Source organism: Streptomyces sp. NP160 (genome assembly GCF_006335115.1).
Lineage (GTDB): Bacteria > Actinomycetota > Actinomycetes > Actinomycetales > Quadrisphaeraceae > Quadrisphaera.
Window position 1 is genome coordinate 113,729 of the sequence record NZ_VDMJ01000020.1, and the last position, 54,981, is coordinate 168,709.

61 protein-coding genes, 3 tRNA genes and 1 other RNA gene (1 of these 65 running past the window's edge) are annotated in these 54,981 nt (G+C 75.7%); 40 read left to right on the forward strand and 25 right to left on the reverse strand.

What is annotated here, in order from left to right; genetic code table 11:
- The 3 genes in view from FHN55_RS11550 to glnA are tightly spaced (at most 20 nt apart) and all read right to left on the reverse strand, a layout consistent with a single transcriptional unit that may run on beyond the window.
- A protein-coding gene (locus tag FHN55_RS11550; RefSeq protein WP_373995727.1) for a bifunctional [glutamine synthetase] adenylyltransferase/[glutamine synthetase]-adenylyl-L-tyrosine phosphorylase crosses the window boundary here: on the reverse strand, positions 1–1,653 show its 5' portion. It extends 1,470 nt beyond the left edge of the window; only the first 1,653 of its 3,123 coding nucleotides appear in the window; it begins with the start codon at positions 1,651–1,653; its stop codon lies beyond the left edge, outside the window.
- Positions 1,650–2,408, reverse strand: coding sequence for a type 1 glutamine amidotransferase (locus FHN55_RS11555; RefSeq protein WP_218974587.1), 759 nt, complete (start codon positions 2,406–2,408; stop codon positions 1,650–1,652). The genes FHN55_RS11550 and FHN55_RS11555 overlap by 4 nt, the downstream gene beginning before the upstream one ends.
- A 20-nt stretch (positions 2,409–2,428) precedes the next feature.
- Entirely contained in the window at positions 2,429–3,775 is a 1,347-nt protein-coding gene (glnA, locus tag FHN55_RS11560; protein WP_139712451.1) for a type I glutamate--ammonia ligase, read from the reverse strand.
- A 55-nt stretch (positions 3,776–3,830) separates the two neighbouring features.
- Here glnA and FHN55_RS11565 point away from each other — a divergent pair, with 55 nt between their 5' ends.
- The 3 genes from FHN55_RS11565 to panB are packed head-to-tail and all read left to right on the forward strand — an operon-like array spanning position 3,831 to position 8,032.
- Entirely contained in the window at positions 3,831–5,390 is a 1,560-nt protein-coding gene (locus FHN55_RS11565) for an MFS transporter (RefSeq protein ID WP_218974588.1), read from the forward strand.
- 9 nt (positions 5,391–5,399) lie between these two features.
- Positions 5,400–7,220: an NAD+ synthase gene (locus FHN55_RS11570; protein ID WP_139712452.1), complete on the forward strand. Its 1,821-nt coding sequence runs from the start codon at positions 5,400–5,402 to the stop codon at positions 7,218–7,220.
- Positions 7,217–8,032, forward strand: a complete 816-nt coding sequence (gene panB, locus FHN55_RS11575) for a 3-methyl-2-oxobutanoate hydroxymethyltransferase (RefSeq protein ID WP_139712453.1) — start codon at positions 7,217–7,219, stop codon at positions 8,030–8,032. The genes FHN55_RS11570 and panB overlap by 4 nt, the downstream gene beginning before the upstream one ends.
- A 56-nt stretch (positions 8,033–8,088) precedes the next feature.
- On the opposite strand, the gene FHN55_RS11580 is transcribed toward panB, so the two are convergent.
- The gene (locus tag FHN55_RS11580) at positions 8,089–9,750 is read right to left on the reverse strand and encodes a SpoIIE family protein phosphatase (RefSeq protein WP_139712454.1); all 1,662 of its coding nucleotides are present in this window, start codon (positions 9,748–9,750) and stop codon (positions 8,089–8,091) included.
- A gap of 255 nt (positions 9,751–10,005) precedes the next feature.
- Here FHN55_RS11580 and FHN55_RS11585 point away from each other — a divergent pair, with 255 nt between their 5' ends.
- The 3 genes from FHN55_RS11585 to FHN55_RS11595 all read left to right on the forward strand — a co-directional run bounded on the left by FHN55_RS11585 (position 10,006) and on the right by FHN55_RS11595 (position 12,064).
- Entirely contained in the window at positions 10,006–10,494 is a 489-nt protein-coding gene (locus tag FHN55_RS11585; protein ID WP_180357788.1) for a DUF2975 domain-containing protein, read from the forward strand.
- A complete protein-coding gene (locus tag FHN55_RS11590) occupies positions 10,495–10,731 on the forward strand; it encodes a helix-turn-helix transcriptional regulator (protein WP_139712456.1) in 237 nt (78 codons plus the stop codon).
- Between the two features lie 85 nt (positions 10,732–10,816).
- Complete coding sequence (locus FHN55_RS11595; RefSeq protein ID WP_139712457.1) at positions 10,817–12,064, forward strand: glucose-1-phosphate adenylyltransferase family protein; 1,248 nt, start codon at positions 10,817–10,819, stop codon at positions 12,062–12,064.
- Positions 12,065–12,160: 96 nt separating this feature from the next.
- Here the strand turns inward: FHN55_RS11595 and FHN55_RS11600 are convergent, their stop codons facing one another.
- Genes FHN55_RS11600 through FHN55_RS11610 form a run of 3 tightly spaced genes read right to left on the reverse strand, consistent with a single transcriptional unit; the run spans position 12,161 to position 13,100 of the window.
- Entirely contained in the window at positions 12,161–12,607 is a 447-nt protein-coding gene (locus FHN55_RS11600; RefSeq protein ID WP_139712458.1) for a VOC family protein, read from the reverse strand.
- 26 nt (positions 12,608–12,633) lie between these two features.
- Positions 12,634–12,873: a hypothetical protein gene (locus FHN55_RS11605; protein WP_139712459.1), complete on the reverse strand. Its 240-nt coding sequence runs from the start codon at positions 12,871–12,873 to the stop codon at positions 12,634–12,636.
- A 53-nt stretch (positions 12,874–12,926) separates the two neighbouring features.
- Positions 12,927–13,100: an SPOR domain-containing protein gene (locus FHN55_RS11610; protein WP_139712460.1), complete on the reverse strand. Its 174-nt coding sequence runs from the start codon at positions 13,098–13,100 to the stop codon at positions 12,927–12,929.
- Between the two features lie 52 nt (positions 13,101–13,152).
- Here FHN55_RS11610 and map point away from each other — a divergent pair, with 52 nt between their 5' ends.
- Positions 13,153–14,028: a type I methionyl aminopeptidase gene (map, locus tag FHN55_RS11615; protein WP_257570897.1), complete on the forward strand. Its 876-nt coding sequence runs from the start codon at positions 13,153–13,155 to the stop codon at positions 14,026–14,028.
- 124 nt (positions 14,029–14,152) lie between these two features.
- Positions 14,153–14,905: a polyphosphate--glucose phosphotransferase gene (gene ppgK / locus FHN55_RS11620; RefSeq protein ID WP_306821805.1), complete on the forward strand. Its 753-nt coding sequence runs from the start codon at positions 14,153–14,155 to the stop codon at positions 14,903–14,905.
- A gap of 28 nt (positions 14,906–14,933) precedes the next feature.
- Here the strand turns inward: ppgK and FHN55_RS11625 are convergent, their stop codons facing one another.
- Positions 14,934–15,830 carry a hypothetical protein gene (locus tag FHN55_RS11625; RefSeq protein WP_139712462.1) on the reverse strand — a complete coding sequence of 299 codons (897 nt, stop codon included), beginning with the start codon at positions 15,828–15,830 and terminating at the stop codon, positions 14,934–14,936.
- Positions 15,831–16,040: 210 nt separating this feature from the next.
- Here FHN55_RS11625 and FHN55_RS11630 point away from each other — a divergent pair, with 210 nt between their 5' ends.
- Both FHN55_RS11630 and FHN55_RS11635 read left to right on the forward strand, forming a co-directional pair.
- Positions 16,041–16,472 (forward strand): hypothetical protein, encoded by a 432-nt coding sequence (locus FHN55_RS11630; RefSeq protein ID WP_139712463.1) that lies wholly within the window; start codon positions 16,041–16,043, stop codon positions 16,470–16,472.
- A gap of 35 nt (positions 16,473–16,507) precedes the next feature.
- Complete coding sequence (locus FHN55_RS11635; RefSeq protein ID WP_139712464.1) at positions 16,508–16,681, forward strand: CsbD family protein; 174 nt, start codon at positions 16,508–16,510, stop codon at positions 16,679–16,681.
- Positions 16,682–16,764: 83 nt separating this feature from the next.
- On the opposite strand, the gene FHN55_RS11640 is transcribed toward FHN55_RS11635, so the two are convergent.
- The gene (locus FHN55_RS11640) at positions 16,765–17,244 is read right to left on the reverse strand and encodes an STAS domain-containing protein (RefSeq protein ID WP_139712465.1); all 480 of its coding nucleotides are present in this window, start codon (positions 17,242–17,244) and stop codon (positions 16,765–16,767) included.
- Between the two features lie 200 nt (positions 17,245–17,444).
- Between FHN55_RS11640 and FHN55_RS11645 the strand changes: the two genes are divergently transcribed.
- The 5 genes from FHN55_RS11645 (at position 17,445) to FHN55_RS11665 (ending at position 21,439) form a co-directional block, all read left to right on the forward strand.
- Entirely contained in the window at positions 17,445–18,146 is a 702-nt protein-coding gene (locus tag FHN55_RS11645; protein ID WP_139712466.1) for a GAF and ANTAR domain-containing protein, read from the forward strand.
- 177 nt (positions 18,147–18,323) lie between these two features.
- Positions 18,324–19,274 carry a DUF2382 domain-containing protein gene (locus FHN55_RS11650; RefSeq protein WP_139712467.1) on the forward strand — a complete coding sequence of 317 codons (951 nt, stop codon included), beginning with the start codon at positions 18,324–18,326 and terminating at the stop codon, positions 19,272–19,274.
- A gap of 23 nt (positions 19,275–19,297) precedes the next feature.
- A complete protein-coding gene (locus FHN55_RS11655) occupies positions 19,298–19,765 on the forward strand; it encodes a DUF2382 domain-containing protein (protein ID WP_139712468.1) in 468 nt (155 codons plus the stop codon).
- Positions 19,762–20,229 carry an Asp23/Gls24 family envelope stress response protein gene (locus FHN55_RS11660; protein WP_139712469.1) on the forward strand — a complete coding sequence of 156 codons (468 nt, stop codon included), beginning with the start codon at positions 19,762–19,764 and terminating at the stop codon, positions 20,227–20,229. Before FHN55_RS11655 ends, FHN55_RS11660 begins: the two co-directional genes overlap by 4 nt.
- 28 nt (positions 20,230–20,257) lie before the next feature.
- Positions 20,258–21,439, forward strand: coding sequence for a GDSL-type esterase/lipase family protein (locus FHN55_RS11665; RefSeq protein WP_139712470.1), 1,182 nt, complete (start codon positions 20,258–20,260; stop codon positions 21,437–21,439).
- A 33-nt stretch (positions 21,440–21,472) separates the two neighbouring features.
- Here the strand turns inward: FHN55_RS11665 and FHN55_RS11670 are convergent, their stop codons facing one another.
- On the reverse strand, positions 21,473–23,548 hold the full coding sequence (locus FHN55_RS11670) for a potassium transporter Kup (protein WP_257570900.1): 2,076 nt from the start codon (positions 23,546–23,548) through the stop codon (positions 21,473–21,475).
- 97 nt (positions 23,549–23,645) lie between these two features.
- Positions 23,646–25,139 carry a cardiolipin synthase gene (gene cls, locus FHN55_RS11675; protein WP_218974589.1) on the reverse strand — a complete coding sequence of 498 codons (1,494 nt, stop codon included), beginning with the start codon at positions 25,137–25,139 and terminating at the stop codon, positions 23,646–23,648.
- Positions 25,140–25,323: 184 nt separating this feature from the next.
- On the opposite strand from cls, the gene FHN55_RS11680 reads away from it, so the two are divergent.
- Complete coding sequence (locus tag FHN55_RS11680; protein WP_139712472.1) at positions 25,324–25,545, forward strand: hypothetical protein; 222 nt, start codon at positions 25,324–25,326, stop codon at positions 25,543–25,545.
- A gap of 7 nt (positions 25,546–25,552) precedes the next feature.
- On the opposite strand, the gene FHN55_RS11685 is transcribed toward FHN55_RS11680, so the two are convergent.
- The 3 genes from FHN55_RS11685 to rnpB all read right to left on the reverse strand — a co-directional run bounded on the left by FHN55_RS11685 (position 25,553) and on the right by rnpB (position 27,010).
- Positions 25,553–26,176: a FadR/GntR family transcriptional regulator gene (locus FHN55_RS11685; RefSeq protein ID WP_139712473.1), complete on the reverse strand. Its 624-nt coding sequence runs from the start codon at positions 26,174–26,176 to the stop codon at positions 25,553–25,555.
- A gap of 71 nt (positions 26,177–26,247) precedes the next feature.
- The gene (locus tag FHN55_RS23290; protein ID WP_218974591.1) at positions 26,248–26,394 is read right to left on the reverse strand and encodes a hypothetical protein; all 147 of its coding nucleotides are present in this window, start codon (positions 26,392–26,394) and stop codon (positions 26,248–26,250) included.
- Between the two features lie 183 nt (positions 26,395–26,577).
- Positions 26,578–27,010: RNase P RNA component class A (gene rnpB, locus FHN55_RS11695), an RNA gene on the reverse strand.
- Positions 27,011–27,067: 57 nt separating this feature from the next.
- Here rnpB and FHN55_RS11700 point away from each other — a divergent pair.
- Entirely contained in the window at positions 27,068–27,865 is a 798-nt protein-coding gene (locus FHN55_RS11700) for a YaaA family protein (RefSeq protein WP_139712475.1), read from the forward strand.
- Positions 27,862–29,142, forward strand: a complete 1,281-nt coding sequence (locus FHN55_RS11705) for an SLC13 family permease (RefSeq protein WP_218974592.1) — start codon at positions 27,862–27,864, stop codon at positions 29,140–29,142. The genes FHN55_RS11700 and FHN55_RS11705 overlap by 4 nt, the downstream gene beginning before the upstream one ends.
- A 10-nt stretch (positions 29,143–29,152) precedes the next feature.
- Here the strand turns inward: FHN55_RS11705 and FHN55_RS11710 are convergent, their stop codons facing one another.
- The 5 genes from FHN55_RS11710 to FHN55_RS11730 all read right to left on the reverse strand — a co-directional run bounded on the left by FHN55_RS11710 (position 29,153) and on the right by FHN55_RS11730 (position 31,694).
- Complete coding sequence (locus FHN55_RS11710; RefSeq protein WP_139712476.1) at positions 29,153–29,575, reverse strand: rhodanese-like domain-containing protein; 423 nt, start codon at positions 29,573–29,575, stop codon at positions 29,153–29,155.
- Positions 29,572–30,324, reverse strand: coding sequence for a zinc ribbon domain-containing protein (locus tag FHN55_RS11715; RefSeq protein ID WP_139712477.1), 753 nt, complete (start codon positions 30,322–30,324; stop codon positions 29,572–29,574). Before FHN55_RS11715 ends, FHN55_RS11710 begins: the two co-directional genes overlap by 4 nt.
- On the reverse strand, positions 30,321–31,166 hold the full coding sequence (locus FHN55_RS11720) for a Nif3-like dinuclear metal center hexameric protein (RefSeq protein WP_180357789.1): 846 nt from the start codon (positions 31,164–31,166) through the stop codon (positions 30,321–30,323). Before FHN55_RS11720 ends, FHN55_RS11715 begins: the two co-directional genes overlap by 4 nt.
- A 19-nt stretch (positions 31,167–31,185) precedes the next feature.
- A tRNA-Val gene (locus tag FHN55_RS11725) sits at positions 31,186–31,258 on the reverse strand.
- Positions 31,259–31,271: 13 nt separating this feature from the next.
- Positions 31,272–31,694 carry a DUF3052 domain-containing protein gene (locus tag FHN55_RS11730; protein WP_139712478.1) on the reverse strand — a complete coding sequence of 141 codons (423 nt, stop codon included), beginning with the start codon at positions 31,692–31,694 and terminating at the stop codon, positions 31,272–31,274.
- A 131-nt stretch (positions 31,695–31,825) separates the two neighbouring features.
- Between FHN55_RS11730 and fdhD the strand changes: the two genes are divergently transcribed.
- Entirely contained in the window at positions 31,826–32,749 is a 924-nt protein-coding gene (gene fdhD / locus FHN55_RS11735) for a formate dehydrogenase accessory sulfurtransferase FdhD (RefSeq protein WP_139712479.1), read from the forward strand.
- Positions 32,750–32,882: 133 nt separating this feature from the next.
- A complete protein-coding gene (aceE, locus tag FHN55_RS11740) occupies positions 32,883–35,690 on the forward strand; it encodes a pyruvate dehydrogenase (acetyl-transferring), homodimeric type (RefSeq protein WP_180357790.1) in 2,808 nt (935 codons plus the stop codon).
- A 206-nt stretch (positions 35,691–35,896) separates the two neighbouring features.
- Here aceE and FHN55_RS11745 read toward each other — a convergent pair whose 3' ends face one another.
- Complete coding sequence (locus FHN55_RS11745) at positions 35,897–36,637, reverse strand: lipopolysaccharide assembly protein LapB (RefSeq protein WP_218974593.1); 741 nt, start codon at positions 36,635–36,637, stop codon at positions 35,897–35,899.
- 133 nt (positions 36,638–36,770) lie between these two features.
- Between FHN55_RS11745 and FHN55_RS11750 the strand changes: the two genes are divergently transcribed.
- The 5 genes from FHN55_RS11750 to fabF all read left to right on the forward strand — a co-directional run bounded on the left by FHN55_RS11750 (position 36,771) and on the right by fabF (position 41,830).
- Positions 36,771–38,006 (forward strand): CdaR family transcriptional regulator, encoded by a 1,236-nt coding sequence (locus FHN55_RS11750; RefSeq protein ID WP_257570906.1) that lies wholly within the window; start codon positions 36,771–36,773, stop codon positions 38,004–38,006.
- Between the two features lie 135 nt (positions 38,007–38,141).
- Complete coding sequence (locus tag FHN55_RS11755; RefSeq protein WP_139712480.1) at positions 38,142–39,134, forward strand: ACP S-malonyltransferase; 993 nt, start codon at positions 38,142–38,144, stop codon at positions 39,132–39,134.
- Complete coding sequence (locus tag FHN55_RS11760) at positions 39,131–40,153, forward strand: beta-ketoacyl-ACP synthase III (protein WP_139712481.1); 1,023 nt, start codon at positions 39,131–39,133, stop codon at positions 40,151–40,153. The genes FHN55_RS11755 and FHN55_RS11760 overlap by 4 nt, the downstream gene beginning before the upstream one ends.
- A 71-nt stretch (positions 40,154–40,224) precedes the next feature.
- Positions 40,225–40,473, forward strand: a complete 249-nt coding sequence (locus FHN55_RS11765) for an acyl carrier protein (protein WP_109776135.1) — start codon at positions 40,225–40,227, stop codon at positions 40,471–40,473.
- Positions 40,474–40,576: 103 nt separating this feature from the next.
- On the forward strand, positions 40,577–41,830 hold the full coding sequence (gene fabF / locus FHN55_RS11770; protein ID WP_139712482.1) for a beta-ketoacyl-ACP synthase II: 1,254 nt from the start codon (positions 40,577–40,579) through the stop codon (positions 41,828–41,830).
- A gap of 86 nt (positions 41,831–41,916) precedes the next feature.
- Here fabF and FHN55_RS11775 read toward each other — a convergent pair whose 3' ends face one another.
- Entirely contained in the window at positions 41,917–42,420 is a 504-nt protein-coding gene (locus tag FHN55_RS11775; RefSeq protein ID WP_139712483.1) for a DUF3145 domain-containing protein, read from the reverse strand.
- Positions 42,421–42,698: 278 nt separating this feature from the next.
- On the opposite strand from FHN55_RS11775, the gene FHN55_RS11780 reads away from it, so the two are divergent.
- Both FHN55_RS11780 and FHN55_RS11785 read left to right on the forward strand, forming a co-directional pair.
- Positions 42,699–43,106: a hypothetical protein gene (locus FHN55_RS11780; RefSeq protein WP_139712484.1), complete on the forward strand. Its 408-nt coding sequence runs from the start codon at positions 42,699–42,701 to the stop codon at positions 43,104–43,106.
- Between the two features lie 75 nt (positions 43,107–43,181).
- A complete protein-coding gene (locus FHN55_RS11785) occupies positions 43,182–43,964 on the forward strand; it encodes a hypothetical protein (RefSeq protein WP_180357791.1) in 783 nt (260 codons plus the stop codon).
- A gap of 92 nt (positions 43,965–44,056) precedes the next feature.
- On the opposite strand, the gene FHN55_RS11790 is transcribed toward FHN55_RS11785, so the two are convergent.
- Positions 44,057–44,509 carry a hypothetical protein gene (locus FHN55_RS11790; protein WP_139712485.1) on the reverse strand — a complete coding sequence of 151 codons (453 nt, stop codon included), beginning with the start codon at positions 44,507–44,509 and terminating at the stop codon, positions 44,057–44,059.
- Positions 44,510–44,565: 56 nt separating this feature from the next.
- On the opposite strand from FHN55_RS11790, the gene FHN55_RS22700 reads away from it, so the two are divergent.
- From FHN55_RS22700 to FHN55_RS11805, 4 genes are all read left to right on the forward strand, one after another.
- Positions 44,566–44,715, forward strand: a complete 150-nt coding sequence (locus FHN55_RS22700; RefSeq protein ID WP_180357780.1) for a hypothetical protein — start codon at positions 44,566–44,568, stop codon at positions 44,713–44,715.
- 98 nt (positions 44,716–44,813) lie between these two features.
- The gene (arfB, locus tag FHN55_RS11795; RefSeq protein WP_257570908.1) at positions 44,814–45,206 is read left to right on the forward strand and encodes an alternative ribosome rescue aminoacyl-tRNA hydrolase ArfB; all 393 of its coding nucleotides are present in this window, start codon (positions 44,814–44,816) and stop codon (positions 45,204–45,206) included.
- A gap of 73 nt (positions 45,207–45,279) precedes the next feature.
- Positions 45,280–45,352 (forward strand) — tRNA-Asn (locus FHN55_RS11800).
- Between the two features lie 52 nt (positions 45,353–45,404).
- Positions 45,405–45,478, forward strand: a tRNA-Ile gene (locus FHN55_RS11805).
- Positions 45,479–45,723: 245 nt separating this feature from the next.
- Here FHN55_RS11805 and FHN55_RS11810 read toward each other — a convergent pair.
- Complete coding sequence (locus FHN55_RS11810; RefSeq protein WP_139712486.1) at positions 45,724–46,161, reverse strand: hypothetical protein; 438 nt, start codon at positions 46,159–46,161, stop codon at positions 45,724–45,726.
- 295 nt (positions 46,162–46,456) lie between these two features.
- On the opposite strand from FHN55_RS11810, the gene FHN55_RS11815 reads away from it, so the two are divergent.
- Complete coding sequence (locus tag FHN55_RS11815; RefSeq protein ID WP_139712487.1) at positions 46,457–46,909, forward strand: Asp23/Gls24 family envelope stress response protein; 453 nt, start codon at positions 46,457–46,459, stop codon at positions 46,907–46,909.
- A 29-nt stretch (positions 46,910–46,938) separates the two neighbouring features.
- Positions 46,939–47,265: an Asp23/Gls24 family envelope stress response protein gene (locus tag FHN55_RS11820; protein WP_139712488.1), complete on the forward strand. Its 327-nt coding sequence runs from the start codon at positions 46,939–46,941 to the stop codon at positions 47,263–47,265.
- A gap of 91 nt (positions 47,266–47,356) precedes the next feature.
- Here FHN55_RS11820 and FHN55_RS11825 read toward each other — a convergent pair whose 3' ends face one another.
- Positions 47,357–47,875 carry a GNAT family N-acetyltransferase gene (locus tag FHN55_RS11825; RefSeq protein ID WP_139712489.1) on the reverse strand — a complete coding sequence of 173 codons (519 nt, stop codon included), beginning with the start codon at positions 47,873–47,875 and terminating at the stop codon, positions 47,357–47,359.
- Between the two features lie 148 nt (positions 47,876–48,023).
- Here FHN55_RS11825 and FHN55_RS11830 point away from each other — a divergent pair, with 148 nt between their 5' ends.
- From FHN55_RS11830 to FHN55_RS11840, 3 genes are read left to right on the forward strand one after another with little or no spacing between them, the layout of a single operon-like run.
- Positions 48,024–48,944, forward strand: coding sequence for a bifunctional methylenetetrahydrofolate dehydrogenase/methenyltetrahydrofolate cyclohydrolase (locus tag FHN55_RS11830; RefSeq protein WP_180357792.1), 921 nt, complete (start codon positions 48,024–48,026; stop codon positions 48,942–48,944).
- Between the two features lie 50 nt (positions 48,945–48,994).
- On the forward strand, positions 48,995–49,450 hold the full coding sequence (locus FHN55_RS11835) for a GNAT family N-acetyltransferase (RefSeq protein ID WP_218974594.1): 456 nt from the start codon (positions 48,995–48,997) through the stop codon (positions 49,448–49,450).
- Between the two features lie 41 nt (positions 49,451–49,491).
- Positions 49,492–50,229, forward strand: a complete 738-nt coding sequence (locus FHN55_RS11840) for an HpcH/HpaI aldolase/citrate lyase family protein (protein ID WP_180357793.1) — start codon at positions 49,492–49,494, stop codon at positions 50,227–50,229.
- Positions 50,230–50,235: 6 nt separating this feature from the next.
- Here the strand turns inward: FHN55_RS11840 and FHN55_RS11845 are convergent, their stop codons facing one another.
- Entirely contained in the window at positions 50,236–51,411 is a 1,176-nt protein-coding gene (locus tag FHN55_RS11845; protein ID WP_218974595.1) for a radical SAM protein, read from the reverse strand.
- Between the two features lie 83 nt (positions 51,412–51,494).
- On the opposite strand from FHN55_RS11845, the gene FHN55_RS11850 reads away from it, so the two are divergent.
- From FHN55_RS11850 to FHN55_RS11865, 4 genes are all read left to right on the forward strand, one after another.
- Positions 51,495–53,174, forward strand: coding sequence for a methyl-accepting chemotaxis protein (locus FHN55_RS11850; RefSeq protein ID WP_139712492.1), 1,680 nt, complete (start codon positions 51,495–51,497; stop codon positions 53,172–53,174).
- 120 nt (positions 53,175–53,294) lie between these two features.
- The gene (locus FHN55_RS11855; protein ID WP_139712493.1) at positions 53,295–53,726 is read left to right on the forward strand and encodes a hypothetical protein; all 432 of its coding nucleotides are present in this window, start codon (positions 53,295–53,297) and stop codon (positions 53,724–53,726) included.
- Between the two features lie 81 nt (positions 53,727–53,807).
- Positions 53,808–54,554 carry a GAF and ANTAR domain-containing protein gene (locus FHN55_RS11860; protein WP_180357794.1) on the forward strand — a complete coding sequence of 249 codons (747 nt, stop codon included), beginning with the start codon at positions 53,808–53,810 and terminating at the stop codon, positions 54,552–54,554.
- A 195-nt stretch (positions 54,555–54,749) separates the two neighbouring features.
- A complete protein-coding gene (locus tag FHN55_RS11865) occupies positions 54,750–54,941 on the forward strand; it encodes a hypothetical protein (protein WP_139712495.1) in 192 nt (63 codons plus the stop codon).
- Positions 54,942–54,981: the final 40 nt, after the last annotated feature.

Consider the following 54,981-nt stretch of genomic DNA (forward strand, 5'->3'; position numbering starts at 1 on the left):
CGCGGGCGACAGGCGCACCTCGTCGGGCTTGAGCGCGGCGACGGCGGCGAGCAGCGGCCGGTAGAACAGCGCCTCGTGCAGGCGGCGCACCCGCCGGCGCACCACGGCGAGCTCGCGCTGCAGGCCCTCCGCGCCGCCGGGGACGCCGGCGGCGCGGCCCAGGCGCCGCAGGTCCGCCTCGGACGTGGGCAGCAGGTGGGTGCGCTGCACGGCCTTGAGCTGCAGCCGGTGCTCCAGCACCCGCAGGAAGCGGTAGTCGTGGTCGAGCTCGGCGGCGTCGTGGCGGCCGACGTAGCCGTAGGCGGCGAGGCGCTGCAGGGCGTCGAGCGTGTTGGACGTGCGCAGGGCGGGGTCGGTGCGCCCGTGCACCAGCTGCAGCAGCTGCACGCTGAACTCGACGTCGCGCAGGCCGCCGCGTCCCAGCTTCAGCTGCCGGTCGCGCTCCTTGGCGGGCACGTGCTGCTCCACCCGCCGGCGCATCGCCTGCGCTCCCGGCACGAGGTCGGGGCGGTCGGCGGCGCGCCACACGAGGTCGGCCGTGGCGGCGGCGTACGCGGCGCCCAGGTCGGGGTCGCCCGCGGCCGGGCGCGCCTTGAGCAGCGCCTGGAACTCCCAGGTCTTCGCCCACCGCCGGTAGTACTGCAGGTGGCTCTCCAGGGTCCGCACCAGCGGCCCGTCGCGGCCCTCGGGGCGCAGGTTGGCGTCCACCGGCCACAGCACGCCCTCGGCGGTGGTCGCCGAGCACGCCAGCGCCAGCTCGCTGGCCAGCCGCGTGCCGACCGCGATCGCCGCCTCCTCGTCGGCCGCCCCGCCCTCGGAGGCGAGGCCGGGGGCCACCACGTAGACCACGTCGACGTCGCTGACGTAGTTCAGCTCCCGCGCCCCGCACTTGCCCATGGCGATGACCGCGAGCCGGCAGGCCTGCGAGCCCTCCACCGCGGCGCGCGCCAGCGCCAGCGCGGTCTCCAGGGCGGCGTCGGCGAGGTCCGACAGCGAGCGCGTCACGGCGTCCACCGCGGCCAGCGGCGCGGTGCTGGCGAGGTCCGCCCCGGCGATCGCCAGCAGCCGCTCGCGGTACGCCAGGCGCAGCGCGTCGCGGCCCTCGTCACCGGTCAGCGCCGCCACGGGCGCCGGGGCGGCGGGGTCGGCCCCCACGGCCCGCAGGAGCAGCGCGCGCACCGCGCAGCGGTCACCGCCGCGGTCGGCGTCGTCGTCGTCCCCGATGCCGTCCACGCCCTCGTCGACCGGCGGGAGCAGCGGGTCCTCGGTGACGGCGCGCCACTGCTCGGGGTGGCGCACCAGGTGCTCCCCCAGCGCCACGGAGCCCCCGAGCACCGCCAGCAGCCGGTCGCGCACGGCGGAGGGCTCGGCCAGGACGGCGAGCAGGGCCGCCTCGTCGGTGCGCTCCAGGAGGCGCACCAGCGCCAGCAGGGCGCGGTCGGGGTCGGCGGTGGCGCCCAGCGCACCGACCACCCCGTCCAGCCCGCCCGCACGGCGCGCGAGGGGCTCCAGGGCGCGGTCGGACAGCAGCTTGACGGCGCTGCGGCCCCCGGTGAAGCCCTGGCGCAGCAGCTGGGCGGCGGCGCTGTCGAGGCGCGCGCCCGGCTCCTGGCCGGCGGCGCTGCCGGTGGGAGTGCCCGTCACGGGGCTCACCGCGCCCGCGCTCCCGCCGCCTCGAGCAGCACCCGCGCGTGCACGGCGGCCAGCTGCGCCAGCCGCGGCTCGGCCTGCGCCACGGCCGTGCGCTGGGCGTCCACGCCGCTCCCGCGCGCGGCCAGCTCCTCGGCGTGGTGGTCGGCCAGCCACCCCAGCAGGTCCGCCGGGGTGACCTCGGGGTGGTACTGCACGCCCCAGGCGCTCTCCCCCACGCGCAGGGCCTGCACGCGGTAGAGGTCGGAGGAGGCGAGCAGCTCGGCGTCCGGCGGCAGCGCGGTCACGGCATCACCGTGCGCCTGCGGGGCCTCCCACCGCTCGCCGAGGTCGGCGACGACGGCGCCCACCAGCGCGTCGGCCCGGCCCGCGTCCGTGGCGCGCACGGGCAGCAGCCCCGCCTCGGGTCCGGCCGGGCCCCGCTCCACGCGGCCGCCGGTGGCGAGCGCCAGCAGCTGGGCGCCCAGGCAGAGCCCGAGCGCCGGCACGCCGCCCGACGCCGCCCGCGCGAGCAGCGCCCGGGTGGCCGGGAGCCACGGCGCGACGTCGTCGTCCCAGGCGGCCACCTGGCCGCCGAGGACGACGAGCGCGTCCACGCCGTCGAGCGCGCCGCGCCCGGTCGGCAGCGGGTCACCCGCCCAGGGCCGGCGCACGTCGAGCCGCGAGGAGCCCGCCAGCAGCGGCTCCAGCCGCCCCAGCGGGCAGCCGGCCTCGTGCTCGACCACGAGGACGACGGGACCCCCGTGCGCACTCCTCACAGCACTCCTCACAGCACCGCTCACAGCACGGGGAGGTGCCGCCGCAGCTCGTACGGCGTGACCTGCGCCCGGTACTGGCTCCACTCCTCGCGCTTGTCGCGCAGGAGGTAGTCGACCACGTGCTCGCCGAGGGTCTCGGCCACCAGGTCGGAGGACTCCAGCACGGTGAGCGCGCGGTCCAGGCTGGCCGGCAGCGGGGTGATGCCCATGACGCGGCGCTCCGCGTCGGTCATGCGCGTGACGTCCTCGTCGGTGGGCTCGGGCAGCTCGTAGCCCTCCTCCACGCCCTTGAGGCCGGCGGCCAGCAGCAGCGCGAAGGACAGGTAGGGGTTGGCGGCCGAGTCCAGCGCCCGGTACTCCACGCGCGCGGCCCCCGCCTTGCGCGGCTTGTACATGGGCACGCGCACCAGCGCGGAGCGGTTGTTGTGCCCCCAGCAGACGTAGGACGGCGCCTCGTCACCGCCCCACAGGCGCTTGTAGGAGTTCACGTACTGGTTGGTGACCGCGGTGATCTCGTGGGCGTGCCGCAGCAGGCCCGCGATGAAGGCCCTGCCGGTCTTGGAGAGCCCGTACTGGCCGCCCGGGTCGTGGAAGGCGTTGCGGTCGCCCTCGAACAGGGACATGTGGGTGTGCATGCCCGAGCCCGGCTGCCCCGCGATCGGCTTGGGCATGAAGGTCGCGTAGACGCCCTGCTGGATCGCGACCTCCTTGATCACCGTGCGGAAGGTCATGATGTTGTCCGCCGTGGACAGCGCGTCCGCGTAGCGGAGGTCGATCTCGTTCTGGCCCGGGCCGGCCTCGTGGTGGCTGAACTCCACCGAGATGCCCATCGCCTCGAGCATCGAGATCGCCTGCCGGCGGAAGTCCTGCCCCTCCCCGCGGGCCACGTGGTCGAAGAAGCCGCCGGAGTCGATCGGCACCGGGACGCCGGTCTTCCGCGCGTCGTCCTGGAGCAGGTAGAACTCCACCTCGGGGTGCGTGTAGAAGGTGAAGCCGGCGTCGGCGGCCCTCGCCAGCACCCGCTTGAGCACCTGCCGGGAGTCCGAGGCGGCGGGCGTGCCCTCCGGCGTGAGGATGTCGCAGAACATCCTCGCCGTGCCCTGCCCCGAGACGGAGTCGGTGCGCCACGGCAGCACCTGGTAGGTCGCCGGGTCGGGGCGCATCAGCATGTCCGCCTCGGAGACGCGGGTCAGCCCCTCGATGGCGCTGCCGTCGAAGCCGATGCCCTCGGAGAAGGCGCTCTCCAGCTCCGCGGGCGCCACGGCCACCGACTTCAGCGACCCGTTGACGTCGGTGAACCACAGCCGGATGAACCGGATGTCGCGCTCCTCCACCGAACGGAGCACGAACTCCTGCTGCCTGTCCATGGGGGCATCATGCCGAACGCGCGCGACCGCTCGTCCGCGGTGAGGATGGTCAGTCGTGACCACCCACTCCTCCGCGCAGCCGGAGAGCTCCACCGGACCCGCCGGCAGCCCCGGCGGGGGCGGCGGCGGCGGGGTGGACCCCCGGCGCTGGCAGGTGCTGTGGGTCTGCCTCGTCACCGGCTTCATGACCCTGCTCGACGTCAGCATCGTCAACGTCGCGCTGCCGTCCATCTCCTCCGGCCTGGGGGCCTCCGGCAGCCAGCTGCAGTGGGTCGTCACCGGCTACGCGGTGGTGTTCGGCCTGGCCCTGGTGCCCGCGGGGCGCCTGGGCGACTCCTACGGCCGCAAGAAGATCTTCCTCGTCGGCCTGGTCCTCTTCGCCCTCGGCTCGCTGGCCTGCGGCCTGGCGCCGAACCCCGAGGCGCTCATCGCCGCCCGCATCGCGCAGGGACTGGGCGCGGGGGTCCTCAACCCCCAGATCACCGCGATCATCAACTCCGAGTTCCGCGGCGCGGAGCGCGGCCGGGCCTTCGGCAGGTTCGGCGCCACCGTCGGCCTGTCGACGGCGGTCGGCCCGCTGCTCGGGGGCGTCATCATCACGCTGGTGCCGTGGGAGGAGTCGTGGCGGCTCGTCTTCCTCGTCAACATGCCGGTGGCCGCGGTGGCGTTCGTGCTGGGGCTCAAGCTCATCTCCGACCGCGCCAGCGCCGAGCGCTCGCGGCTGGACTGGGTGGGCACCGTGCTGCTCGCCGTCGCGGTCGGGCTCGTGCTGGGCGCCGTGCAGGAGCGCTCGGTGCTCGGCCCGCTGCTGGTGGTGGTGGCGCTCGTGGTGGCCGCGGCCAGCGGCTGGGCGTTCGTGCGCTGGGAGCGCCGCTACGCCGCCGCCGGTCACCTGCCGCTGGCGCGCCCGGGGCTGCTCGGGGCGCCCGGCTTCGGGCCCGGGGTGCTGCTCGGGTCGCTGTACTTCGGCGGGTTCATCGCCATCTTCTTCACGGTCACGCTCTACCTGCAGGACGCGCTGCGCTACTCCGCGCTCGAGGCCGGCCTGACCCAGACGCCGTTCGCGCTGGCCTCCGCGGTCGCCGCGCCGTGGGCCGGCAAGCGGGTGGCGGCCCAGGGGCGCCAGCTGGTGGTGCGCGGGCTGGTCGGCGTCGTCGTCGGCCTGCTGGCCGTCATCGCCGTGGTCGAGCTCGTGGCCCCGGCCGTGGGCGACTCCTGGACCGGTCTGCTCCTGCTGGTGCCGTTCCTCGTGGCCGGCTTCGGCAGCGGCGTGGTCATCGGCCCCAACGTCAACCTGTCGCTGGCCAACATCGACGGCCGCGACGCCGGCAGCGCCTCCGGGGTGTTCCAGACCTTCCAGCGCGTGGGGTCCGGCATCGGGCTGGCCGTGGTGAGCGCGGTGTTCCTCTCCGTCAGCGGCGCCGGGGACCCCCGCGACGGCCTGTCCGCGGCCCTCGGCATGAGCGCGCTGCTCGTGCTGGCGGCGCTGGTGGTCGCCCTGGTCGACGTCCGCCGCAGCGGTCGCGGCGACGGCTCCTCAGCCGCTGGCGGCGACGACGACGAGCGGTCGGGCGCCGGCGCGAGCGATGGCGGACGCCCCCGCAGCGCTGGCTAGGCTCGAACCATGACGCAGCTGCGCCTCGCGCTGGCCCAGGTCAACGCCACGGTCGGGGACCTGCCCGGCAACGCCGCCCTGGTGCGGGAGCGCGCCGCGAGCGCCGCCGCCGCCGGCGCGGACCTCGTGGCCTTCCCCGAGATGGTGCTCACGGGCTACCCCGTGGAGGACCTCTCGCTGCGCTCCTCCTTCGTCGAGGCCTCCCGCGCGTGCGTGCAGCAGCTGGCCCGCGACCTCGCCGCGGACGGCCTGGGCGAGACCCCCGTCGTCGTCGGCTACCTCGACCGCGTCACCGACGTGGAGAGCCAGCTCGACGTCGAGGCAGCCGCCCGCGCCGGCTCGGGCCGCGACGAGCGCGGCGTGGTCGGCGTGCCCAAGGGCATGCCGCAGAACTGCGCGGCCGTGCTCCACCGCGGCCTGGTGGTCGCCCGGTACGCCAAGCACCACCTGCCCAACTACGGCGTCTTCGACGAGTTCCGCTTCTTCGTGCCCGGCCGCGACCTGCTCGTGGCGCGCATCGGCGGTGTCGACGTGGCCGTGGTCATCTGCGAGGACCTCTGGCAGGACGGCGGCCCGGTCGAGCGCGCCCGGGAGGCCGGTGCGGAGCTGCTGCTGGTGGTCAACGGCTCGCCGTGGGAGCGCGACAAGGACGACACGCGCCTGGAGCTCGCGCAGCGGCGGGCCCGCGAGGCCGGCTGCCCGCTGGCGTGGCTGAACCTCGTCGGCGGTCAGGACGACCTCGTCTTCGACGGCGACTCGCTCGTGGTCGCCGCCGACGGCGAGCTCCTGGCCCGCGGCGCCCAGTTCGCCGAGGACCTGCTCGTGGTGGACGTCGACCTGGCGCAGAACGGGCTCGACCCGCAGGCGCTGCCCGCGGGCGTGCAGCACGTCGTCGTCAGCGACCGCCCGGCCACCGCGGGCCGCGAGCGCCCGGCCGTCGAGGCGGTCGAGCGCGAGCGGCTCGACGAGGTGGGCGAGGTGTGGGCCGCGCTGCAGCTGGGCCTGGGCGACTACGTCCGCAAGAACGGCTTCCGCAGGGTCGCCCTCGGCCTGTCCGGCGGCATCGACTCGGCGCTCGTGGCGGCCATCGCCGTGGACGCGCTGGGGCCGCAGGCCGTGACGGGCATCTCCCTGCCGTCGTCGTACTCCAGCGAGCACTCCCGCAGCGACGCCGACGACCTCGCCGCCCGCACGGGTCTGGACTACCGGACCATCCCCATCGCGCCGATGGTCGACGCGTTCACCGCCGGTCTGGGCGACGCCATGACCCTGTCGCCGGTCGCCGAGGAGAACCTCCAGGCGCGCGTCCGCGGCACCACGCTCATGGCGCTGAGCAACTCCGAGGGGCACCTCGTGCTGGCGACGTCCAACAAGTCCGAGCTGAGCGTCGGGTACTCGACGCTCTACGGGGACTCCGTCGGCGGGTACGCCCCGCTCAAGGACGTGCCCAAGATGCTCGTGTGGGAGCTGGCCCGCTGGCGCAACGCGCAGGCCGTCGCGCGCGGCGAGGTCCCGCCCATCCCCGAGAACTCGATCTCCAAGGTGCCCTCGGCGGAGCTGCGCCCCGGTCAGACCGACCAGGACTCGCTGCCCCCCTACGAGGTGCTCGACGACGTGCTCGAGCACTACGTGGTGGGCGCGCAGGGCCGCAGCGAGCTGCTCGAGGCGGGGTTCGAGGCGGAGGTGGTGGACGAGGTCGTCGGGCTCGTCGACCGCGCCGAGTGGAAGCGGCGGCAGTTCGCCCCGGGCGTCAAGATCAGCTCCGTGGCGTTCGGTCGCGACCGGCGCCTGCCCATCACCACCCACTGGCGGGAGCAGCAGTCCCGATGAGCGAGCAGATCGCCCCGAAGCGCGTGCGGGTGCACCACCTGCGCGCGATGAAGGCGGCCGGGCAGCCCATCACCATGCTCACCGCCTACGACGCGGTGACCGCGGACGTCTTCGCCGAGGCGGGCATCGACGTGCTGCTCGTGGGCGACTCCGTGGGCGACAACCTGCACGGCCACGCCACCACCCTCCCCGTGACCGTCGAGGACCTGCTGCCCCACGTGCGGGCCGTCGCCTCGCGCGGCGGCCGGCCGTTCGTCGTCGCCGACCTGCCGTTCGGCTCCTACGAGGAGGGCCCGGCGCAGGCGCTGCGCACGGGCGTGCGCATGCTCAAGGAGGGCCTCGCGCACGGCGTGAAGCTGGAGGGCGGCCGCCGCGTGGCCCCGCAGGTGAAGGCCCTCGTGGACGCCGGCATCCCCGTGATGGGCCACCTCGGCTTCACCCCGCAGTCCGTCAACGCCATGGGCGGGCCCCGCGTGCAGGGGCGCGGCGCCGCCGCCGACGAGCTGCTGGCCGACGCCCTCGCGCTGCAGGAGGCCGGTGCTTTCGCCGTCGTCCTCGAGGTGGTCCCGGGACCGGTCGCCGAGCGCGTGACGGCAGCGCTGGACATCCCCACCATCGGCATCGGCGCGGGGGCCGGCTGCGACGGGCAGGTGCTCGTGTGGCTGGACATGGCGGGCCTGTCGGCGCGCTCGCCCAGGCTGGCCAAGGCCTACGCGCAGCTGCGCACGGCGCTGCGGGACGCGGCGGCCGAGTACGCCGCCGAGGTCCGCTCCCGCGCCTTCCCCGGTCCGGAGCACACCGTCCCCGAGTAGCCCCCTCCGCGGCCGTCGAGCGCTCGGCGCCACCGCACGGCACCAGCTCGCAGGGGTCAGCGACCCGCAGGCTGGCCGCCGGGCCCGGAGATGGCCAGCTGGGACCACACGGTCTTGCCGGTCGGGCGCATCACCACGCCCCAGTCCTCGCTCATCGCCTCGACGATCGCCAGGCCCCGCCCGCCCAGGGCCCCCTCCTCGGCCTGGCGCTGGCGCGGACGGCCGGTGGAGGCGTCGGTGACGCTGATCCGCAGCCGTCCGTCCACCACCTCCAGCTTCAGCCGCACCCGCCCGTGGGCGTGGATGGCGGCGTTGGTCACCAGCTCCGAGAGGACCACCGCGGCGGAGTCCGTGGTGTCCTCGTCCACGCCCCACAGGTCCAGCTGGCGGTGCAGGAAGCGCCGGCACAGGCCCGGGGCGCCGACAGACCCCTCCACGTCCAGCTCGGCGGCCTGCCCGACCGGGCCGGCGTAGGACAGGCCCAGCAGCGCCACGTCGTCGGTCAGGTGGGAGGCCACCCCGGACAGCACGGCCTCCACCACCGCCTCGATGTCGCGGTGGGGCTCCGCGGCGATCGACATCACCCTCGGCAGGTCCGCGGTGACACCACCAGCAGCCGTCTCCACCAGCCCGTCGGTGTACAGGAGCACCTCAGCGCGCCCGGTCAGCTGCACCAGGGTCTCGGGGTAGGTCGTGCCGGGCGCGACTCCCAGCGGGACCCCCGGCTCGACCTCGACCTCGCAGACGGCCCCCTTGCGCACCACCAGCGGCGGGGGGTGACCGGCGGAGGCCACCCGCATCGCGCCGGTGTGCTGGTCCAGCTGCACCAGGGCACAGGTGGCGAACAGGTCCGAGCCCAGGTCGTCCAGCAGGGCGTTGGTGCGCGCCAGCGCCGCCCCCGGCGCGTGGCCCTCGGACACGTAGGCGCGCACCGCGGTGCGCAGCTGGCCCATCAGGGCGGCCGCAGCGGTGGAGTGCCCCTGCACGTCCCCGATGACGAAGGTGACCTGGTGGTCGGAGACCACGGCGTCGTACCAGTCGCCGCCGACCTCCTGCCCGGCCTCCGCGGGCAGGTAGCGCACGGCCACCTCCACCCGGTCCAGCGAGGGCAGGGCGCGCGGGAGGAGGGAGCGCTGCAGGACCTGCGCCAGCTCGCCCAGGCGAGCCATCGCCAGCTGCTCGGCCTCGTAGGAGCGGGCGTTCTCGATCGCCACCGCGGCGTAGGTCGCCACCGCCTCGGCCTGGTGGCGGCTGGCGTCGTCGAAGCGCCCCGGCTCGACGTGGGCGAGCAGGATCGCTCCGAGCATGACGCCCTGGATGCTCTTGACCGGCACCGCCAGGTAGGAGCGCACCGGTGGGTGGCCGGGCGGCATCCCGCCCATCCTCCCGTAGCGGTCGTCGGCGAACAGGTCGTCGATGAGCACGCTGCTGCCCCCCTCGGAGACCGTGGGGGCGAAGACGTCGGTGATGCGCACCGGGGGGAGGCCCACCTCCGCCGGGCGCGGGAAGACGTCGCGGGGGATGCCCGACAGGGCGAAGGCGTCCAGGCGCTCGGTGCCGACGGTCTTGAAGTAGGCCCCGTAGGAGGCCCCCGTCATCCGCACGGCCAGGTCGACGGCCTCCTCCAGGAGGGGCTTGGAGCGCTCCCCGCGGTAGGTCGCCAGGTGCGCCAGGTCCCAGTGGAAGGGGCGCAGCCACTCCGGCTCGGCGGTCAGCACGACACGAGGGGCTTCGACGGCGAAGAGGTGCGCATGGCGGTCCAGAGCAGGTGCGGGCACGTCGCAGTGCAGCTTGCCGCGCGGAGTTGCATGGCGTGTGTCACCGAACGCTACACGTGGTCACGCTGACGTAACCAGCGCCTGCGCGTCCGACGTGCGGCCGAGTCGGCAGACCGCGGACGGAGCGAGGGGCTGACGGCCGCCCCCACCGCTCAGACCATTGACTGTCGATAGATGGTGGACGATTATCGATGCGTGCCTCTCGCGCATCGATTGACTCGCCCGCTGCAGGTGCTGCTGCTGGCGCTGTTCGCAGCCCTCGCAGGTGCGCAGGTCCTCCTCGTGGTGGGGCTGACCCAGCTGGCGCCCGTGGACTCCGCGGAGCTGGCCCGCTTCCGGTGGACGGTCGTGGTGGCGGCGCTCGCGGGGCTGGTCTGCCTGCAGGTGGTGCTGGTCGCCACGTGGCGCCTGCTGGGCCTGGTCCGCGCCGACCGCATCTTCAGCGACAGCGCCCTGCCCTGGGTCGACACCATCGTGGCCGCCCTCGCCGCGGTCTGGGTCGTGCTGGCCGCCGCGGTCGTCCCGGTCTTCCAGTTCGCCCAGGCCGACGACGCGCCCGGACTGGGCGGGCTGCACCTGCTGCTGCTCCTGGTCGCGGCGGTGCCCGTGCTGATGATGGTCGTCATGCGCGCGCTGCTGACCCAGGCGACCAGGCTGCGCTCCGACCTCGAGGAGGTCATCTGAGTGGCGATCGTGGTGCGCATCGACGTCGAGCTGGCGCGTCGCAAGATGTCGGTCGGCGACTTCGCCGAGCGGGTCGGCCTGACCCCCGCCAACGTGGCCGTGCTCAAGAACGGCCGCGCCAAGGCCGTCCGCTTCTCCACGCTGGAGGCGATGTGCCGGGTCCTGGGCTGCCAGCCCGGCGACCTGCTGGAGTGGGTGCCCGACGAGGTGAGCGGCGCCGACGTCCTGGGCGGCTGACCCACCAGACCCACCGCTCACCCCCCGCTGCCGGTCGCCGTGGGCGGAGGTGGTGACCACGGCGGTCGAGGAGTAGGACTGGGCGATGGCCCCCCCGCGCGTCCTGGCCCTGGTGCTGGCCGGTGGAGCAGGCAGCCGCCTGGAGCTGCTCACCGAGCACCGCGCGAAGGGCGCGGTGCCGGTGGCCGGGACCCACCGGCTCGTCGACTTCGCGCTCAGCAGCTGCGCGCACTCGGGCATCAGCGACGTGTGGGTCTCGGTGCAGTTCCACCCCGCCTCCCTGGCCCACCACCTGGCCAACGGCCGCCCCTGGGACCTGGACCGCACCGGCGGGGGGCTGGTGGTGCTGCCTCCCCACCGCGGCACGCCGCGTGAGGGCTGGCACACCGGGACCGCCGACTCCCAGTGGCGCAACGCCGACCTGGTGCGCCAGCACGACCCCGAGGTGCTCCTGGTCATGAGCTCGGACTCCGCCTGCACCCTGGACCTGTCCGACGTGGTGGAGGACCACCTGGGCTCCGGAGCCGAGGCGACGATGGTGGTCACGCGAGTGGCGCACGAGGAGGCCTCCCGCTACGGGGTGGTCGAGGTCGAGGAGGGTCCCTCCCCGTCGTCCGGTCCCGACGAGCCGTCCTCGGTCCGCGTGCGGCGCTACGAGTACAAGCCGGAGGAGCCCCGCAGCGACCTGGTCACCACCGAGGTGTTCGCCTTCGCCCCCCGCCAGGTGCTCGACCGGCTGGAGGAGCTGGCGCGGGCCGTGCGCCGCGGTGACGACGACGCCGGTGACGACGACGGCGGGCTGGGCGACCTCGGGCACGCCCTCCTGCCCGGTCTGGCCGCCGACGGAGCGGCCCGCACCCACCCCCAGCGCGGCTACTGGCGCGACCTGGGGACGGTGCCGGCCTACTGGACCGCGCACCAGGAGCTGCTCGGCCCGGAGCCCCCGCTCGACCTGGACGACCCGGCGTGGCCGGTGCTCACCCGCGGCGGTCGGCGCGGGCCGGCGCGGGTCATGGCCGGCGCGCGCGTCGAGCACAGCCTGGTCTCGCCCGGCGCGGTGGTCGCCGGCGAGCTGCGAGGTTCGGTGCTCTGCCCCGGTGCGGTCGTCGAGGAGGGAGCACAGGTGCTCGACTCCGTGCTGCTGCCGGGCGCCCGGGTGCTGGCCGGAGCACGGGTCGAGCGCGCGATCGTCGACGACGGCGTCGTCGTCGGCCGTGGCGCCCGTGTCGGTGGCCCGGAGGACATCACGCTGCTGGGAGGCGCAGTCCGCGTCCACGACGGTGCACACCTCCCGGCGGGGTCACGGCTCCCCGAGCCGCAGCCCGGCCGCTGACGACCGCTGACCCGCACGCCCGCGGGCGTGCGGGTCAGCGGGGGTGCCGCAGTCCCGCAGTCCCTGCCGGAGCCGTCCGGGAGCTTCCCGCCGCAGTCAGCTCAGGCACAGCTCGTTGCCCTCGGGGTCGGTCATGACCACCCACCGCTGCGGGCCCTGGCGGCCCTCCCCCGCGCGCGTCGCGCCCAGACCCTCGAGCCGCGACACCTCGGCGTCGACGCGCTCCGGCCCGACGTGCAGGTCCAGGTGCACCCGGTTCTTGACGGTCTTCGGCTCGGGCACGCGCTGCAGGTACAGCCGGGGCCTCGCACCACCCGGGTCGCGGATGGCCGCGGCGTCGCGCCACACGAGGACCCCGCTGCGCTCGAGCACGTCGGCGTCCGTGGCGTACCCGGCGTCGAGCATGCGCCTGACCAGCGGCTCGACGTCCTCCACCTCGTAGCCCAGGGTCGCGGCCCAGAACTCCGCCTGCGCGTGGGGGTCGGCGCAGTCGACCACCACCTGCACCCCGGGGACCGGTGCGTGGTCCGCCTCGTCGCTCATGACGACGACGCTAGTCCGCGCTGCGGTCAGCCCGCGTCCGCAGAGGCGACCGTCCGCCGTCCCAGGGGGTGCACCGCCGCCCTCAGCTGCGGCGGCGAGACCACGCTGGACAGGACCCCCGGCCAGGCCTGGTGGGCGGCGACCGCCTCCAGGGAGCCCGTCCCGGCGGTGATCACGCAGACGTCGTCTCCGTCGGCCACCAGCTGCCCGGCGGTGGGCTCCACCCGGCGCTGCACCGCCTCCAGCGGTGCCTGGAGCCGGACCACGGCGGTCCACCGGTACGGCGCCGAGCGACCGGCCCGCGCAGCCCCTCGACGGCTCAGTCCTCCTCGGCGCGGTCCCAGGCCTCGGTCTTCTCGCGCGCCGTCTGCAGGGCCCGCTCGGCCTCCTCGCGCGAGGCGTACGGCCCCATGAGGGTGGCGCCGGGCTTGAGGTGTCCGACGTCGACCTGCCCGGTCTTGGTGTTGAACCAGTACTGCTGCCCGTCGCTCATGCGCGTGATCGTCCTCCGGGGGCCCGCGGCGCGCGACCTAGACTCACCCGCCGTGCCGCAGCGCGCCCCCCTCCTCACCCCCGGCGCGGTCAGCCCGCGCCGCCCCGTGCCGGCCAGCACGCCCCGCCCCGAGTACGTCGACAGGCCCCGCCCCGCGCCGCACCGCGGGTCGCACGTGCCGCCGGCGGAGGTGGTGGAGCGGATGCGCACGGCCTGCAGGATCGCGGCGCAGGCAGCGGCCGAGGCGGGCCGCCACGTCCAGCCGGGCACCACCACGGACGCCGTCGACGCCGTCGTCCACGAGTTCCTGCTCGACCACGGCGCCTACCCGTCCACCCTCGGCTACCGCGGCTTCCCCAAGTCGTGCTGCACCAGCGTCAACGAGGTGGTCTGCCACGGCATCCCCGACGACAGGCCGCTGGCGGAGGGCGACCTGTGCAGCGTCGACGTCACCGCCTACGTCGTCCTCGACGGCCTCGGGGTGCACGGGGACACCTGCGCCACGTTCGGCGCCGGCGAGCTGGACGAGGCCAGCGCGCTGCTGCTCGAGCGCGCCCGGGCCGCCACCGACCGCGGCATCGCGGCGGTGCGCCCCGGCCGGGAGGTGAACGTCATCGGCCGGGTGGTGGAGGCCGCTGCCCGCCGCCACGGGTACGGGTCCGTGAGGGAGTACACCGGCCACGGCATCAGCACCTCGTTCCACTCCGGGCTGGTGATCCCCCACCACGACGCCGCACCCGCCCACGCCGAGGTCATCGAGACCGGCATGACCTTCACCGTCGAGCCCATGATCACCGAGGGCAGCCCGGCGGTGGACCTGTGGGACGACGGCTGGACCGTGGTCACCCGCGACCGCGGCCGCACGGCCCAGTTCGAGCACACCGTGCTGGTCACCGACACCGGAGCGGAGGTCCTCACGCTGCCGTGAGCGGGGGGTCGGGCTAACCTGCGGCGTCGTGGCACCCGAGACCTCCACGACGCCCACCACCGCCCCGTCGACGGCACCGGCCCCCGCGCGCGGCGGCGCCTCCGTCGCGCTGAGCGGCACGGGCATCGGCATCGACATCGGCGGCTCGGGCATCAAGGGCGCCCCCGTCGACCTCTCCACGGGCGAGTTCTCCGCCGAGCGGGTGCGCATCCCCACGCCGCAGCCCTCCACGCCGGACGCGGTCTCGCGCGTGGTCAAGCAGATCGTGGAGCAGATCGGCGAGCAGCTGCCCGACGGCGGTGCGGGGCTCCCGGTCGGCATCACCTTCCCCGCCGTCATCCAGCACGGCGTCGCGCGCACCGCCGCCAACGTGGACAAGGGGTGGATCGACTTCGACGTCGCGACCCTCATGACCGCCGTCACCGGACACCCGGTGCACGTGGTCAACGACGCCGACGCCGCCGGCGTGGCCGAGGCCCGCTACGGCGCCGCGAAGGGCGTGAAGGGCGTGGTCGTGCTCGCCACGCTGGGCACGGGCATCGGCACGGCGGTGATGGTCGACGGCGTGCTGGTGCCCAACACCGAGCTGGGCCACCTCGAGGTGGACGGGCACGACGCCGAGACCCGCGCCTCGGACGCGGCGCGCGAGCGCGACGACCTCTCGTGGTCGCACTGGGCCAAGCGCCTGAACAAGTACTTCCAGAGCCTGGAGGCCCTGCTCTGGCCGGACCTCATCGTGGTGGGCGGCGGGGTCTCCAAGAAGTCGGAGAAGTTCCTGCCGGAGCTGAAGCTGCGCACCCCCATCGTGCCCGCGCAGCTGCTGAACTCCGCGGGCATCGTGGGCGCGGCGGCCCTGGCCAGCGAGCAGCGCCGCTAGCGGACGGGCCCCCGGACCGCAGGGCGGGTCAGTCCGCAGGGACGGCGCTGCCGGTCGCCGCGGTGGGCGCCGAAGACGACGCCGCGGAGCCCGTCTCGCCCGGGGCCTCCTCCGCGCCGCGGGACGCCGTGGTGCTGGCCGGGGCGGACAGCGCGGTGGCGCCGGGGCCGGCCGCGGCGCGTCCCTCGGTCTCCGACGCCGCTCCGTCCTCGGCTCCCTCGGTCCCCGCGGCGCCCGTGCCCCCGGGAGCGCTCGACGGCGGCGTGCTGGGCTGGGCCGACCCCGAGCCCGCACCGGGGCTGGAGGACGGTGCAGCTCCGGTGCCGCTCGTCGAGCCCGACGAGCCCGACGAGCCGCTGGCCCCGGAACCGCTCTGCGGTGCCGGGCTGGAGGGGTCGGCGGTGGTGCTCGTGCTGCTGCTGCCCTCACCGAGGCCGTCACCCGCGGCGGCGGACGGGTCCGCACCGGGTGCGGGGCTGGGGGGCAGGTCCGGCAGGCCGGGGGTGCCGTCGTCCTCCCAACCGGCCCGCTCGGTGGCGGCCACGCGGTAGCCGCGGGGGACGACCAGCACGCCCGCGCCCGGGAGGATCGCCCCCTCCTCGGTGGCGACGAGCGGCGGCAGGGCGGTGACGAGCGCCGACAGCCTCGCCGCCTGGGCGAGGCTGTACGGGCCCGAGACGGGGGCGGCGCTGGTGGCGGAGGCCCCGCCACCGCCGCTCGCTGCGGCCTCCTGCACGGCGGATCCCCCGCCCGCGCGGCCTCCGGCGGCGCCGGCAGCGGTGACCCCGCCACCGTCCTGGGAGCCGTCGAGGGCAGGCAGGCCGCCCAGGGAGATGGTGAGGGTGGCGGCCACGAGCAGGCCGGCGACGCCCAGGGCCACGCCCTCGGCGGGGTGCGCCAGGCGGAGGCCGGAGCCTCGCTTCACCCGTCGACCCACTGCGCCCTCCGCGTCGGGACACCGCTCAGCAGCGCTCGCTGTGGCGGCCCGCGACCCACGGTAGCCACGCCGGGAGGCGACTTCCGGGACTTCGCGGGATCGGCGCCGGTCGCGGCGGAGTGTCGTCCTGGCTAGCGTGACCTGCACTTCTCCCGACGGTCGCGTCGAACACACCCTGAACAACCCGGAGGCACCCCCGTGCGCAGCCCCGTCCTGCCGTCCCACCTCCCGGCCCGCTTCGCCAGCGGCGCCTACATCCTCAACTCGGGGCTGTCCAAGCGGAACGCCCCTCAGGAGGTGGCCCAGGGCCTGCACGGCTTCGCGGCGACCGCCTACCCCTTCCTGGGCCAGGTGGAGCCCAAGAAGTTCGTCAAGGCGCTCTCCACCGCGGAGATCGTCCTCGGCTCGGCGCTGCTGCTGCCGTTCGTGCCCACCGCCCTCGTGGCCACCGGGCTGGCCGCCTTCAGCGGCGGCCTCCTGGGCCTGTACCTGCGGGTGCCGGGCATGCGCGAGCCCGGCAGCCTGCGCTGGACCGAGCAGGGCCAGGCCATCGCCAAGGACGTCTTCCTCGCGGGCATCGCCGGGACCCTCCTGGCGGACTCCGCTCGACGTGCGAAGGACGCCGGCTGAGCGCAGGATCTGAGGTCCCCGATGAAGGAGGGCGCATGTCTGCCATCGACAAGGTCAAGAACGCCGCTCAGGAGGCCGCCGGCAAGGTCAAGGAGGGGGTCGGCCAGAAGACCGACAACCGGGACCTGCAGGCCGAGGGCCAGCGCGACCAGGCCTCCGCTGACCTGAAGCAGCGCGGCGAGCACGTCAAGGACGCCTTCAAGGCCTGACCCGCACCCTCTCGCCCACGGGGGCGTCCACCGTCGCGGTGGGCGCCCCCGTGGCGCGTCATCAGCGCGTCATCAGCGCGTCGTCAGCGCGACCTCGGTGTCGGCAGCTCCGCGTGCGCCGCGAGGTCCACGACCCCCCGCGCGGCGGGTTCGGGGGCGGGCCGGCGGAGCACCAGCGCCCGCTCCGGCGGACCCACCGCGAGCACCGGTGGCCAGCCGGTGCTCTGGCGCAGGAGGTCGATCAGGCGCAGGAGGGGGCGGCTGGGCTCGAGCACGAGCAGCGAGCCGCCCGGTGGCGCGAGGTCCAGCACCGCCCGGAGCCCGCTGACGTCGACGAAGGTGACGCGCGAGGCGTCGACGACGGCGCGGTGCGACCACCTCGCGAGCAGGTGCGCGACGTGGGCGAGCTGGTCCCTGCACGTCAGGTCGAGGTCTCCGGAGAGCTCCACGACCACTCCGCTGCCCGTCCACCGCAGCGCAGCGCTGCTGCCCTCGGACCGGACGCTGTGCAGCAGGTGCGGAGCCGGGCAGGGGTCCTGGGGAGGAGGAGGCGGCTGGGACACGGTGGCACCTCGGGAAGGGGAGGTGGAGCCGTTCCGTCGACCCGTCCCCCGAGCGTAGGCGCCACCTGGCACCACCTCAAGGCCCCCGGGACGTCCCGGTGCGGGGCGGCCCCAGCGGTGCCACGCTGGAGCATGACGAGCGGCACGGCTCCCGTCGCAGGCGTCGCCACGGGCACGCGCGAGGGGCCGAGGGGCTGCCCGTGAGCCCCTCGACCGCGCCCGAGCTGCGGGTGTGCGAGGCGCTGCGCGAGGCCGTGGGCTGGGACCGCGTCGCGGTCGTCGTCGCCACCGGCCCCGACGACCGCCTGCCGCTGCGAGGGTCCGACGCGGTGCTGGAGCACTTCTGCGACCTGCAGCAGAGCCTGGCTCAGGGACCCAGCGTCGACGTGCTCTCCTCGGGGGTGCCGGTCCTGGTCGACGACCTCCGCACCGCCGTGGCGCCCTGGCCCCTGCTGCTCAGCGCGGTCCCGCGTGACGTGCCGCTGCGGTCCCTGGCGGTGCTGCCGCTGCGCCTGTCGACCGGCCGCGCCACCAGCGCTCCGGACCACGGCGGGAGCACCGGCCCCAGCGGTCCCGGGGTGGTCGGGGTCCTGGCGGTCGGCCGCGACCAGCCGCGTCCCTTCACCCACCGGCAGGTCGACGACCTCACCGCGCTGGCGGCCCTCGTGACGGCCGTGGTGCTGCAGCGGGCCTCGACCGAGGAGCTGTTCACCGAGGACGCCGCCCGCGACGAGCACCTGCCGATCGTGGTGGGCATGCTCCGGGCGCGGCTCGGGGCCGGGCCCGCCGAGGCGCTCGCCCGGCTGCGCGCGTACGCCTTCAGCTGCGACACGACGATCCAGGTGGTGGCGCGGCACGTGCTGTCGGGAGACGTCGACCTCGCCGACGTCGCCCGGTCCTGAGAGCGCGGAGCGGACCCGCGCGGGGGCCGTGATCGGCTCGCGGAGGCACTCACCCGCTGTCACCGTGGAGCCAGGTCGGATGACGCTGCAGACCACTGGCGCCTCCGTTCCGGCTGGCGGGTCGGACGTCGCCCACGAGCGCGCACCGCCGGCGCACGTCGCACCAGGAGGACCCCCATGGCCACCGGAACCACCTTCGACGTCGAGGCCCTGCGCCGAGCCACCGTCCACGCCTCTGACGGCGCCAAGATCGGCAAGGTCGGCGAGGTCTACCTCGACGACGCCACCGACCGACCGGAGTGGGTCACCGTGCGCACCGGGCTCTTCGGCAGCTCGGAGACCTTCGTGCCGCTCGCCGGCGCGACCAGCACCGACGACGAGCTCCGCGTTCCCTACACCAAGGACCAGGTCAAGGACGCCCCGCGCACCGACGCCGACGGCCAGCTCACCCCCGACGAGGAGGAGCGGCTCTACCGCCACTACGGGCTCGACGCCTCGACGTCGGCGGCCACGGACACGACCACGGGCACGACCGCCGGCACGACCGGCGCCGAGCACCTGCGGGGCGAGGGCACGGGTTACACCGAGGGGACCGGGCAGCGCCGCGGCGAGTACGAGGGCCTCGACGAGCTGGGCGCCGCCCAGGGCACCGCCGGGCCGGGCGCGGGCACGACCACGGGCACCACGTCCCGGCGCACCGAGGGCCACGACACCTCCGGCCCCACCACCGACGAGGCCATGACCCGCTCCGAGGAGCGCCTGCAGGTCGGCACCGAGCGCCGCGAGGCGGGTCGTGCACGGCTGCGCAAGCACGTCGTCACCGAGACGCAGACCCACCAGGTCCCCACGTCCCACGAGGAGGTGACCCTCGAGCGCGAGCCCGTCACCGACCGGAACCGCGGTGCGGCCACCTCCGGCCCCGAGCTCAGCGACGAGGAGCACGAGGTGGTGCTGCACGAGGAGGTGCCGGTGGTCTCCACCACCGTCGAGCCCGTCGAGAGGGTCCGGGTCGGCACCCGCGAGGTCTCCGAGGAGCGGACGGTCTCCGCCGACGTGCGCAAGGAGGAGATCGACCTCGACGCCGACGCGCCCCGCGCGGACGCCGGCCGCGACCGCGACCGCCTCTGAGCTGACGGGCTGAGGAGACGGCTGTGACGCCTCCCGACGCACCCGGACGGGGCGTGGACGTGGTGCTCTCCGCCGAGAGGGCCGACGTCGGCGTGCGCCGCGCACCCCGCGAGCGGGTGCGGGTGCGCCGGGAGGTGGTCACCGAGGAGGTGACCGTGGTGGTCGCCGTGCGCCGAGAGGTCCTGCGGACGGTGCGCGAGCCGCTCACCCCGGGCTCGGCCGACGCCGGGTCCGGAGACGGCCCGGGGGCCGCGGGCGAAGCGCTGCCCCTCGAGCTGGTGCTGTCGGAGGAGCGGCCCGTGGTGGGCCTCGAGGTGGTGCCGTACGAGCGGGTCCGGGTGGACGTGCGGTCGGTGCCCGGCACCGCAGCCGTCACCACGACCGCACGGCGCGAGACCGCCGAGGTCACCACCGACCCAGCCGCCGACCCGGCCACCGGCCCCGCCACCGGGGTCACCGCTGCCACCAGCGACCTGCGGAGCCCCCTGTGAGCGCCTCGACCGCCCTCCCCGCCTCCCAGCGGGGCACCACGACCATCGGCGGCGCCGTGGTCCTCGCGGTGGCGCGCGGCGCGGTCCGGGGCGTCGCCGGGGTCCACGCCCTGGGGGGTGCGGGACCGCGCTCCGCCGGTGCGGTGCGCGGTCGGCTGGCGGGGTCTCCCGGCGCCTCGGCGCGGGGCCTGTCGGTGGCCGTGGAGGGCGGGAGCACCTCGGTGGCGGTGGAGCTGGTCGCCCAGCACGGCACCTCGCTGCCCGCCCTGGCCGAGGCGGTGCGCCGCGCGGTCGCCGAGGCGGTCCAGACCCTCACGGGGCTGCGCGTGGCAGCGGTCGACGTGCTCGTCACCGACGTCCACGTCCCCTCCGACGACGTCCCCACCGACGTCCCCACTGACGTCCCCACCGACGTCCCCGCCGAGCGGTCCCACCTCCCGCGGACCCGCACCACCGCGCGCTGACGGCCAACGCCCCTGCGAGGGTGGTGCGGTGACGGCGTGGACGACGACCCCCATCACCGCCGACCTCGTGCGCGGTGCGCTCGACCTGGTCCGCACCGACCGCGGCCTGCTGCCCCAGCGGCTCCCCGCCCGGGCCCGGGCCCAGGTGCCGGACGAGCAGACGGCGATGGCGGTGGCCCAGCCGTCCGGGGTGCGGCTGGTGATGCGCACCGCCGCCACGCAGCTGGAGCTCGACGTGGTGCGCACCACCAACAGCTACCCGGGCGTCCCGCCCCGGCCTGACGGCGTGTACGACGCGCTCGTCGACGGGGTGCTGGTGGAGCGGGCGACCGCACCGGGCGGCGACGTCCTCGAGATCGACCTGGCGACCGGGGCGCGGTCGTTGCGCCGAGGCCCGGTGGGCACGGTGAGGTTCCGCCACCTGCCCCCCGGGGAGAAGCACCTCGAGGTGTGGCTCCCCCACACCGAGATCACCACGCTGGTCGCGCTGCGCGCCGACGCACCCGTGGCCCCCGCCCCGGCGGAGGCCGAGGACGCCGGTGGGCGCCGGCGGCCGACGTGGGTCCACCACGGCAGCTCCATCAGCCACGGGTCCGGCGCCGACAGCCCGAGCACCACGTGGCCGGCGCTGGCGGCGGCGCTCGGCGGAGTGGAGCTGGTCAACCTGGGCTTCGGCGGCAGCGCCCTGCTCGACCCGTTCACGGCGCGGGCGGTGCGCGACACCCCCGCGGACCTGCTGAGCCTCAAGGTCGGCATCAACGTCGTCAACGGCGACGTCATGCGGCGCCGGGCGTTCGGCCCGGCGCTGCACGGCTTCCTCGACACCGTGCGGGAGGGCCACCCCGAGGTGCCGCTGGTGGTGGTGACGGCGCTGGCCTGCCCCGTGCACGAGGACGTCCCCGGTCCCTCGGCGCCCGTGGTCACCGAGGACGGCGTGCGCTTCGCCGCCACCGGCGACCCGGCCGACGTGGCGGCGGGCCGCCTGTCGCTGCGCGCCACCCGCGAGGTGGTCGGCGACGTGGTGCGGGCGCGGCAGGCCGACGACCCGCACCTGCACCTGCTCGACGGCCTGGAGCTGTACGGCCTCGACGACGCCGAGGAGCACCCCCTGCCCGACGCGCTGCACCCCGACGCCGAGACCCACCGGCTCGTGGGCGAGCGGTTCGCGCGGTGGGCGTTCGCCCCGGGCGCCCCCTTCGCCACCCGCTGAGCGCCCGAGGCCCGGCGCCGGGCCCGGCGCGGCTCACACCTCGATGCGGCTCCCCATCACCACGGTGCGCGCCGACGGCAGGTCGAAGGCGCGCGCGGCGTCGGTGGTGAGGCGCGACGTGGCGGTGAACAGCCCCCGCTGCCAGCGCGGCAGGTGGGCCTGGGGCGCGCCGTCGCCGTCGCCGTCGTCGTCCCCGGACGCCCGGCGCAGCTCGATGGTGGACAGGAACCACGAGGCGCCGTCGAGGTCGATGCCGAGGCCCTCGCGCTCGTCCAGCGCCGCGAGCGCGTCGGGCACGTCGGTGCGCTGCATGTAGCCGAAGCGCAGCACCACCTGCAGCGGGTCCCCGGGTCTGCCGGGACGTCCCGGGGCCTGCTCGACACCGGTCTCGTCGCACGGCGCGGGCAGCACCCGCGCCACCTCGTCCAGCGGCACGTACGGCGACTGGGTGGTCTCCACGGCCACCAGCACCACCTGCTCGTGCAGGACGTGGAGGTGCTCGACGGTGGCGCGCATCGCCAGGGGGGCGGTGCTGGTGCCGTCCTCGGCCGCGCGGTTGAGGTAGACGGCGGTGCCGGGGACGCGGGCCACGCCGTCGTCGTGGACCTGCGTGAGCAGCTTCTCCAGCGGTCCCTCCTGGCGCGTGCGCAGGCGCGTGACGGCCACGCGGCCGCGGTGCCAGGTGAGCATCACCGTGAGGAGGGCCGCGCCGATGACGAGCGGCACCCAGGCGCCGTGGGCGAGCTTGGACAGGCCCGCGCCCAGGAAGACGAGCATCACCAGCGCCATCGCCCCGCCGCCGGCGAGCACCACCGGCCGCGGCCACGACCACTGGTGCGCGGCGACCACCGTGATGATCGAGGTGGTGATGAGGATGGTGCCGGTGACGGCCATGCCGTAGGCGAAGGCCAGCCGGGCGGAGGACTCGAAGGCGACGACGAGCAGCACCACCGCCACCATGAGGGCCCAGTTGACCCACGGGACGTACACCTGGCCGATCGTGTGGGCCGAGGTGTGGGTGATCCGCAGCCGCGGCAGGTACCCGAGCCTCACCGCCTGGCGCACGGCGGAGAACGCGCCCGTGATGACCGCCTGCGAGGCGATGACCGTGGCGGCGGTGGCGAGCAGCACCAGCGGCACCAGCGCCCACGACGGCACGGACAGGAAGAAGGGCGCCGTGACCGGGCCGTCCGCGGACAGGTCGCCGAGCAGGAGCGCGCCCTGCCCGGCGTAGGACAGCAGCAGCGCCGGGTAGACGAGGAAGAGCCACGCGCGCGTGATGGCGGGGCGCCCGAAGTGGCCGAGGTCGGCGTAGAGGGCCTCGGCGCCCGTGACCGACAGGACCACCGTGGCCAGCGCGAAGAAGGCGATGCCCGGCTCGGAGAGGAAGAAGCCGACCGCGTAGGTGGGTGACAGGGCCCGCAGCACCGAGGGGTTCCCCAGCACCTGCGTCAGGCCGGCGACCCCGATGACGGTGAACCACAGCGCCATGACCGGCCCGAAGGCACCACCCACCGTGGCCGTGCCGAAGCGCTGCACCGCGAACAGCACCACGACGATCACCAGCGTGATCGGCACCACGAACGGGGCGAAGCCGGAGTTGACGACCTCCACGCCCTCGACCGCGGACAGCACGGACACCGCCGGGGTGATCATGCTGTCCGCCAGGAAGAGCGAGGCGCCCGCGATCCCCGCCACCGTCAGGACGGCGACCAGGCGCGGGGAGAGCCGGCGCCCGTCCCGGCCGCGGCGGCCCAGCAGCGTGATGAGCGACATGAGGCCGCCCTCGCCGTGGTTGTCCGCGCGCAGCACCACGCCCACGTACAGCACGGTCACCACGAGCGTCACCGACCAGAACACCATCGAGACCAGGCCCAGCACGTTGTCCGCGGTCAGCGGCACCGGGTGGGGGTCGTCCGGGCTGAACAGCGTCTGCACCGTGTAGATGGGGCTGGTGCCGATGTCGCCGAAGACGACGCCGAGCGCGCCCAGCAGCAGCGCGCTGCGGCCCGGGCCGTGGGGCTGCCCGGCGGGCCGGCCGTGGGCGGTGGCGCGGTCGGTGCCCGGCGGCGCGGGGACGGCCGCACCTGTCGCGGCGGAGGTGGTCACGTCGGCACAGTCAACCCCCTCCAGGAGATCACGCACGCCGGTCCTGACGGTTCCCTGACCCCCTCCCCGCTCCGGCGTCATCCGCTCGGAGCAGGTCTCAGACCAGAGCGCTGGCCAGGCGGGCGAGGCCGTCTGCAGTGCGGGAGACGAGGTCGCGCCGACCCCACTCCGCCGCGGTCAGCTCCCGGCTGCGGGAGCGGTAGAGGTCTTCCACGGCGCGCAGCTGGCGGGAGAAGTCGGCGCCGCGGACCAGCACCGTCACCTCCAGGTTCAGCTCGAAGGAGCGCATGTCGAGGTTGGAGGAGCCGATGACGGCCACCTCGTCGTCCACGCTGAGCGTCTTGGCGTGCAGCACGAACGGCGGCGGGTACATGAAGATGCGCACGCCGGAGCGCAGCAGCGCGTCGTAGTAGGAGCGCTGGGCGTGGTGCACCAGCGCCTGGTCGCCGCGCTCGGAGACGAACAGCTGCACGTCCAGGCCGCGCTCGGCGGCGCTGCGCATGGCCAGCAGCAGCGACTCGTCGGGCACGAAGTACGGGCTCACCACCACCGCCCGCTCCTGGGCGGCGTGCAGCAGCGAGACGAACAGGCGCAGGTTGTTCTCCTGCTCGTAGCCCGGTCCGCTCGGCACCACCTGCGCCTGCAGCTCGCGGGTGGAGTCCGGGGCGGGCGGCACGTCGGTGCGCAGCCGGTCGTCGAGGAGCTCACCGGTCTCGGAGAACCAGTCGGCCACGAAGACGGCGTCGAGCGCGGTGACCACGGGGCCCTCGAAGCGGGCCATGACGTCCACCCAGCGCCGGCCCTTCCTGCGGTTGCTGCGCTTGCCGTACGCCGGGTCCACCACGTTCTGGCTGCCGCTGAACCCCACGGCGCCGTCCACCACGAGCAGCTTGCGGTGGTTGCGCAGGTCGATGCGCAGCACCTCGCGGGTGGTCGGGAACACCGGCAGCACCCGCTGCCAGAGCACGCCCGAGGCCTCCAGCCGGCGCACCATCCGCCGGTAGCCCTTGACCCGCAGGCTGGCCAGGTGGTCGAAGAGGACGCGGACCACCACCCCGCGCGCCGCGGCGCGCTCCAGCGCCCCGAAGAACGGCTCGGTGGTCTCGTCGAGGGCCAGGATGTAGAACTCGGCGTGCACGGAGTGCTGGGCGGCCTCCACCTCCGCCGTCATCGCCCACAGCGAGCCGACGTAGTCCTCCAGCAGGTCCGCGGTGTTGCCCGACAGCACCGGCATGGCCCCCAGGCGGCGGTTCATCGCGTGGATGGTGCGCAGGACCGGCAGCTGCTCCTCCGGCGGCGTCAGGTGGACCGGGCGCCGGGTCGTGGTCCGCTCGAGCACCAGCTGGTCGAAGCGCCGCTGCTTCTCGCGCCGGGCGCGCGGCAGCTTCGGACTGCCGATCACGAGGAACGCCAGCAGCCCCAGGTAGGGGATCAGGACGACGGCGAGCACCCAGCCGAGCGCCGCCGAGGGCCGGCGGTCGTTGGCGATGACCGCGGCCACCACCAGCCCGACGAGCACGCCGACCGCCACCACGAGCCACACCGCCCACTCCGGCAGGGAGTCCGGCAGCACGTCGGAGATCGGGATCACGGGTCCACTCCACCGCACGGCGGCGCGGTGCGCCCCCGGGCGCACCGCGATCTTCTAGAAGTCCCGTCCTCGCACGTCACAGCACGGGTCTCGCGGGAGGCGCCACGCCGTGCGACACCGCCGAGATGCCGCCGCTGCGCCCGCGGCGCGCGCATGATGGTCGGCACGGCGGGACGGTCCGCCGGTGGGCAGGTCGATGGGGGTCGCCGTGCTCGTGACCGACCGCTGCGCCTCGGTGCGCGGCTTCCGCCAGCAGTGCGAGCTGGGCCTGCTCCACGAGGGCGACCACGTCCACGGCGTGCGGTCGTGGCCGCGCAGCGCCCGCGAGTCCGCCGCCCACCAGCGCCACCTGGCCCAGGTGCGGGAGCTGCGCGAGCGCGCGCTGCAACTGCGCCACGACCGCTGAGCGCGCCTCAGAAGCGGCGGCGCTCCCAGCCGACGTCGATGTGCCGCCGCATCGCCGCCTCGGCAGCGGTCGCGTCGCCAGCGGCGACCGCCTCGTAGACGGCCCACAGCTCGTCGAGGGTCCGCTGCATGGCGTCCTCGGGGTCGTGCCCCCGGAAGCGGGGGCTCTCCAGGGCCCTCGAGTACAGCGCCCTGGCGATGTTGTGCGCCAGGCGGTTGCCGGACGCCTCCATGAGGGAGAAGTGGAAGGAGACGTCCGCCGCGTAGAAGGCCTCCTCGTCGGCCGTGGTGGTCGCCATGCGCTCGAGCTCCTCGCGCAGCGCGACCAGCTGGGCGTCGGTGCGCAGGCGGGCCACGGCACCCGCCATCAGCGCCTCCAGGCTGGCCCGGACCGCGCTGAGCTCGGTGAGCACGCCGGTGGTGCTGTCGTCGTCGACGAGCGCTGACAGCACCTGGGCGTCGAGCATGCGCCAGGACGACTGCGCGAGCACCTGCGTGCCGCGCCCCTGGCCGACCTCCACCAGGCCCTTCTCCTGGAGCCGCTTGACCGACTCCCGGACGACCGTGCGGCTCACGCCGAACTGCTCTGCGAGCGGGCCCTCCGGCGGCAGGAGCTCTCCGGGCTGCAGCAGGGGTCCGGGGCCCGGGGTCGGCGGCTGCCATCTGCGCCATCATCCCACCGGCCGCTGCGGGAGCACCCCGCTCAGCCCCTGATCAGGGCGGTGGAGCGGGCGGCTGGGTCGTGGATGCGGTCGTCGGTGCGGTCGTCAGCGGCGTCGTCCTCGGGCACCAGCCGCAGCCCGGCCCGCCGCGGGCGCAGGTGCGGGCCGGACCGGACCGGACGGCCCACCCGGTCGAGGCGGGCAGCTCCTCGAAGAGCTCCTCGTGCAGCGCGTGCCGTCGCCGGGGCTGTCCCCAGCACGGCGCCGCCGTCGGCGACCTCTTGGTGCACCTCACCCCCAGCCGTGCATCACCTTGGCGCCCTGAGGGGGCGACCCGCGGGGTCTTCCGCGGGTCGCCTCCTCAGGTGTGACGGGCGAGCCAGCCTGTACGCCGGGTCCTGTCCCTGCGTCCGGCGAGCCGGTCGCAGGGGGCGGCCATCCATCTCGGGACGGCGTTGCCGCCGTCCTCGTCGCTCCCGTCCCGCGTGGGGCCGGTCGCAGTCGCGGCCTACCCGGGAGCTCGGGCGGGCAGCCCTCGGACGCTCCCTGTCTGGCCTTGCTCCGGGTGGGGTTTGCCGAGCCACCCCCGTCACCGGGGGCGCTGGTGGTCTCTTGCACCACCGTTTCACCCTTGCCCCGCCCCCTCCGGCGGACCGGAGGCGGCGTGGCGGTCTGTTCTCTGTGGCACTTTCCCGCGGGTCACCCCGGGTGGGTGTTGCCCACCACCCTGCCCTGCGGAGCCCGGACGTTCCTCGGCGGCGGACCCCTCGCGAGGCCCGTCGACGCGGCCGCCCGGCTGGCTCGTCCGCACGGGCAGCCTAGACGAGCCCCGCACAGGGTCGCGCACTACTGTTCGCGCCCGTGCTCCTGCTGCTGCCGCCCTCGGAGCGCAAGCTCCCCGCCCGCGCCGGGCGGACCAGCACCCCGGTCGACCTCACGGCCCTGTCGTGGCCCGAGCTCGCCGCGGCGCGCGAGCAGGTGCTGGAGGCCGCCGCCGCCGTCGCCGACGACCCCGCCGCGGTGGGTGCGGGCCCCTCGCTCGCCGAGGAGGTGGCGCGCAACGGCCGCTGGCGCAGCGAGCCCGCGCACGCGGCGGCCAGGGTCTTCACGGGCGTGCTCTTCGAGGCCCTCGGCCTGACCACGCTGCCCCGGTCCGCGGCGGCGCGGGCCGCCGAGCGCGTGCTCGTGGTCTCAGCCGCCTACGGCCTGCTGCGCCCCACCGACCGCGTGCCCGCGCACCGCCTCTCCATGGGCACCGACCTGCCGGGCGTGGGCCAGCTCGCGGCGCACTGGCGTCCGCACCTGGCGCCCGTGCTCGACGCCCTGACCGCCCGGCCCGGCCAGGTGGTCCTCGACTGCCGCTCCGCCGCCTACGCCGCCGCGTGGAGGCCGTCGCGCACCCTGGCGGAGCGGGTGGTGCCGGTGCGCGTCTTCCGCGAGGTCCCCGGGCCCGGCGGACCCGTCCGCACGGTGGTCAGCCACGACGCCAAGCGCACCCGCGGCGAGCTCGCCCGCCACCTGCTCCTGCGGCGGCGGAAGGAGCCGGACTCGCCCGAGGCGCTGGCGGCCGCCGCCGCGGAGGCCTTCGAGGTGGAGCTGGCGCCGGACGCGCCCGGGCGCGTCCGCCACCTCGACGTCGTGCTGAGGGCTGCAGCGTGAGCGCGGCCCCCGGCCCCACCGAGCAGGCCCGGCAGACCCGTCAGGACGACGACGGCGGACCCCGCCGCGCCCCGTCCTGGGCCAGGCCCTGGAGCAAGCTCCCCGAGGGCACCCTCGTGCCGCTGCTGGCGGTGCTCGCCTCCGCGGTCGTGCTGGTGACCGGGGCGCTGACGCTCGGCCAGGCCGGCGCGCTGGTCGGCCGCACGTGGAACGTGCTGGTGTTCCTCCTGGCCGCCGCCGTGCTGGCGGAGCTGGCCGGCAGGGCCGGCGTGTTCGAGGTGGCCGCGGTGTGGGCAGCCCGCCACGGCGGCGGGCGGACCTGGCGGCTGTGGCTGCTCGTCGTGGCCATCGCGGTGGCCGCCACGGTGACGCTCAGCCTGGACACCACGGCTGTGCTCCTGACCCCGGTGGTGCTGGCGCTGGCCCGGCGGACGGGCGCTCCGGCGTCGGTCGCGGCGCTGCTGGCGCTGACCTGCGCGTGGCTGGCCAACACCGCCTCCCTGCTGCTGCCGGTGTCCAACCTCACCAACCTGCTGGCCCTCGACGTGCTCGAGGGCGGGCCCGCCGGAGGCGGCGTCCCGGCGTTCGTGGCGCTGACGTGGCGCCCGGCGGTGGCCGCGGTGCTGGCGACCGTCGTCGTCCTCGCCGTGCTGCACCGGAGGGCGCTGCGCACCGGGTACTCCCCGCCGGAGCCGGCCGAGGTGGCCGACCGGGTGCTGCTCAAGGTGGCGGCGGCCGTGGTGGTGCTCGTGCTGCCGGCCCTGGCGGTCGGCCTGGAGCCGTGGGCCGTGGCGGGCACCGCGGCGCTGGTGCTGGGCGGGGTCTTCGCCGTGCGCAAGCGGTCGGCGCTGAGCTGGAGCATGCTGCCGCTGCCGCTGGCCGTCTCGGTGCTGGGCCTGTTCGTGGTGGTGGAGGCGCTGAACCAGCACGGCCTGACGTCCGTGCTGGCGTCCGTGGCCGGGCAGGGCGAGGGCTTCGGTGAGCTGCTGCGCCTGGCGGCGACGTCGGCGGTCGCCGCCAACGCCGTCGACAACCTTCCCGCCTACCTGGCCCTGCAGCCCCTGCTGTCGGCGCAGGACCCGCTGCGCACCGCCGCCGTGCTCGTCGGCGTGAACGCCGGTCCGCTCATCACGCCGTGGGGCTCGCTGGCGGTGCTGCTGTGGGCCCGCGCGTGCCGCGCCGAGGACGTGCCGGTGCAGTGGGGCCGGTTCGCGCTGCAGGGCCTCGTGCTCGTGCCCGTGGTGCTCGTGGCCGCGGTCGGCGCGCTCGTGCTGTGAGCGCTCGGCCCTAGGACTGCCGCCAGGGCAGGCCCTCGGCGCGCCAGCCGCGGGCGCCGCGGTGGCCGTCGGCGTCGAGGTCGCCCTCGAAGCCGTCGAGCACGTTGTAGGAGCGCAGCCAGCCCCAGCGCGCCGCGGCGTCAGCGGCGGCGACCGAGCGGTGACCCGACCGGCAGAGGAACAGCACCTGCGCGTCCTTGGGCGCCACTCCCTGGAGCTGGGACAGGAACTGCGCGTTGTGCGCGCCGTCGGGGAAGCTCGTCCACTCCAGCGCCACCACCCGCCTGTCCAGCGCTGACAGGTCGGGCAGGCCCACGAAGACCCACTCCGCCTGGGTGCGGACGTCCACGAGCACCGCGCCCGGGTCCGCGGCGAGCGCGTCCCACGCCTGGCGCGGCGTGAGGTCCCCGGTGCGGGGCGCGAACGCGCTCACCGGCGCAGCTCGGGCTCGGGCGAGCGCACGAGGATCCGGTCGCACTCCTCGCACTGCACCACGTCGTCAGGGCCGGCGCCGGTGACGCGCCCGCGGAACGTGCCGGTGAAGGGCATCCGGCAGCCGCCGCACGTCTCCCCCACCACCGGCGCGGCGCCGAGGCCGTCGCGCTTCGCGCGGACCTGCTCGTAGAGCGCCACGAGCCCCTTGTCGAGCTGGCCGATGGCCCCGGCGCGCTGGGCGCCCACCTGCTCGTGCTCCGCGCGGGCCGCGGTGAGGGCGGTGTCGCGGGCGGCGACGAGCTTCGCGCGCTCACCCGACAGCCCGGCGGCGCGCTGCTCGAGCGCCGCGACCGCCTCGGCGGCGGACTCCTGGCGCTCCATGACCTCCAGCTGGGCGTCCTCCAGGCTGCGCAGGCGGCGCGTCAGCGCCTCGGCCTCCGCGAGGAGCTGCTGCAGCTCCTTGGCGGGGGTGCCGCCCGCGGCCAGGCGCTGGGAGGTGCGCTCCGCGCGGGCGCGCACCTGCTCCACCTCGGTCTCCGCGCGGGTGGCCTCCCGCTCGACGTCGGAGGCGACCGTGCGGGCGGCCACCAGCTCGTCGCGCAGCGTCCGCTCGGTGCCGTCCAGCGCCGCGATGGCGGCGTGCTCGGGCAGGGTGCGCGCGCGGTGGGCGATCTGCGCCAGGCGCGTGTCGAGGGCCTGCACGTCGAGCAGGCGGCGCTGGTCGCGGGCAGGGGCGGTGAGGCTCATCGGACGGTCCCGGCGGGCGAGGGCACGTGGAAGCTCCAGGGGTCGGACGACCGCACGGAGACGGACGTGGTGACGGACAGGCCGCGGTCGGCCAGGGCGGAGGAGAGGCGCTCGGCGGCGCCGTGCAGCCAGGGCCACTCGCTGGCCCAGTGGGAGACCTCCACGAGCGCCGTCCCCGGCGCCTGCTCGCGGGCCTCCGAGGCGGGGTGGTGGCGCAGGTCCGCGGTGACGTAGGCGTCCACGCCCGCGGCGCGGACCTCGGCGAAGAGCGAGTCGCCCGCGCCGCCGCAGACCGCCACGCGCTCGACCACCGCGTCCGGGTCCCCGGCGACCCTCACCCCGCCCGCGGTGCCCGGCAGCGCCTGGGCCACCTGCTCGGCGAAGGCGCGCAGCGGGAGCGGGCGCTCCAGGCGGCCCACCCGCCCCAGGCCGAGCGAGGCGTCGTGGTCGGCGGTAACGAGGGGCTCCAGGTCCACCAGGCCGACCACGCGGGCCAGGGCGTCCGAGACGCCGGGGCGGGCGGAGTCGGCGTTGGTGTGCGCGGTGACCAGGGCCACCCCGGAGCGCACCAGGCGGTGCACCACGCGGCCCTTGGGGAACGTCGCGGCCACCGTGGACGTGCCGCGCAGCAGCAGCGGGTGGTGCGCGAGCACCAGCTGCGCGCCCTCGTCGACGGCCTCGTCGACGACCTCCTCGACCGGGTCCACGGCCAGCAGCACGCGGTCCACGAGGGCGTCGGGGTCTCCGCAGACCAGGCCCGGGCGGTCCCAGTCCTCCGCCCAGGACGGCGGGTACAGCTCGTCGAGGACGGCGACGACCTGCGCCAGCGTCGGGGTGCTCACGTCCGCGAGGGTAGTGGGGTGGGCCCGGCCGGGTTCGAACCGACGACGGCCGCGGTGTAAGCGCGGTGCTCTACCAGCTGAGCTACAGGCCCTGGCGGAGGCCGCTCAGCGACGGCCCCGGCCGCTCACCAGGCGGATCGCCGTCCAGTCCGGTGACGGCTTCACCGTGCTGGTGGCGAAGAGCCCGGCCGTCGGGGCGGCCTCCTCCACGTCGGAGGGGCGCACGTGGCCCGGGCTGCCGGCCTTGGGGGTGAGCAGCCACACCACGCCGTCGTCGGCGAGGGAGACCAGGGAGTCGACGAGGGCGTCGACCAGGTCGCCGTCGTCCTCGCGCCACCACAGCAGCACGGCGTCGACGACGTCGACGTCGTGCTCGTCCAGCATCTGCTCGCCGGTGAGGTCCTCGACCTCGTCGCGCAGGTCGTGGTCGACGTCGTGGTCGTAGCCGCGCTCCTGCACCGCCTGGCCCGCGCGCAGGCCCAGCCGGGCCGCCCCGCTCGTGGCGGGTGCCCCCGCGGTCTCGCTCACGCTCGATCTCCCCCCAGTGGTGGTGCCGCCTCCCGCGGACGCCCTCTGCCGCGCTGCACTGCGCCAGCGGCTCGCTGGCCGCCCGAACGCTACCGCCTCGCACCCCGGCGCAGCGGCACTAACCTGGCGGGATGGCGCGCTCGAGCCCCCGGCGCCCGGTGCTGCGCCTCGACGCGGCGCTCGGCACGGCCGTGAACCGCCCGGACTCCCTGGCCGCCGAGGAGCCCCTCGAGGTGCGCGTCCGCGCCCTCGACGCGCCGGCCGCGGAGCCCGTCGTCGTCACCATGAGGACGCCAGGCGACGACGTCGACCTCGCCCTGGGGTTCCTGCTGACCGAGGGCCTGCTCGCCGGCCCCGACGATGTCGCCGCGGCCGTGCACTGCGGAGACCCGGACCCCGCCGACGAGTCCGGCCTGTCCTCGATGAACGTCATCGAGCTCACGCTGCGCCCGGGCGTGCCCGCCCCCGACCTCGAGGGGCGGCGGACCTTCGGGATGACCTCGGCCTGCGGGGTGTGCGGCACGGCGAGCATCGACGCCGTCTCCCGCCGCAGCCGGCACGACCTGCGCGAGGACCCGACCGCCGTGGCGCCCGAGGTGCTGCTGTCCCTGCCCGACCGGCTGCGCGAGGCCCAGCGCGTGTTCGCGCGCACCGGCGGGCTGCACGCCGCGGGGCTCTTCACCGCCGAGGGGGACCTGCTGGCCGTCGCCGAGGACGTCGGCCGCCACAACGCCGTCGACAAGGTGCTCGGCCGCGCCGCCCGCCAGGGCCTCGGCGGCGGCTGGCCGCTGCGCGGCACGGTGCTCCAGGTGAGCGGTCGGGCCTCCTTCGAGCTGGTGCAGAAGGCGTGGTGCGGGGGCGTGCCGGTGCTGTCGGCGGTCTCCGCGCCGTCCTCGCTCGCCGTCGACCTCGCCCAGCGGGCGGGGATGGGGCTGGCCGGGTTCGTCCGCGCTCCCCGCCTGAACGCCTACGCGGGGCAGGAGCGGTTCCTGCCGCTCGCCGGCCGCGAGGGCGCCGCTGTGACCGCGAGCACGGCCGGTGCGACCGGGGGGTGAACATCCCTGGCCGGGAGGGCAGGATGGAGGGGCCCCGACGCGGCCCTGCAGCGCTCCACCTCGCGCCTGCGCGGAACGCCGGGGGCCCGCGGCGCCACCCGCCGCGGGGACGACGAGCGATGTGGAGACCAACGTGGCACCACGCGACGAGGTCGCTGAGCTGGGAGCCCTGGCGGGCCCCCTGCACCAGACCGACGCCGACCCGGAGGAGACCGGTGAGTGGCTCGGGTCCGTCGACGGCCTGGTCGAGGCCCGCGGCGGCGACCGCGCCTCCTTCGTCCTGCGCAGCGCACTGGTGCGCGCGCGCGAGCTGGGGTCACCGGTCCCCGGGCTGATCTCGACGGACTACGTCAACACCATCCCGCCGCAGGACGAGCCCGACTTCCCCGGCGACGAGGCGATCGAGCGCCGCTACCGCGCCTGGAACCGGTGGAACGCCGCGGTGATGGTGCACCGCGCGCAGCGCCCCGGCATCGGCGTCGGCGGCCACATCTCCACGTACGCGTCCTCGGCGACCCTGTACGAGGTCGGCTTCAACCACTTCTGGCGCGGCCCGGACCACCCCGGCGGCGGCGACCACGTCTTCATCCAGGGCCACGCCTCCCCCGGCACCTACGCCCGCGCGTTCCTCGAGGGCCGCCTGTCCGAGGACGACCTCGACGGCTTCCGCCAGGAGCTCACCTCCCCCGGCCGCGGGCTGCCCAGCTACCCGCACCCGCGCCTCATGAAGGGCTTCTGGGAGTTCCCCACGGTCTCCATGGGCCTGGGCCCGGCGAACGCGATCTACCAGGCGCAGTTCGACAGGTACCTGCACAACCGCGGCATCAAGGACACCTCCGACCAGCACACCTGGGCGTTCCTCGGCGACGGCGAGATGGACGAGCCGGAGAGCCGCGGCCTGCTGCAGCTGGCCGGCTACGAGGGCCTGGACAACCTCACCTTCGTGGTCAACTGCAACCTGCAGCGCCTCGACGGCCCGGTCCGCGGCAACCACAAGATCATCCAGGAGCTGGAGTCGTTCTTCCTGGGCGCCGGCTGGAACGTCATCAAGGTCGTGTGGGGCCGCGAGTGGGACCCGCTGCTGGCCAAGGACACCGAGGGCGCGCTCGTCGGCCTGATGAACCGCACCCTCGACGGCGACTACCAGACGTACCGCGCCGAGGACGGCTCGTTCATCCGCGAGCACTTCTTCGGCCGCGACGAGCGCACGGCCAAGATCGTCGAGGGCATGACCGACGACGAGATCTGGTCGCTCAAGCGCGGCGGTCACGACTACCGCAAGGTCTTCGCGGCCTACCAGGCGGCCACGGCCAAGAACGGCAAGCCGACCGTCATCCTCGCCAAGACCATCAAGGGCTACGGGCTGGGCAAGCACTTCGCGGGCCGCAACGCCACGCACCAGATGAAGAAGATGACGCTGGAGGACCTCAAGGCCTTCCGCGACGGCCTGAAGATCCCCGTCACCGACGCCCAGCTCGAGGCCGACCCGTACCGCCCGCCGTACTACCACCCGGGCGCGGACGCGCCGGAGATCCAGTACCTGCAGGAGCGCCGCAAGGCCCTCGGCGGGTACATCCCGTCCCGCCGGACGTCCTCGAAGGCGCTGGCGCTACCGGGCGACTCCGCCTACACCGTGGTCAAGCGCGGGTCGGGCAAGCAGCAGATCGCCACCACGATGGCGTTCGTCCGGCTGCTCAAGGACCTCATGCGCGACAAGGAGTTCGGCCCCCGCGTGGTGCCGATCATCCCCGACGAGGCCCGCACGTTCGGCATGGACTCGTTCTTCCCGACGGCCAAGATCTACAACCCGGAGGGCCAGCAGTACACCTCCGTGGACCGCGAGCTGATGCTGGCGTACAAGGAGTCGACCTCCGGGCAGATCCTCCACCTGGGCATCAACGAGGCCGGGTCCGCGGCGGCGTTCCAGGCGGCGTCGACGTCGTACGCCACCCACGGCGAGCCGATGCTGCCGGTCTACATCTTCTACTCGATGTTCGGCTTCCAGCGGACCGGCGACGCCTTCTGGGCCACCGCCGACCAGATGGGCCGCGGCTTCCTCCTGGGCGCCACCGCCGGCCGCACCACGCTGACCGGCGAGGGCCTGCAGCACGCCGACGGGCACTCGCTGCTGCTCGCGTCCACCAACCCCGCGGTGGTCGCCTACGACCCGGCGTACGCCTACGAGATCGGGCACATCGTCCGCGACGGCCTCGAGCGGATGTACGGCGAGGGCTCCACGGACGTCCAGGACAGCGAGTCCGACCGCAAGAACCTCGGCCAGGTCGGGCTGCGCGACCCGAACGTCTTCTACTACCTCACGGTCTACAACGAGCCGATGGTCCAGCCGGCCGAGCCGGAGGGCGTGGACGTCGAGGGCATCATCAAGGGCATGCACAAGATCGCCTCCGCGCCCTCCGGCGAGGAGGGGGCGCCGCGCGTGCAGCTGCTCGCCTCCGGCGTCGGCGTGCCGTGGGCGCTCGAGGCGCAGGAGCTGCTCGCCAAGGACTTCGGCGTCCTCGCCGACGTCTGGTCCGTGACCAGCTGGAACGAGCTCCGCCGCGACGGCCTGGCCTGCGACGAGGCGGCGTTCACCAACCCCTCCGAGGAGCCGCCGGTGCCGTTCGTGGCCCAGCAGCTCGAGGGGTCGCAGGGCCCGGTCATCGCCGTGTCCGACTGGATGCGCGCCGTGCCGGACCTCATCCGCCAGTGGGTGCCCAACGAGTACGTCTCGCTCGGCACCGACGGGTTCGGCCTGTCCGACACCCGGGCGGCGGTGCGCCGGCACTACCACGTCGACGGGCCGAGCATCGCCTACCGGGCGCTGCAGGTGCTCGCGCGCCGCGGCGAGGTCGACCGCGGCCTGCCGGTGAAGGCGTACGAGCAGTACCGCCTCGACGACGTCAACGCCGGCACCTCCGGCAACGCCGGCGGCGACGCCTGACGCACCTCACCCGAGGTCCTCGCGGAGGGCCGGCCCGGGCTNNAGCCCGGGCCGGCCCTCCGCCGTTCCCAGCCGGCGGTCGTCGCGGTGGTGTCGACCTCGGCGTCCGGTGGCCTCGTAGGTCCCTGGGCGCCCGCGGACCGCCGAGGTTCGACGCGCGCCGCTCGTCCGGGGTGACGGAGCAGGCGCGGGCGGGGGGGCGGGCGTCAGACGGCGGGGAACTGGCCCGTCGAGGGGCGGCGGGCGGACGCCTCGGCGACGGCGCGCTCGAGGTCGGCGCGGACGCGTCCGGCCCGGGCCTGGTCGGGGTACTGCGCGAAGGACTCCAGGTAGCGGCGCGCCTCGGAGGTGCGCCCGGCCTCCAGCGCGGCCTGCACGAGCTGCCGCCCCACTTCGGGGTCGTGCTCCTTGGGTCTCCAGTGGCCCACGCCCAGGTTGAGGGCGTCCGCGGGCTGCCCCGCCTCGCGCAGCACCGACAGCCCCTCTCCCAGGGCCCGTCCGGAGGGATCGCGCTCAGCGGCGGTGGCCAGGCGCCGCAGCGCGCCCTCGCGGTCCTGCTGGACCGACAGGCGCGCCATCTCCACCAGCGCGAACCACGCGCGGCCGCTGCGGGCGGTCTCCTCGGCGAGCGCCCAGACGGCGTCGTCGGCCGAGCGGGCGGCGGTCCCCGCGTCCCGGTGGCCCTCCACCGCGCGGCGGCGGACCAGCTCCGCGAGCCGCCGGAAGGCGTTCTCGTCGTTGGGGTCGGTCTCGAGCCGGCCGCGCAGCGCGCTCTCCTCCGCGGCGTCGGGGACGACGGCGCGCAGCGACCCCGTGACGGGGTGGGCGGCGCGCGCGGGCGCAGTGGAGGGGCTCTCGACGAGGCTGACGCCGGGCCCGGCGTCCTCCACCACCACGGGCGGCTGCTCGGCCTTCGGCCGGTGCAGCAGGCGGTCGAAGAGTCCCACGGTGCGTCCCTCCGGCGTCGTCGCTGCGTCCCACCGACCATAGCGCCGGGCCCGGCCCCCTGCCCGTCGCTCGACTCACCCGAGCGAGCGCCTTGGAGGAGGTCCACAACGGTGCGCCTCCTACCCTGGCGGCGTGACCGCCGTGGAGGACGCCGACACCGGTGCCCAGGACGGCACCCAGGACGAACGTGCGGCGCGCGCGCTGCAGGGCGCCACCGGCGCCCTGGCCGCCGCGGCGATCGCGCGCCTGGAGGAGCGGCAGCCCTGGTACTCCGCCCTGGGCCCGCAGGAGCGCTCGTGGGTGGGCCTGGTGGCGCAGGGCGGCATCGCCGCCTTCGTGGCCTGGTTCCGCGCCCGCCACGAGCGCCCGGCCGTCTCCGCCGACGTCTTCGCCGCCGCCCCCCGCGAGCTGGTCCGGGCGGTGTCGCTGCACCAGGCCCTGCAGCTGCTGCGGGTGGTGGTGGACGTCGTGGAGGAGCACGTCCCCGAGCTCGCCGACGCCGAGCACCGCGCCGACCTGCGCGAGGCGGTGCTGCGGTACTCCCGGGAGGTGGCCTTCTCGGCGGCGGAGGTGTACGCCCGGGCCGCCGAGGCGCGCGGCGCGTGGGACGCCCGGCTGGAGGCCCTGGTGGTGGACGCCCTCGTGCGCGGCGAGGCCGACGACGACCTCGCCACCCGCGTCGCGGCGCTCGGCTGGGCCGCCGACGTGCCCGTGGCGGTGCTCGTGGGCACCCGCCCCGCGGGCGCCGGTGACGCCGTGGTGGCGGACCTGCGGCGGGCCGCGCGCGCCGTGGCCGACGACGCGCTGGTGGGCCTGCGCGGCGAGCGGGCCCTGGTGGTGCTCGGCGCAGCGGGCGAGGACGGCCCGCTGCGGGCTGCGGCCGCGCTGGCGCCGCGCCTGGGGGCCGGCCCGGTGGTGGTCGGTCCGGTGGTGGCGGGGCTGGCGGCGGCGGGGCGCTCGGCGCGGACGGCGCTGGTGGCCCTGACGGCGGCGCGCGCCTGGCCCGAGGCCCCGCGGCCGGTGGCCGCGGACGAGCTGCTGCCCGAGCGGGTGCTCGCGGGCGACGCCGGGGCCCGCCGGGCCCTGGCGGACCGGGTGCACGCCCCGCTGGCCGCGGCCGCGCCCGTGCTGGCGGACACGCTGCGCGCCTACCTGGTCTCCGGCCGGTCGCTGGAGGGCACGTCGCGGGCGCTGTTCGTGCACCCGAACACGGTCCGCTACCGGCTGCGGCGCGTCGCGGAGGTCACCGGGTGGGACCCGGCGGTGCCCCGGGAGGCCTTCGTGCTGCAGGTCGGGATGGCCGTGGGGGCGCTGGCCGAGCGGCCCTCGCGCCGCGGGGGCGCGGCGGAGCAGGCACCCGGGCCCTGACCGGCCCGCGCCCGCTCCCCCGGCCGGTCCTTGACCGGCGCTTGACCTCTGTTGGAGGTTTCCTCCAAAGACCGCGGCGGTACTTCGTCACCCCCCGCACCCGTGCGGCCCACCGCCACCGGGCAGGCTGGGGCGGTGCTCGCTCTCGTCTGCCCCGGTCAGGGGTCGCAGGCCCCCGGCATGCTCGCCGCCTGGCTCGAGGTCCCGGGGGTGGCGGACCGCCTGCGCTGGGCCAGCGCGGTGGTGGGACCCGTGGGTGGCAGGGCCGACGACGACGCGGACGCCCCGGCGGCGGCCGACCTCCTCGCGCACGGCACCACCTCCGACGCCGAGACCATCCGCGACACCGCGGTGGCGCAGCCCCTGATCGTGGCCGCCGGCCTGGCCGCCGCCGCGGCGCTGTGGCCGGACGGTGTGAGCGGTGACGTGGTGCTCGCCGGGCACTCCGTGGGCGAGCTGACCGCCGCCGCGCTGGCGGGGGCCCTGACGCCCGAGGCGGCCCTGGTGCTGGTGCGAGAGCGGGGCCGCGCCATGGCCGCGGCCGCGGCGACCACCAGCACCGGCATGAGCGCCGTGGTCGGCGGGAAGCCGGAGGAGGTGCTCGCGGCGGTCGAGGCCGCCGGCGCCACCGCCGCCAACCACAACGCGGCCGGCCAGGTGGTGGCCGCCGGCACCGCCGAGCAGCTCGCCGCCCTGGCGGCCGCGCCGCCCGCCCGCGCCCGGGTCATCCCGCTGCAGGTGGCCGGCGCGTTCCACACCGAGCACATGGCTCCCGCCCGCGCCCAGCTGGCCGCGCTGGCCCCCGGCGTGCCGACCGCCGACCCGGCGCTGCCCCTGCTCAGCAACGCCGACGGCGCCGTGGTCACCGACGGCCGCGAGGTGCTCGACCGGATCGTCACCCAGGTCGCCAACCCCGTCCGCTGGGACCTGTGCAGCGACGCCCTGGCCGCCCGCGGCATCACCGCGCTGCTCGAGCTGAGCCCTGCGGGTACCCTCACCGGGCTGGCCAAGAGGGCCCTGCCCGGCGTCGAGCTGCTGGCCCTGAAGGGCCCGGAGGACCTCGACTCCGCCCGCGACCTCATCGCCCGCCACGCCACCTCCCCGCAGCCCCGGAGCGCCCTCGCATGAGCAGCACGTCCTCGCTGGTCTCCTCGACCGGCCCCGGTCACGCGCGGATCATGTCCGTCGGCGCCTTCCGCCCGCAGCGCGTGGTGACCAACGAGGAGATCTGCACCTACATCGAGTCCACCGACGAGTGGATCCGCCAGCGCACCGGCATCGAGGAGCGCCGCTGGGCCGACGCGGACACCTCCGTGGTGGACATGGCGCAGGTCGCTGCCACCGAGGCCCTCGACAAGGCCGGTCTGGCGCCCAGCGAGATCGACGCGGTCATCGTCGCGACGGTGAGCCACCCGTACCAGACCCCCGCCGCCGCGGCGATCCTCACGCACCGCCTGGGCGCCACGCCCGCCGCCGCGTGGGACGTCTCCGCCGGGTGCGCCGGGTTCTGCCACGCCCTGGCGCAGGCCAGCGACCTGGTGCGCGGTGGCACCGCCCGCCACGTGCTGGTGGTCGGCGCCGAGAAGCTCACCGACTTCACCGACCTCACCGACAGGTCCACGGCGTTCCTCTTCGCCGACGGCGCGGGCGCCGTCGTCGTCGGTCCCTCCGACGTCCCCGGCATCGGCCCCACCGTGTGGGGCAGCGACGGCGGCCAGTGGGAGACCATCAAGAACAAGCGCTCGTGGCTCGAGCTGCGCGCCGCCCAGGAGGCCGGCGAGGAGGTCGTCTGGCCGGCTCTGGAGCAGGAGGGCCGCCAGGTCTTCCGCTGGGCCGTCTGGCAGATGGCGCCGGTGGCGCAGAAGGCGATCGACGCGGCGGGGATCGACGTCGAGGAGCTCTCGGCGTTCATCCCCCACCAGGCCAACATGCGCATCATCGACGCGATGGTGAAGCAGCTGAAGCTGCCCGAGAGCGTGCCGGTCGGCCGCGACATCGCGCAGATGGGCAACACCTCCGCGGCGTCCGTGCCGCTGGCGATGCACCGCATGCTCGCGGAGGGCCAGGCGCCCTCGGGCGGGCTGGCGCTGCTCATCGGGTACGGCGCGGGGCTGTCCTACGCCTCGCAGGTCGTCGTCCTCCCCTGACGGCGCTCCGCCCCAGACCACAGGTCCCACCCAGACCCGGCACGGCCGGGCCGACGAAGGAGAGAGCACCCATGGCGCAGTCCGAGCAGGAGATCCTGGCCGGCGTGGCCGAGCTGGTCAACGAGGAGACCGGCCTGCCCGTCGAGAGCGTGGAGATGGACAAGTCCTTCACCGACGACCTCGACATCGACTCCCTGTCGATGACCTCGATCGTCGTCCAGGCCGAGGACAAGTTCTCCGTCACCATCCCCGACGAGGACACCAAGAACCTCAAGACCGTGCGCGACGTCGTCACGTACATCCAGCAGGCCCAGGGCTGACACACGCCCCCTCCCCCGGGCGGCCGCGACCGCGAGCCGCCCGGGGGCGCCCCACTCCCACGCCCCACGCCCAGCACCACCCCGCCCCACCTCGGAGGTCCCCGTGAGCTCGAGCCCGTCCCGCACGCGCGTGGTCGTCACCGGCCTCGGCGCCGTCACCCCGCTCGGTGACACCGTGCAGGCCACCTGGGACGCGCTGCTCGCCGGCACCCCCGGCGCCCACACCATCGACGAGCCGTGGGTGCAGGAGTTCCAGCTGCCGGTGACCTTCGCCGCGCGCACGAACGTCCCCTCCCCCGACGTGCTGCCCAAGCACGAGGCCAAGCGCCTGGACCCGTCCGGCCAGTTCGCCGTCGCCGCTGCCCGCCAGGCCTGGGCCGACGCCGGGGCCCCGGAGGTCGACCCGCTGCGCCTGGCCGCCGTCGTCGCCACCGGCATCGGCGGCGTCCACACCCTGCTCGACGCGTACGACACGCTGCGCACCCGCGGCCCGCGCCGCGTGCTGCCCATGACCGTGCCGATGCTCATGCCCAACGGCGCCGCCGGCGCCGTCAGCCTGGCCCTCGGCGCCGCCGCCGGGGCCCACGCCCCCGTGTCCGCGTGCGCCTCCGGCGGCGAGGCCGTCTCCTACGGCCTCAACATGATCCGCACCGGCCGCGCCGACGTCGCCGTGGTGGGCGGCACGGAGGCGGCCATCCACCCGATGCCGATGGCGTCCTTCGCCGCGATGCAGGCGCTGTCCACCCGCAACGACTCCCCGGAGACCGCCTCGCGGCCCTACGACACCACCCGCGACGGGTTCGTCATGGGCGACGGCGCCGGGATCATGGTGCTGGAGTCCGAGGAGTTCGCCCGGGCCCGCGGCGCCCGCATCTACGCCGAGGTCCTCGGTGCCGGGACGTCTTCCGACGCGTACCACATCGCCGCGCCCGAGCCCGAGGGCGCGGGCGCGTCCCGGGCCGTCGAGGAGGCGCTGCGCGTCTCGGGCGTCAGCCCGAGCGACGTCGTCCACATCAACGCCCACGCCACCTCCACCCCGGCGGGCGACCTCGCCGAGATCAAGGCCCTGCGCGTGGCGCTGGGCGGCGACCTGGACCACGTGGCCGTCTCGGCCACCAAGTCGATGACCGGCCACATGCTGGGCGCCGCCGGCGCCGTGGAGTCGATCTTCGCGATCCTCGCCCTGCACCACCGCCTGGCCCCGCCCACGATCAACGTCGAGGACGTCGACTCGGGCGCCGACATCGACCTGGTGCTCAAGACCCCGCGGGAGCTCCCCGAGGGGGGCATCGCGCTCAACAACGCGTTCGGCTTCGGGGGGCACAACGTGGCCGTGGCCTTCGGCCCCGCGAGCTGACGGCCTCTGGCACCGGCACGACGGCGAGAGCCCCCTCNNGAGGGGGCTCTCGCCGTCGTCGTCCCGCGAGGTCTGCGGAGACCGCGTCAGCCGACGCGGTGCAGCCAGCGCACGGGGTTGCCGTCACCGGCGTACCGGAACGGCTCCAGCTCGTCGTCCCAGGCGCGGCCGACGGCGAGGTCGATGCCCTCGCGCAGCAGCTCCAGGTCGTCACCGGCGCGCTCCACGGCGGCGCGCAGCCGGTCCTCGGGAACGACGACGTTGCCGTGGGCGTCCGTCACGGCGTGGAAGATGCCGAGCTCCGGGGTGTGGCTCCAGCGGCCGCCGTCGACGCCCTCGCTGGGCTCCTCGGTGACCTCGAAGCGCAGGTGCGCCCACCCCCGCAGCGCGGACGTGAGGCGCGCCCCGGTACCGGGCGCCCCGTGCCAGGGCACCTCTCCGCGCAGCAGGCCGGGCGCCACCGGCTGGTCGGTCCAGTCGATGGTGACCGACACGCCGACGACGTTGGCCGCCGCCCACTCCACGTGCGGGCAGACCGCACGTGGCACGGAGTGCACGAACAGCACGCCACGGGTGATCCCACCGGACATCTCGACCTCCTCCGACCTCGGCGCGTGGTGCGTCTTCCCCAACGACCTGCGACGGGACGAACAGTGGTGCGGACGGCGCGGGCGGACCGTGCAGCGCTCTGCTCGTCGGTCATGATGCACCACGCGGCGTGACGGCACCAGGAGATCCCCGCTGAGGGCTTCGGCGTGTCGGTCGACGCAGGGTGATCGGGCGGCCGCTCGTCCACCGCGAGGAGGGCTCGCGGGACGCAGAGGGGTGAAGGGCTCAGGCCCGGGCCGCCTGCTGCCGATGCAGGGTCGTGAGCACCCTCAGCCACCAGCACGACGCGGTCACCGAGATCATCCGTCCCGCCGCCATCGTGCCGGAGGAGGCCGCCCGCGCCGTGCTGCTGGAGCTCGCCCGCCGCGACGTGCAGAACGGCGGGGTCTGGGAGTCCGAGCCGACCACCTGGAGCCTGTGGGACCGCCCCTGGCTGCCCTCGGGCGACGCGGGCGACGCGCAGCTGCTCGGCAGCCTCCACGTGGCCTACGGCACGCCCACCCGGTACGAGATCACCATCTACCGGGTCACCGTCACCGTCGCCGGGGTCGACGCCGGCTGGACGGTGGAGTCGCTCAGCGACGCGGCGCTGCGCCACGGGGGGCTCTCCCTGGCGGCCTGCCCGCGCGCGCAGCTCGCCGCCCCGCCCAAGCCGTTCCGCTTCTGACACCTCCCGCCGCCCCGGACGACGGGCGCCGGCGGCCGGGTTCTGGGGACGGCGCGGACGTGCTCTGATGGACGCGTGGTCGACCACCCGCGCAGACCCGCCTTCCTGGGCCCCGCCGCTCTGGACTCCCTGCGCGGCGGCGGCGACCCCGCGCTGCGGGAGGAGGCCGCCCAGACCACCGCCCGGCTCATCGTCGACGGCGCCCGCGGCTCCGAGGACGAGCAGGTGGCCGCGCGCCTGGTGGGCCTGGCCGACGAGCACGGGCTGGAGGTGCTGTCCTCGCTGTGGGCCGACGCCCCCGCGGACAGCCTCGCGGGGGCCCTGTGGCGCCTTTTCGCGCTGCGCCAGTGGGTGCACGCGGACCCGGTGGGCGCCTCCCGCGAGTTCGAGGAGGGCCGCCGCAGCGCGCCCGTGATGGAGGTGGTCGCGGGGGTCGGTGACCCGCCCGGCCCCGACGAGGTGCGGCGCTCGGTCGACGCCGTGCTGCGCGGCCTGGCCCGCGGCGACGTCCCCACCACCTTCGAGCGCGCCGCCGCCTTCGCCCGGGTGGTGGCGGCCGGACGCGCCGCCCGCGCCGCGCAGGGCCTGCCGCCCGTGAGCGGCGGCGCGACGGGGCGGCCCGGCGGCCCCACGGAGTCGGCGGTGAGGCTGGTCCGCACCGCCGAGCAGCTGGAGGCCGCGGCGCGCCAGGTGCGCCTGGAGCGCTTCGAGGCGTCCGCGGCCCCGTCGGACCCGGGGTGCGAGGACCCTCCCGCCGCTGCTCAGGACGGCGACGGCGACGGCGGCGGGGGCCCGTCCGGCGGTGCGCCGCCCACCGGATCCCCCCACCGCGCGACCGATGGGCCCGGTCGGGGTTAGCCTGGAGGTGCGTCGGGCCGCGGTAGCCCCGGGCTCCACTTGAAGCCGCTTCGAGCGGCCACGCGCCGAGAGGCGCTCCCGGCCCGACGCACCTACTCCCCCGGCCCCTCCGGCCCCGCCTGCTCGAGGGCGTCCAGCAGGTCCCGCAGCCAGCCCGGCCCCGTGGCGCGCGCCGCTCCCGGCAGCCGGGCCCGCAGGCCGCGGTCCGCCGTCACCACGAGCACGTCGCGCCCGGACGCGACGAGGCGCTCGGCCAGGGCCACGACCGCGGAGTCGCCGTCGGCGGGCGCCAGGTGCACGTGCACGCCGTCGTGCAGCCCCTCAGCGGACGCCCGCCGCGCGGCGCCCTCCAGCACGGCGTGCACCTCCCCGGGGCGCTGCGCCGCGAGGCGGGAGAGCTGGGCCAGCAGGCGCCGGGCCGCGCCGGCGCGGTCGCGCCACCAGCCGTCGGGTCGTGACCCGACGACGTTCGCCGCGTCCACCACGACGTCGGTCCGGACGTCGACCGCCGGGCGGCCCTCGTCGTCGTCCTGCGCACCCGGCACACCCCGAGCCTGCCCCGCGGTGTGCGGGCGGGCGCCGCAGGGGGTACGACTGGCCCATGAGCGAGTCGCCGGAGCTGCCGGACGAGGACGCCCCCTGGGCCGACGGGCCGGGGCACCTCAGCGGGGAGGGCCTGGCCCTGCCCGAGGAGGTCGCCGCCCTGGAGGACCTCCCGCCGGAGGACGAGGTGCCGCCGTCGCCGAGCTGAGCCCCGCCGGCCCGGCTCGCGAGCCGGCGGTCGACCGCCCGGAGGGCCCGCTCGTCGTCACCGTCCCCGGCCGCGCGGGGCGACCGGCGGGCCGCCTCGTGCTCCCCGCCGAGGAGCTGCGGTGGCGCTTCTCCCGCTCCTCCGGGCCGGGCGGTCAGGGGGTGAACACCGCGGACTCCCGGGTGGAGCTGTCGTGGGACGTGGCGGGCTCCCGCGTCCTCGACGAGCAGCTGCGAGAGCGGCTGCTGGAGGCCCTGCAGGGTCGACTGCTGGACGGGGTGCTGGTGGTGGCCGCCTCGCAGCACCGCCAGCAGCGCCGCAACCGGTCCGCGGCGCGCGACCGGCTCGGTGCCCTGGTGGCGGCTGCCGCCGCCCCACCCGCGCCGGCGCGACGGCCGACCCGGATCTCGGCGGGAGCGCGGCGGCGCCGGGCGGAGGCCAAGCAGTCCCGCAGCAGCACCAAGGCGCTGCGCCGACGGCCCGACTGGTGAGGCAGCGACCTCCCGCGTGCGGCGGACGGCGCCTGGTAGTGTCGTCCTCCGACGCAGCCGCTGGCGCGTTCCATCCCGCATAGCTCAATTGGCAGAGCAGCCGGCTGTTAACCGGCAGGTTCTTGGTTCGAGTCCAAGTGCGGGAGCCCCTTCCGAAACGCCCTGGGCGCGGCAGGTCTGGCACGATCAGGTGGACGCGCCGCGGTAGCTCAGCCGGTCAGAGCAGGGGACTCATAATCCCTGGGTCGTGGGTTCGAGCCCCACCCGCGGCACTGGTACCAGTGCAGCTCAGAGGCCATGCGGCTCGTCACCCGCACCGTTCACTGGACGCTGCAGTCCGTATGTGGTCCGCATGTGGTCCGCACCTGCTCCGAGGACTCGTCTCCGGTCGGCCCGCGTCGCCACGGCCTGCGGTCACCCCGCGCGACGCCCCTGCCCCATCGCGGAGGTCGCTCAGAGGTCACCGTGACCGCCCTCTGGTCGGACTCGGCGGGACGGTCAGCGCGGGGAGCCGAGCTCAGGCCGGTTCGCGCGACAGCCGACCAGCAGCTGCGACGCCGAGCCCGAACACGACCGTGCCGGGGATGACCCCGTAGCCCTCCGCCGGCAGAGCGGGGGAGACCAGGAGTCCGGTCGTCATGCCCACCAGCGCGATGCTCACCAGCGGCGGAAGCAGGCGTCGACGCAGCGCCACGGCGGCCAGCAGCACCGGCCCGAGGAGGGTGGCGATCCCCGCGACCGAGGAGAAGCCGACGGCCGCCTCCTCGAAGGCGTGGTACCCCTCGTGCCCCATCAGCGGCCGAACGTAGGCCTCGGCCACCGAGCTCACCGGCACGAGCACCATCCCCACCCACGTGACGGCGAGTCCGACGAGTCCGGTGCGCGAGGAGCGGAACCGGTGGGCGAGCACGCCCAACCCGGCCGCGATGAACAGCGCCCCGGCCGCGAACGTCACCCCGACGACAGAGCCACCGTCGTGGCTCGGACGCCTCCCGCGCCTTCCACGTCACCGGCCGAGACCTCATCCGCCGCCATCACGACCGGCCCGGCTGTCGGGCATCCGCCCACCGCGGACGTCCCGCTGTCCGGGTCCACCCTCCGTCGTGTGACCCAGGTCACACCAACTCGTCCGTGACGTTTCCGGACCTCCTGACTCCTACCTGGTGTCGCGCACTCCGGGCACCCCGGAGGACGACGCAGAGCCCACCAGGACCGGTCCCCGCGGCCGGCAGAGGGAAGGACGGAAACCCATGTCCCAGACCACCACCAGCACCGCCGTCGCCTCGACCAAGACGGGTGCGCTCACCACCCCCCAGGGCAGCACCACGATCGCTGACACCGTCGTGTCGAAGATCGCCGGTATCGCCGCCCGCGAGGTCAACGGCGTCTACAACCTCGGCGGCGGCGCCTCCCGCGCCATCGGCGCCCTGCGCGAGCGCATCCCCGGCGCCACCACCAACCACTCCCAGGGCATCTCGGTCGAGGTCGGCGAGAAGCAGGCCGCCGTCGACATCGACCTGATCGCCGAGTACGGCGTCTCCATCGCCGACCTGGCCTCCGGCGTGCGACGCAACGTCATCGCCTCCGTGGAGCGCATGACCGGGCTGCAGGTCACCGAGGTCAACATCGAGGTGGCCGACGTCCACATCCCGTCCGAGGACGACGAGGACGACGAGCCGGCCAAGCCCGCCCGCGTCCAGTGAGCTCCTCGACCTCTACGACGCCCGCACCGGTGCCGGCCACCCCGGCACCGGGCGGCGGGGCGACCGGCGCGGAGGCCGAGGTCGCCGCGGTCGACGCGGTGGTCGCGACGGTGCTCGGCGTCCCGGGCGTCGCCGGCCTGAGCGCCGGCCCCGCCGGCTCGGCGGCCACGCTGCTGCCCGGACGGCGCATCGACGGCGTGGCCCTGCGGCCCGCCGGCACCGAGGTGCACGTCGCGGTGACCTACGGCGTCGACGTGCGCGCCACCGCGCGGGCCGTGCACGACGCGGTCGCCGGGCTCGGGAGCACCGTCCCCCAGCCCGTGAACGTCCACGTCGAGGACGTGCTCGCGCGCTGAGCCGTGGACGGGCGGGCGGGGCGCTGCGGCGCCCCGCCCGCCCGTCGTGCTCGTGCACCTCGGGACCCGCACCGCGTCGTGCGGGAGACGGTCACCGCTCGTCGCGCAGCAGTCCCATGATCACCACGTCCTCGTAGGCGCCACGGACCCAGGCGTGCTCGCGCCGCCGACCTTCCTCCACGAAGCCGACCTTGGCGTACGCGCGCAGCGCACCGGCGTTGGACGCGACGGCCTGCAGGTGGATGCGGCGCAGGTTGCGGCGGGTGAAGCCGAAGTCGACCAGCTGCCGCAGCGCCTCGGTGCCGACGCCGCGCCCGCGGAAGCCCTCCGCCAGGCTGATCCCGGCCTCGGCGTGCCGTGCCAGGGCGTCGAAGGCGAAGAGGGTCGCGCTGCCGGCCGGCTGCCCGTCGACGTCGACGACGAAGAAGACGTCGTCGCGGTAGCTGGTCGCCGCAGCGGTGGCCTGCGCCTCGTAGCGCTGGCGCGGCACAGGGCCGGGTGCGCCCGGGTCCCTCTCCTCCCAGGTCTCCAGGTCGGAGGCGATGCTGTACAGCACGTCGAGGTCTGCCGGGGTGCGCGCTCGGAGGGTGACGGTCGGGGCCTCGGGCACGGCTGCACGCTACCCACCGCCCCTGCCAGCGGCAGATCGGGCGAGGGGTCGGGGAGCGACCAGCCCGGGCGGCACCACCGCGGGGCGGAGCGCCGGGCCCTCGGCTCACGGTGGGCCTGCTGCTCCTGCCCGGCTAGGGTCCGGCGCCATGACGGCGACCGTCCTCGACCCCTCCCCCGTGGCCGCGGCCTTCCGCGACCAGGTCCGCAGCGACGTGCAGCGCCTGGCCGCGCGGGGTCGGTCCCTGCGCGTGGTCGGCCTGATCAGCCAGGAGAAGGGCCCGGCGGCCACGTACGCCCGGTACGCGCGCCGGGGCTTCGAGGACGTCGGCATCGACTTCGACCTGCGGCTCACCACCGCGTCGGAGGCCGGTGCCGCCCTCGCCGCCGCCAACACCGACCCGGACGTCGACGGGGTGTTCCTCTACTACCCGCTGACGGACCGGGTCGGTGACCGGTGGCTGCGCGAGCTGGTCGACCCCCGCAAGGACGTCGAGGGCATGCACTCCTTCTGGGGCCGCCTGCTCTACGAGAACACCCGCTTCGTGGACCCGGAGCGGACGGTCCGCGCGATCCTGCCGTGCACCCCGCTGGCGGTGCTGAAGCTGCTCGAGGCGGCGGGCCTGCACAGCGACCGCGAGAGCGCCCCGCTGGAGGGCGTCACCGCGTGCGTCATCAACCGCAGCGACGTGGTGGGGCGCCCCCTGGCGGCGATGCTGGCCAACGACGGCGCGCGCGTGCACTCCCTGGACCTGACGGGGTCGTTGACCTTCGAGCCGGCCGTCGGCCGCCACGCGCACGACGTGCGGGCCTCGGACATCGACCGCAGGGCGGCGCTCGCCGCAGCCGACGTGGTCATCTCGGCGGTGCCCTCCCGGGACTTCGAGCTGGTCCGCGCCGACGAGCTGAAGGACGGCGCGATCTGCGTGGACGTCGCGGAGTTCACCAACTTCGACCCCTCCGTGCAGGAGCGCGCCCGGGTGTTCGTGCCACGGGTCGGTCCGCTGACCATCGCCATGGCGGCGCGCAACCTCGTGCGGCTGGCGTCCGCCCGGCAGCCGTCGGCGTAGGGCAGCCGCGGGACAAGCCATCCGCAAGCGGGCAGGTGGAGCCTGGGCTCGTGCTCATCGACACCGCCACCCCGGCCGACGCCGCGCGCGTCGCCGCCCTCATCCGCACCAGCAAGGGGGTGGCGATGCCGTGGCTCGCCGTCGTCCACACGCCCGAGGAGGACCGCGGGTGGGTGGCGTCGGTGCTGCTCGTGCAGCACGCCGTCTCCGTGGTGCGGCACGACGACGACGTCGTGGGCGTGCTCGCCACGAGCTCGGGGTGGGTGGACCAGCTGTACGTGCACCCCGACCACCAGGGCCGCGGCCTGGGCCGGGCGCTGCTCGACCGCGCCAAGGCCGCCAGCGGCGGTGACCTGCAGCTGTGGACCTTCGCCCGCAACGCGCGCGCCCGCGTGTTCTACGAGCGCGCCGGCTTCTCGGCCGAGGAGCAGACTGACGGCTCGACCAACGAGGAGCACGAGCCGGACGTGCGCTACCGCTGGCGCCGAACGCCCCGGCTAGCGTGACGGCGTCAGCGACGACGACGCGTGGGACGGGGTGCGGCACGGTGGCGGAGCACGCAGAGCAGGCAGTGCAGGCAGAGCGGTCGCTGGCCGTCTGGAGCACCCTCGACGACCCGCGGGTCCTGCGGCTGCTGCTCGCGGCCCGTCCTGGCTGGGTGGTGCTGGACGCCCAGCACGGCGCCTGGACCGAGCGCACCCTCACCGACGTCCTCCTCACCCTCGAGACGGACGTGCCGGTGTGGGTCCGCCTCGGCGACGACCGCGCCAGAGGCATCGGGCGCGCGCTCGACGCCGGTGCCTCCGGCGTCGTCGTCCCCCTGGTCGAGTCGGTGGAGCAGGCGGCCGCCGCTGCCGCCGCCTGCCGCTACCCGCCCACGGGCCGCCGCAGCTTCGGGCCGATGCAGGGCCTGGTCGGCCGCACCGCCCCGGGCACCGCGGAGGCCGACGCCGCCGTGCGGTGCGCGGTGATGGTGGAGACCGCGGCGGGCCTGGAGCGGGTCAGCGACATCGCTGCCGTGCCCGGCGTCGACGCGGTGTTCGTGGGCCCCAACGACCTGTCGCTCTCGCTCGGCACGACGCTGGACGCGCTGCTCGCCGACGACGACGAGGGCGCACCGCTGCCGGCCGTGGTCGCTGCGTGCCGCGCCGCGGGGGTGCGCGCCGGCGCCTACGGCGGCGACGCGACCCGCGGGCGGCGGCTGCTCGAGCTCGGCTTCACCGACGTGGTGGTGGCCACGGACACCGGGCTGCTCAGCGCCGCCGCTGCCGCGGCCGTGCGGTGAGGGCGGTCAGGTGAAGTAGAGGAGCCGCGACGCCGGGACGCGGGCCGCCAGCTCGCGCTCGAACCAGCTGCGGACGTCGGCCATCGTCTCCTTGCCGTACACGTGCTTGACCGAGCCGTACCTGCCGCGCTTGGTGGTGCGCTGCTCCGGGTCCATCTCCAGCTTCGTGGCGGGGTACCAGCCGAGCAGCACCTCGCGGCTCTTCGGCGTGAAGCGGTGCGTGATCACCTCGGCGGTGAGGTCGAGCTCGGGCACGTCCGCCGTCGCGGCGGCGACGTCGTCGAGGAGGGCCCCGTAGGCCTCCTGCCAGCCGGGCGCGGGGATGACCGGGGCGATGGTCAGGCCCACCGGGTAGCCGGCGAGCGCCAGGCGGCGCAGGGCGCCGAGCCGCTCGCGCACCCGCGCGGTGCCGCCCTCGAAGCGCTCGCCGCCGCTCGGTCCGGCGCTGTTGACGCTGAAGCGGACCCGGGTGCGGCGGCCGTGGGGCAGGTCGAGCAGCGGCGTGACGTCGTCGAACTTGGTGGTGAACCGCAGGCCCACCGGTGCGGCCCAGTCGTGGGTCCCGACGTGGGTGATGGTGGCGGCCAGCGAGCCGGTGAGGTGCTCGATGCCGAGGGGGTCGGTGTAGCAGGAGGCCTCGAAGGTGGTGCCCTCGCCGTGGCGGGCGCTGGTGCCGGTGGTGACCGCGCCCCGGCCGACGTGGCTGTCCATGGAGGAGAGCACCTCGGGCAGGTCGGCGTAGACGCGGGTGACCGGAGGGCCGGCCAGCGACCCGGCGAGGTAGCAGTACTGGCAGTGCGCGGGGCAGCCCGTGGCGAGGTCGAGGCGCCAGTCGGCGCTGGGCGGGATCGGGACGAGCGTGCGCGCGGACGGCGGTGAGGTGACCACGGCGAGGGTCGACTTGGCGAGGGCGTAGGTGGCGCGCTCGTCCTCGCCGCGCAGCGGCGGCAGGCGGTCCGCGCGCAGCAGCCGGACGTCCTGCACGCCCGCCGCCTGCACGCGCTCGACGATGCGCCGACCGTGCGGGGTGGCGGCTGCGGAGGCGGTGACCAGCACCCGCTTCGGCAGCCACCGCTTGGGTGCACGGGCCCCGACCACGGCGACCGGGTCGGCGCTGCTGGCCTGCGGCTGCGGGGTGAGGTGCGGTGCGGCGGAAGGGTCGGGCTCGCGCGTCGGAGTCATCACCTGGTCCAACACCGCCGCGGTGGCCGGCGTTCCGGGGCGGAGCCGGTGGCGGTGCAGCGTCCCCCGACCGGGAGCCGCTGATGGGGCGCCACCGCGCGCTCGGCCGTCTGCGCTGGTCGGTCCGGGTCAAGGCCCCGCAGATCATGACCGATGCGGGCGGGGTGCTGAACTCCGTCGGATCCCGCCTGGGCGCTGCCTTCACCGCGCTGACCGCCCTCACGATGGTCTGCGGCGGCACCGGAATGTGGGCGCTGCACCAGGAGCAGGAGCGCACGCGGGCGCTCGCCGTCCTCCAGGCGACCGCTCGCGAGGCGGAGCGGATCGAGTACTTCAACACCGACGTCTCCGGCTGGCAGGCCTACGTCTACGCGCAGGCCGTCACCGAGGGGGCGGCGTCGCTGCAGACCAGCACCTACAACGTGGACGGCCTGGCCGCCTCGCGCAAGGACGGCGACGCGCTGCTCGCCGGCTTCGCGGCCGGTGGCCTCGCGCCGCGCGAGCAGGCGGCGCTGGACCGGGTCCGCCAGCTGTGGACGGAGTACTTCCGGCAGACGGACCAGCTGCTGGAGCTCACCCGCACCGGCACTCCGGAGTCCAGCCAGCAGGCCTACGAGGTGCTCAACGGCCCCCTCGACAGCAGCTGGCAGGAGCTCAACGAGGCCACCGGAGAGCTGGTGGAGCTGGTCGACGCGCGCGCCGCGGCCGCCCACGAGGCCGCTGACGCGGCCATCGCGCGGCTGCAGCTGGTCCTGCTCGCCACCACGGTCCTCGCCGTCGCCCTGGCGGCGGTGACCGCGCCCCGGGTGACGCGGTCCATCACCACCCGGCTCTCCGACGTGGTCGGCGTGGTCCGGGGCCTGGCCGAGGGCCGCCTCGACCAGCGGGCCCGCACCGGGCGGCAGGACGAGCTCGGCGTGCTCGCGAGCGCCACCAACGAGTCGCTGGAGACCTTCTCCGCACTGGTGCGGGGCCTGACCTCCGACGCCCGCAGCCTCAGCACCTCCGTCTCCGGGCTGCGCACCTCCGCCGCGCAGCTCTCGCAGGAGGCGACGACGACGTCGGCCACCACCGCCGAGGTGGCCGGCACCACCGACCGGATCAGCACCGACATCGCGACCGTCGCGGCGGCCGGCGAGCAGATGACCGCGGCCATCCAGTCGATCTCGGAGTCGACCCTGTCGGCCTCGCAGGTGGCGGCCGACGCCGTGCAGGCCGCGGACGCCGCCCAGGCGACCCTCGAGCGGCTCGGCGCCTCCAGCCGCGAGATCGGCGAGGTGGTCGCGCTCATCACCAGCATCGCCGCCCAGACCAACCTGCTCGCCCTCAACGCCACCATCGAGGCCGCCCGGGCCGGGGAGGCCGGCAAGGGCTTCGCGGTGGTGGCCGGCGAGGTCAAGGAGCTGGCCCGCCAGACCGCCCGGGCCACCGAGCACATCACGGCCAAGGTCAGCGCCACGCAGGTGGACGCCGAGGCTGCGAGCACGGCGCTGCACGGCATCGGCCAGGTCATCAGCCGCATCGACGCGCTGCAGGGCACCATCGCCGCCGCGGTGGAGGAGCAGGCCGCCACCACCGCGGAGATGGTCCGCACGGTCTCCGCCGTGGCCCGGGGCAGTGAGCAGATCGCGCGCACGGTGTCCGAGGTGGCCTCCACCGCCCACGAGACCACGCGCACCGCGGCCAGCACGGAGTCCGTCACCACCGAGGTCGCCACCGTCGCGGCGTCGCTGGAGCGGGCGGTGGCCACCTTCCGCCTCTGAGCCACCCGCGCACGCAGCAGCGACCACGGCTCACGGCGCGGCCGCCCGCCGTCGTCGTCCCCGCGTGCGACCCTGGTGGGGCGCGCAGCCGCGCGCACTCCGCCGAGAGGGGCGGGCACCATGGCTCCCGAGGGACCAGCACGCGACGACCGCTCCGCCCGGGAGCAGCAGCGCCGCCGGCACGACGAGACCTTCGAACGGCGGTCCCTGGAGGCCGTGCAGCGGCGGCGCGCCGCGGTGGACCTCTGGCGCCACCAGCGCGACGCGGAGGAGCGCGACCGGCGCGAGGTCGAGCGACGGCGAGCCGCCGACCGGCTGGTCCACGACGAGCAGGTCCGCCTGCGCCACGAGGCCGAGGACGAGGAGCGCCGCCGGCGCCGCGCGCTGGACCAGGCGCTGCGCCGCGAGCGCGTGGTGGCGCACCTGGTGCGCTCCGACCCGGCGCGCCAGGACGAGCTGCTGCGGGCCCACGACGACGTCGAGCACGCGCGGGCGGGCTGGCAGCAGGCCGACGACGTCCGCAGGCAGTGGCCCTCGCGCTGGCCCTGGTGAACGGGCCTGAGCCGGCGAGCGCGCAGCGGGGTGTCTGCTCTTCGGGAGGTGTTCATGGACGGTCGCTGCAAGGCTCCGACGATGGACAGCGCACTCCTCGGTGCCGCGGATGCGCACGGACCCGCCCAGGGGGCCGCCGGCACCTCTGACGACCTGGCCCAGCACCTGGCCGACCTGGCCGGCTCCCTGCAGGCGGACCCGTCCCACCAGGCGGTGCTCGACCGGACCGCCGCAGCGGCGGTGGAGCTGGTGCCGAGCGCCCAGCACGCCGGTGTCTGCCTGCTGCGCGCCCGGCACCGGGTGTCGCCGGCCGCCAGCACGTCCGAGCTGGTGCTGGAGCTCGACGAGCTGCAGGCCCAGACGGGCCAGGGACCGTGCTGGGACGCAGCGCTGCACGGCGCGGTCACGCACGTGGCGGACCTGGCCGCCGAGGCCGACCGCTGGCCCGACCTCGCCGCACGGGCGCGGGCGCTGGGCAGCCTCAGCGTGCTGTGCGTGCACCTGCGCGCCGGCAGCACCTCCCTGGGCGCGCTGAAGCTGCTCAGCGAGACCCCGGCGGCCTTCGACACCCGCGCCGTGCAGGCGCTGGCCCTGCTGGCCGTCCACGCCGGCCGGGCCGTCGCCGACGCCCACCAGCTCGAGAACCTGCGGGTCGGCCTGGCCAACCGCGACGTCATCGGGCAGGCCAAGGGCATCCTCATGGAGCGCCACCGCATCACCGCCGACCAGGCCTTCGGTCTGCTCGCCACCGCCAGCCAGCACACCAACCGCAAGCTGCACGAGGTGGCGGCCGAGCTGGCGGCCACCGGAGAGCTCCCCCTGCGCTGACCCTGCGATGACCCTGCGCGCCCTGCCCCTCGCGCACCGGTCCCCCACCGGTCCGGGGGGAGCCCGCCGGAGCCCGGTCGGCTGAGGTTCCGGTCGCCGTGTGCGGCGTGCGGTGTGACGCTGATCTTGCCGGGCGGCGACCCGCCGTCCGCCAGCCCTCGTCGGCACCTCGTCGACAGACCCCCAGGAGACGCCGTGCCCTTCCTCCTCGCCACCAGCCTCCGCCGCTGGCTGCTGCTCTCCGTCGCCGTGCCCGTCGGCGCGGCGGTGGCCCGCAAGGTCGCCCGCGGCATCGAGGCGCGCCGCGGCCCCAGCGTCGTCACGAAGGGCCTCACCAGGGCCGCGGACGCCGCCCAGCGCACGAAGCGGGGCCGCAAGGGCCGCTGATCCCCCCGGGGGACCGGGCCGCGGCCGAGCCGCGGTGTCG

Excerpts from the sequence above, each read along its gene's own strand:
- glnA (WP_139712451.1), bottom strand. The coding sequence starts at position 3,775 with ATGGACAGGCAGCAGGAGTTCGTGCTCCGTTCGGTGGAGGAGCGCGAC.
- FHN55_RS11570 (WP_139712452.1), top strand. The coding sequence starts at position 5,400 with ATGACGCAGCTGCGCCTCGCGCTGGCCCAGGTCAACGCCACGGTCGGG.
- panB (WP_139712453.1), top strand. The coding sequence starts at position 7,217 with ATGAGCGAGCAGATCGCCCCGAAGCGCGTGCGGGTGCACCACCTGCGC.
- FHN55_RS11595 (WP_139712457.1), top strand. The coding sequence starts at position 10,817 with ATGGCCCCCCCGCGCGTCCTGGCCCTGGTGCTGGCCGGTGGAGCAGGC.
- FHN55_RS11600 (WP_139712458.1), bottom strand. The coding sequence starts at position 12,607 with ATGAGCGACGAGGCGGACCACGCACCGGTCCCCGGGGTGCAGGTGGTG.
- FHN55_RS11610 (WP_139712460.1), bottom strand. The coding sequence starts at position 13,100 with ATGAGCGACGGGCAGCAGTACTGGTTCAACACCAAGACCGGGCAGGTC.
- FHN55_RS11635 (WP_139712464.1), top strand. The coding sequence starts at position 16,508 with ATGTCTGCCATCGACAAGGTCAAGAACGCCGCTCAGGAGGCCGCCGGC.
- FHN55_RS11650 (WP_139712467.1), top strand. The coding sequence starts at position 18,324 with ATGGCCACCGGAACCACCTTCGACGTCGAGGCCCTGCGCCGAGCCACC.
- FHN55_RS11715 (WP_139712477.1), bottom strand. The coding sequence starts at position 30,324 with ATGAGCCTCACCGCCCCTGCCCGCGACCAGCGCCGCCTGCTCGACGTG.
- fdhD (WP_139712479.1), top strand. The coding sequence starts at position 31,826 with ATGGCGCGCTCGAGCCCCCGGCGCCCGGTGCTGCGCCTCGACGCGGCG.
- FHN55_RS11760 (WP_139712481.1), top strand. The coding sequence starts at position 39,131 with ATGAGCAGCACGTCCTCGCTGGTCTCCTCGACCGGCCCCGGTCACGCG.
- FHN55_RS11765 (WP_109776135.1), top strand. The coding sequence starts at position 40,225 with ATGGCGCAGTCCGAGCAGGAGATCCTGGCCGGCGTGGCCGAGCTGGTC.
- FHN55_RS11775 (WP_139712483.1), bottom strand. The coding sequence starts at position 42,420 with ATGTCCGGTGGGATCACCCGTGGCGTGCTGTTCGTGCACTCCGTGCCA.
- FHN55_RS22700 (WP_180357780.1), top strand. The coding sequence starts at position 44,566 with ATGAGCGAGTCGCCGGAGCTGCCGGACGAGGACGCCCCCTGGGCCGAC.
- FHN55_RS11815 (WP_139712487.1), top strand. The coding sequence starts at position 46,457 with ATGTCCCAGACCACCACCAGCACCGCCGTCGCCTCGACCAAGACGGGT.
- FHN55_RS11830 (WP_180357792.1), top strand. The coding sequence starts at position 48,024 with ATGACGGCGACCGTCCTCGACCCCTCCCCCGTGGCCGCGGCCTTCCGC.
- FHN55_RS11845 (WP_218974595.1), bottom strand. The coding sequence starts at position 51,411 with ATGACTCCGACGCGCGAGCCCGACCCTTCCGCCGCACCGCACCTCACC.
- FHN55_RS11850 (WP_139712492.1), top strand. The coding sequence starts at position 51,495 with ATGGGGCGCCACCGCGCGCTCGGCCGTCTGCGCTGGTCGGTCCGGGTC.
- FHN55_RS11855 (WP_139712493.1), top strand. The coding sequence starts at position 53,295 with ATGGCTCCCGAGGGACCAGCACGCGACGACCGCTCCGCCCGGGAGCAG.
- FHN55_RS11860 (WP_180357794.1), top strand. The coding sequence starts at position 53,808 with ATGGACAGCGCACTCCTCGGTGCCGCGGATGCGCACGGACCCGCCCAG.